This is a genomic window from Agrobacterium sp. 22-3639C2 (genome assembly GCF_053522105.1).
On record NZ_JBNWDB010000005.1, the window covers coordinates 402,030 to 459,486 of the forward strand.

The 57,457-nt window shown below is 59.4% G+C and carries 49 protein-coding genes (2 of these 49 only partly in view); 30 read left to right on the plus strand and 19 right to left on the minus strand.

Features of this window, described 5'->3' with window-relative positions:
* From ACQZ6D_RS22230 to ligD, 6 genes are all read left to right on the plus strand, one after another.
* Positions 1-980, plus strand: partial view of a hypothetical protein gene (locus ACQZ6D_RS22230; protein ID WP_448730047.1) — the 3' portion only. The gene continues 124 nt to the left of window position 1, outside the view; 980 of the gene's 1,104 nt are visible here — the last part of the coding sequence; its start codon lies beyond the left edge, outside the window; the stop codon is at positions 978-980.
* Between the two features lie 185 nt (positions 981-1,165).
* Positions 1,166-3,505, plus strand: coding sequence for a bifunctional diguanylate cyclase/phosphodiesterase (locus ACQZ6D_RS22235; protein ID WP_111784135.1), 2,340 nt, complete (start codon positions 1,166-1,168; stop codon positions 3,503-3,505).
* A 207-nt stretch (positions 3,506-3,712) separates the two neighbouring features.
* Positions 3,713-4,606 carry an SDR family oxidoreductase gene (locus ACQZ6D_RS22240; protein ID WP_448730046.1) on the plus strand — a complete coding sequence of 298 codons (894 nt, stop codon included), beginning with the start codon at positions 3,713-3,715 and terminating at the stop codon, positions 4,604-4,606.
* Between the two features lie 19 nt (positions 4,607-4,625).
* Positions 4,626-4,910 carry a hypothetical protein gene (locus ACQZ6D_RS22245; protein ID WP_112161252.1) on the plus strand — a complete coding sequence of 95 codons (285 nt, stop codon included), beginning with the start codon at positions 4,626-4,628 and terminating at the stop codon, positions 4,908-4,910.
* A complete protein-coding gene (ku, locus tag ACQZ6D_RS22250; RefSeq protein ID WP_112161251.1) occupies positions 4,907-5,737 on the plus strand; it encodes a non-homologous end joining protein Ku in 831 nt (276 codons plus the stop codon). The genes ACQZ6D_RS22245 and ku (ACQZ6D_RS22250) overlap by 4 nt, the downstream gene beginning before the upstream one ends.
* A gap of 2 nt (positions 5,738-5,739) precedes the next feature.
* Entirely contained in the window at positions 5,740-8,232 is a 2,493-nt protein-coding gene (gene ligD / locus ACQZ6D_RS22255; protein ID WP_111796670.1) for a DNA ligase D, read from the plus strand.
* Positions 8,233-8,235: 3 nt separating this feature from the next.
* Here ligD and ku (ACQZ6D_RS22260) read toward each other — a convergent pair whose 3' ends face one another.
* The 3 genes from ku (ACQZ6D_RS22260) to ACQZ6D_RS22270 form a co-directional block, all read right to left on the minus strand.
* Positions 8,236-9,027 carry a non-homologous end joining protein Ku gene (ku, locus tag ACQZ6D_RS22260; RefSeq protein ID WP_004431193.1) on the minus strand — a complete coding sequence of 264 codons (792 nt, stop codon included), beginning with the start codon at positions 9,025-9,027 and terminating at the stop codon, positions 8,236-8,238.
* A gap of 97 nt (positions 9,028-9,124) precedes the next feature.
* Positions 9,125-10,129 carry an anion permease gene (locus ACQZ6D_RS22265; protein ID WP_448730045.1) on the minus strand — a complete coding sequence of 335 codons (1,005 nt, stop codon included), beginning with the start codon at positions 10,127-10,129 and terminating at the stop codon, positions 9,125-9,127.
* Positions 10,129-10,773, minus strand: a complete 645-nt coding sequence (locus ACQZ6D_RS22270; RefSeq protein WP_065660286.1) for a DUF47 domain-containing protein — start codon at positions 10,771-10,773, stop codon at positions 10,129-10,131. The genes ACQZ6D_RS22265 and ACQZ6D_RS22270 overlap by 1 nt, the downstream gene beginning before the upstream one ends.
* Before the next feature lie 113 nt (positions 10,774-10,886).
* On the opposite strand from ACQZ6D_RS22270, the gene ACQZ6D_RS22275 reads away from it, so the two are divergent.
* On the plus strand, positions 10,887-11,429 hold the full coding sequence (locus tag ACQZ6D_RS22275; RefSeq protein WP_112391511.1) for an NUDIX domain-containing protein: 543 nt from the start codon (positions 10,887-10,889) through the stop codon (positions 11,427-11,429).
* Positions 11,430-11,450: 21 nt separating this feature from the next.
* Here the strand turns inward: ACQZ6D_RS22275 and ACQZ6D_RS22280 are convergent, their stop codons facing one another.
* Positions 11,451-14,597 carry an efflux RND transporter permease subunit gene (locus tag ACQZ6D_RS22280; RefSeq protein ID WP_448730044.1) on the minus strand — a complete coding sequence of 1,049 codons (3,147 nt, stop codon included), beginning with the start codon at positions 14,595-14,597 and terminating at the stop codon, positions 11,451-11,453.
* A gap of 1 nt (position 14,598) precedes the next feature.
* Entirely contained in the window at positions 14,599-15,747 is a 1,149-nt protein-coding gene (locus tag ACQZ6D_RS22285; RefSeq protein WP_448730126.1) for an efflux RND transporter periplasmic adaptor subunit, read from the minus strand.
* Between the two features lie 189 nt (positions 15,748-15,936).
* Here ACQZ6D_RS22285 and ACQZ6D_RS22290 point away from each other — a divergent pair, with 189 nt between their 5' ends.
* From ACQZ6D_RS22290 to ACQZ6D_RS22300, 3 genes are all read left to right on the plus strand, one after another.
* Positions 15,937-16,611, plus strand: a complete 675-nt coding sequence (locus tag ACQZ6D_RS22290) for a response regulator transcription factor (RefSeq protein ID WP_004431205.1) — start codon at positions 15,937-15,939, stop codon at positions 16,609-16,611.
* Positions 16,608-17,942 carry a sensor histidine kinase gene (locus ACQZ6D_RS22295; RefSeq protein ID WP_111799963.1) on the plus strand — a complete coding sequence of 445 codons (1,335 nt, stop codon included), beginning with the start codon at positions 16,608-16,610 and terminating at the stop codon, positions 17,940-17,942. The genes ACQZ6D_RS22290 and ACQZ6D_RS22295 overlap by 4 nt, the downstream gene beginning before the upstream one ends.
* A gap of 326 nt (positions 17,943-18,268) precedes the next feature.
* On the plus strand, positions 18,269-19,249 hold the full coding sequence (locus ACQZ6D_RS22300; protein ID WP_367078899.1) for a DUF535 family protein: 981 nt from the start codon (positions 18,269-18,271) through the stop codon (positions 19,247-19,249).
* 31 nt (positions 19,250-19,280) lie between these two features.
* Here ACQZ6D_RS22300 and ACQZ6D_RS22305 read toward each other — a convergent pair whose 3' ends face one another.
* Positions 19,281-20,201, minus strand: a complete 921-nt coding sequence (locus ACQZ6D_RS22305; RefSeq protein ID WP_111827913.1) for a hydrogen peroxide-inducible genes activator — start codon at positions 20,199-20,201, stop codon at positions 19,281-19,283.
* Between the two features lie 216 nt (positions 20,202-20,417).
* Here ACQZ6D_RS22305 and katG point away from each other — a divergent pair, with 216 nt between their 5' ends.
* Positions 20,418-22,589 carry a catalase/peroxidase HPI gene (gene katG, locus ACQZ6D_RS22310; RefSeq protein WP_448730043.1) on the plus strand — a complete coding sequence of 724 codons (2,172 nt, stop codon included), beginning with the start codon at positions 20,418-20,420 and terminating at the stop codon, positions 22,587-22,589.
* 56 nt (positions 22,590-22,645) lie between these two features.
* Here katG and ACQZ6D_RS22315 read toward each other — a convergent pair whose 3' ends face one another.
* A complete protein-coding gene (locus ACQZ6D_RS22315) occupies positions 22,646-22,822 on the minus strand; it encodes a hypothetical protein (RefSeq protein ID WP_035200363.1) in 177 nt (58 codons plus the stop codon).
* A gap of 244 nt (positions 22,823-23,066) precedes the next feature.
* Here ACQZ6D_RS22315 and ACQZ6D_RS22320 point away from each other — a divergent pair, with 244 nt between their 5' ends.
* A complete protein-coding gene (locus ACQZ6D_RS22320) occupies positions 23,067-23,960 on the plus strand; it encodes a helix-turn-helix domain-containing protein (protein ID WP_210251782.1) in 894 nt (297 codons plus the stop codon).
* 131 nt (positions 23,961-24,091) lie between these two features.
* On the opposite strand, the gene ACQZ6D_RS22325 is transcribed toward ACQZ6D_RS22320, so the two are convergent.
* Positions 24,092-26,212, minus strand: a complete 2,121-nt coding sequence (locus ACQZ6D_RS22325; protein WP_174006352.1) for a TonB-dependent siderophore receptor — start codon at positions 26,210-26,212, stop codon at positions 24,092-24,094.
* 222 nt (positions 26,213-26,434) lie between these two features.
* Between ACQZ6D_RS22325 and ACQZ6D_RS22330 the strand changes: the two genes are divergently transcribed.
* The 4 genes from ACQZ6D_RS22330 to ACQZ6D_RS22345 are packed head-to-tail and all read left to right on the plus strand — an operon-like array spanning position 26,435 to position 30,331.
* The gene (locus ACQZ6D_RS22330; RefSeq protein WP_153793357.1) at positions 26,435-27,445 is read left to right on the plus strand and encodes an iron-siderophore ABC transporter substrate-binding protein; all 1,011 of its coding nucleotides are present in this window, start codon (positions 26,435-26,437) and stop codon (positions 27,443-27,445) included.
* Positions 27,442-28,485 carry a FecCD family ABC transporter permease gene (locus tag ACQZ6D_RS22335; RefSeq protein WP_153793358.1) on the plus strand — a complete coding sequence of 348 codons (1,044 nt, stop codon included), beginning with the start codon at positions 27,442-27,444 and terminating at the stop codon, positions 28,483-28,485. Before ACQZ6D_RS22330 ends, ACQZ6D_RS22335 begins: the two co-directional genes overlap by 4 nt.
* 2 nt (positions 28,486-28,487) lie before the next feature.
* Positions 28,488-29,522: a FecCD family ABC transporter permease gene (locus ACQZ6D_RS22340; RefSeq protein ID WP_112161240.1), complete on the plus strand. Its 1,035-nt coding sequence runs from the start codon at positions 28,488-28,490 to the stop codon at positions 29,520-29,522.
* Positions 29,519-30,331 (plus strand): ABC transporter ATP-binding protein, encoded by an 813-nt coding sequence (locus ACQZ6D_RS22345; protein ID WP_153793359.1) that lies wholly within the window; start codon positions 29,519-29,521, stop codon positions 30,329-30,331. Before ACQZ6D_RS22340 ends, ACQZ6D_RS22345 begins: the two co-directional genes overlap by 4 nt.
* Positions 30,332-30,336: 5 nt before the next feature.
* On the opposite strand, the gene ACQZ6D_RS22350 is transcribed toward ACQZ6D_RS22345, so the two are convergent.
* Positions 30,337-30,720 (minus strand): winged helix-turn-helix transcriptional regulator, encoded by a 384-nt coding sequence (locus ACQZ6D_RS22350; protein ID WP_173995299.1) that lies wholly within the window; start codon positions 30,718-30,720, stop codon positions 30,337-30,339.
* Between the two features lie 153 nt (positions 30,721-30,873).
* On the opposite strand from ACQZ6D_RS22350, the gene ACQZ6D_RS22355 reads away from it, so the two are divergent.
* Together ACQZ6D_RS22355 and ACQZ6D_RS22360 are read left to right on the plus strand one after the other, a co-directional pair.
* Complete coding sequence (locus ACQZ6D_RS22355) at positions 30,874-31,263, plus strand: DoxX family protein (RefSeq protein WP_173995265.1); 390 nt, start codon at positions 30,874-30,876, stop codon at positions 31,261-31,263.
* A 26-nt stretch (positions 31,264-31,289) separates the two neighbouring features.
* The gene (locus ACQZ6D_RS22360; RefSeq protein ID WP_153793361.1) at positions 31,290-32,033 is read left to right on the plus strand and encodes an SDR family NAD(P)-dependent oxidoreductase; all 744 of its coding nucleotides are present in this window, start codon (positions 31,290-31,292) and stop codon (positions 32,031-32,033) included.
* Positions 32,034-32,120: 87 nt separating this feature from the next.
* On the opposite strand, the gene ACQZ6D_RS22365 is transcribed toward ACQZ6D_RS22360, so the two are convergent.
* Positions 32,121-32,996 (minus strand): AraC family transcriptional regulator, encoded by an 876-nt coding sequence (locus ACQZ6D_RS22365; protein WP_153793362.1) that lies wholly within the window; start codon positions 32,994-32,996, stop codon positions 32,121-32,123.
* Positions 32,997-33,128: 132 nt separating this feature from the next.
* Here ACQZ6D_RS22365 and ACQZ6D_RS22370 point away from each other — a divergent pair, with 132 nt between their 5' ends.
* Positions 33,129-33,326 (plus strand): hypothetical protein, encoded by a 198-nt coding sequence (locus ACQZ6D_RS22370; protein ID WP_041694585.1) that lies wholly within the window; start codon positions 33,129-33,131, stop codon positions 33,324-33,326.
* 16 nt (positions 33,327-33,342) lie between these two features.
* Entirely contained in the window at positions 33,343-34,794 is a 1,452-nt protein-coding gene (locus ACQZ6D_RS22375; protein WP_153793363.1) for an aldehyde dehydrogenase, read from the plus strand.
* Between the two features lie 30 nt (positions 34,795-34,824).
* Here the strand turns inward: ACQZ6D_RS22375 and ACQZ6D_RS22380 are convergent, their stop codons facing one another.
* Positions 34,825-35,721 carry a choline sulfate utilization transcriptional regulator gene (locus ACQZ6D_RS22380; protein WP_448730042.1) on the minus strand — a complete coding sequence of 299 codons (897 nt, stop codon included), beginning with the start codon at positions 35,719-35,721 and terminating at the stop codon, positions 34,825-34,827.
* 94 nt (positions 35,722-35,815) lie between these two features.
* Between ACQZ6D_RS22380 and choX the strand changes: the two genes are divergently transcribed.
* Both choX and betC read left to right on the plus strand, forming a co-directional pair.
* A complete protein-coding gene (gene choX / locus ACQZ6D_RS22385; protein ID WP_448730041.1) occupies positions 35,816-36,769 on the plus strand; it encodes a choline ABC transporter substrate-binding protein in 954 nt (317 codons plus the stop codon).
* A gap of 14 nt (positions 36,770-36,783) precedes the next feature.
* Complete coding sequence (gene betC, locus ACQZ6D_RS22390; RefSeq protein WP_013761107.1) at positions 36,784-38,298, plus strand: choline-sulfatase; 1,515 nt, start codon at positions 36,784-36,786, stop codon at positions 38,296-38,298.
* A gap of 12 nt (positions 38,299-38,310) precedes the next feature.
* On the opposite strand, the gene ACQZ6D_RS22395 is transcribed toward betC, so the two are convergent.
* From ACQZ6D_RS22395 to ACQZ6D_RS22420, 6 genes are read right to left on the minus strand one after another with little or no spacing between them, the layout of a single operon-like run.
* Positions 38,311-39,210: a carbohydrate kinase family protein gene (locus tag ACQZ6D_RS22395; RefSeq protein WP_174006365.1), complete on the minus strand. Its 900-nt coding sequence runs from the start codon at positions 39,208-39,210 to the stop codon at positions 38,311-38,313.
* The gene (locus tag ACQZ6D_RS22400; protein WP_065660304.1) at positions 39,207-40,247 is read right to left on the minus strand and encodes an ABC transporter ATP-binding protein; all 1,041 of its coding nucleotides are present in this window, start codon (positions 40,245-40,247) and stop codon (positions 39,207-39,209) included. The genes ACQZ6D_RS22395 and ACQZ6D_RS22400 overlap by 4 nt, the downstream gene beginning before the upstream one ends.
* On the minus strand, positions 40,247-41,761 hold the full coding sequence (gene argH / locus ACQZ6D_RS22405) for an argininosuccinate lyase (RefSeq protein WP_153793366.1): 1,515 nt from the start codon (positions 41,759-41,761) through the stop codon (positions 40,247-40,249). Before argH ends, ACQZ6D_RS22400 begins: the two co-directional genes overlap by 1 nt.
* Before the next feature lie 4 nt (positions 41,762-41,765).
* Positions 41,766-42,608 (minus strand): carbohydrate ABC transporter permease, encoded by an 843-nt coding sequence (locus ACQZ6D_RS22410; protein WP_004431250.1) that lies wholly within the window; start codon positions 42,606-42,608, stop codon positions 41,766-41,768.
* On the minus strand, positions 42,605-43,546 hold the full coding sequence (locus ACQZ6D_RS22415) for a carbohydrate ABC transporter permease (RefSeq protein ID WP_004431252.1): 942 nt from the start codon (positions 43,544-43,546) through the stop codon (positions 42,605-42,607). The genes ACQZ6D_RS22410 and ACQZ6D_RS22415 overlap by 4 nt, the downstream gene beginning before the upstream one ends.
* 16 nt (positions 43,547-43,562) lie before the next feature.
* The gene (locus tag ACQZ6D_RS22420; RefSeq protein ID WP_019566690.1) at positions 43,563-44,828 is read right to left on the minus strand and encodes an extracellular solute-binding protein; all 1,266 of its coding nucleotides are present in this window, start codon (positions 44,826-44,828) and stop codon (positions 43,563-43,565) included.
* A gap of 245 nt (positions 44,829-45,073) precedes the next feature.
* Between ACQZ6D_RS22420 and ACQZ6D_RS22425 the strand changes: the two genes are divergently transcribed.
* From ACQZ6D_RS22425 to ACQZ6D_RS22435, 3 genes are read left to right on the plus strand one after another with little or no spacing between them, the layout of a single operon-like run.
* Positions 45,074-46,300 (plus strand): ROK family transcriptional regulator, encoded by a 1,227-nt coding sequence (locus tag ACQZ6D_RS22425; RefSeq protein WP_013761100.1) that lies wholly within the window; start codon positions 45,074-45,076, stop codon positions 46,298-46,300.
* A 19-nt stretch (positions 46,301-46,319) separates the two neighbouring features.
* Complete coding sequence (locus ACQZ6D_RS22430) at positions 46,320-48,722, plus strand: PIG-L family deacetylase (RefSeq protein WP_448730040.1); 2,403 nt, start codon at positions 46,320-46,322, stop codon at positions 48,720-48,722.
* Positions 48,719-49,630 carry a DMT family transporter gene (locus ACQZ6D_RS22435; protein ID WP_035200396.1) on the plus strand — a complete coding sequence of 304 codons (912 nt, stop codon included), beginning with the start codon at positions 48,719-48,721 and terminating at the stop codon, positions 49,628-49,630. The genes ACQZ6D_RS22430 and ACQZ6D_RS22435 overlap by 4 nt, the downstream gene beginning before the upstream one ends.
* Before the next feature lie 12 nt (positions 49,631-49,642).
* On the opposite strand, the gene ACQZ6D_RS22440 is transcribed toward ACQZ6D_RS22435, so the two are convergent.
* On the minus strand, positions 49,643-50,110 hold the full coding sequence (locus tag ACQZ6D_RS22440) for a hypothetical protein (RefSeq protein ID WP_173995266.1): 468 nt from the start codon (positions 50,108-50,110) through the stop codon (positions 49,643-49,645).
* Positions 50,111-50,183: 73 nt separating this feature from the next.
* Positions 50,184-51,077, minus strand: coding sequence for an AraC family transcriptional regulator (locus ACQZ6D_RS22445; protein WP_153793369.1), 894 nt, complete (start codon positions 51,075-51,077; stop codon positions 50,184-50,186).
* A 197-nt stretch (positions 51,078-51,274) separates the two neighbouring features.
* On the opposite strand from ACQZ6D_RS22445, the gene melA reads away from it, so the two are divergent.
* The 5 genes from melA to ACQZ6D_RS22470 form a co-directional block, all read left to right on the plus strand.
* Positions 51,275-52,741, plus strand: a complete 1,467-nt coding sequence (gene melA, locus ACQZ6D_RS22450; RefSeq protein WP_013761095.1) for an alpha-glucosidase/alpha-galactosidase — start codon at positions 51,275-51,277, stop codon at positions 52,739-52,741.
* A 108-nt stretch (positions 52,742-52,849) separates the two neighbouring features.
* Positions 52,850-54,937 (plus strand): ABC transporter substrate-binding protein, encoded by a 2,088-nt coding sequence (locus tag ACQZ6D_RS22455; RefSeq protein ID WP_013761094.1) that lies wholly within the window; start codon positions 52,850-52,852, stop codon positions 54,935-54,937.
* A gap of 87 nt (positions 54,938-55,024) precedes the next feature.
* The gene (locus ACQZ6D_RS22460) at positions 55,025-56,032 is read left to right on the plus strand and encodes an ABC transporter permease (protein ID WP_019566696.1); all 1,008 of its coding nucleotides are present in this window, start codon (positions 55,025-55,027) and stop codon (positions 56,030-56,032) included.
* Between the two features lies 1 nt (position 56,033).
* Positions 56,034-57,170: an ABC transporter permease gene (locus ACQZ6D_RS22465; RefSeq protein ID WP_004431275.1), complete on the plus strand. Its 1,137-nt coding sequence runs from the start codon at positions 56,034-56,036 to the stop codon at positions 57,168-57,170.
* Between the two features lie 12 nt (positions 57,171-57,182).
* Positions 57,183-57,457, plus strand: the 5' end (the start) of a protein-coding gene (locus ACQZ6D_RS22470) for an ABC transporter ATP-binding protein (RefSeq protein WP_153793372.1). The gene runs 1,390 nt beyond the window's last position; only the first 275 of its 1,665 coding nucleotides appear in the window; it begins with the start codon at positions 57,183-57,185; its stop codon lies beyond the right edge, outside the window.

Genomic DNA, 57,457 nt, shown 5'->3' on the forward strand with positions numbered 1-57,457 from the left:
TGGCCGAAGGCCCGGGTGTGTTGCGCGACTATCAGATCAGCCGCGACCCGCTGGAGATCGAAAGCGGCGATATCAACGGCAGTTGCAAGACCCGCAAGGCGATCTTCACGAATTGCGAAGCGGAGCTTTCCTACGAGCATGGCGGTGTGAGCTACAATAAGGATGTCGAGGTCATGTTCGTCGATTTCCATTCCGGCGACTATGAAACCGGTCTGGTCATTTCGGCGAAGAATCCCGAACTTGCAACGATTTCGCTTGGCCTCGATATGCTCTGGAACCGGATCATAACCCTGGGCGTGTTCGTTGCCCTGCTCGGTTTCGGCTGTTTCGCACTGCTGCTTGCACTTATCCGCACCTTGCGGGCTCGTCTGCGTCTGCGGCACCCGGCGCCATTGACTGTTATTCCGGTGGCGCTGACGGCGGTCGCCGAAAAACGCAGCCGTCTCTTCGTGACCTATGCCGATACGGTCAGGGAAGGGAAGACGAAGAGGCAATCCTTTACCTACCTGGAGAGAGGGCGAATCCCGGTCGTCGTCGGCCACACAGGCCAACACGATGTCGCACTGGCGGTCTGGCACGGTGAAACCCCGCTGCCTGTTCTGCTTGACGATCAGCTGGAGCGAATTGACCTATCGGAACAGGAAAGAGCGGAAGCACTTGCCTCGCTCGAACCGGTGCTTGCGAACCGTGGGCAGGAGGGCGTATCCGCCCCCGGCGCGGCGGTGACAAAGGCCCCAAGCCTTGCGCGACGGCTGGCAACGTTCATTGCAATTGTCGCCTTTATCGTCGTTGCGACCTTGGGGTACTGGCTGTGGTACGTCACCAGCGCGCCTTCGCAATTCAACTCTCCGGGCATGGACCTCAACAACATGATGCCCTCGGCGCTCAACGAGTGGGGCTGCGCGCGTCTGCAGGAGCGTTTTGCTGATGGTCCGGCACCTTTCGGTTGTGCCGGGGACGATTTTCGAAGCTGGAAATAAAGGCTTTCTCTCTTGGCGTTTATTGGGCCGGTCGCAAGAGCTTTGTGGGCTGGCGCGTCGGCCCGGCGTCCCCTGGCTCTTTGTCGATGAGATCGATCAATTATCCAAAGTTGCATTAGAGATTTATAAATAAACCAACTCCATAGTGCGATCGTGGGCGGTTCTCGAGGCTGGGAGAGTGCATCATGTTCACGGTTCTGGAATGCGTTGCGGTACAACACGATCATGCGATCGTGCTGCTTGCAGCGGTTATTTGCCTGCTTGGCATGCATGCTTTTTTCCATTTGTTGTTGCGTGCGGAAGAAAGCCCGGCTGGCCGCAAGCCTTACTGGGTGCTGGTTGCCGCCTTTGCAGCGGGGCTCAGCGTCTGGGCCACGCATTTCGTGGCCATGCTTGCTTATAAGGGTTCAGTCCCGATCGGCTTTGATTTCCAGTTCACGGCTCTGTCGGCGGTTCTGGCCGTTTTGGGGTTCTGGCTGGCGCTCAGGGCGCGCTCGCAGGCGAGCTACAGTCCCGTTATCGTCGGAACGCTGGTTACCCTTTCGGTTGCCGTCATGCATTTCGTCGGCATGGCGGGCATGGATGTGGCCGCTACGATCAGCTATCGCTGGGCCCCCGTTTTGGGCGGCTTTGCCGTTGCCTGGGTATTTTTTCTGCTGGCCTTTTTCCTGTTCCTTCGCTCCGCCGCATGGAAACGCATCGTCATTCCGGCCGGATGTTCGATCTTGGCAATCTGCGCTTTGCATTTCACCGCCATGTCGGCCACGATCCTGTCGCCGGATCCGTCCGTCGCTGGCCCGGATCCCGACAATCTCGCCAGAGTGATCATGATTGCTGCCGTTTCGGGCGTGACTTTCCTTGTCCTCGCAGCCACTGCCACCGCCGCTCTCGTTGACCGCTACCTTGTCGATCTCAAGGGGCTTGTGGATGCGACGCTGGATGGTCTTGCCGTGGTCCGTGATGGCCGCATTGTTGAGCTGAACACCCGTTTTGCCGGGCTTGTCGGCAGCGATGAGGCATCGCTGATGGGTAAAAATCCAGATGATCTCTTCAAGGCCATGGACGGACAGCCCACCTATCTGCCGCGCCTCGCGCCGGTCGAGGCAATCCGCGAACGCACCGACCGGCCGCAGGTGTTCGAGCTTGCCGTGCGCACCATCGAGTATCGCGGCCATCCTTGCGAAGTGCTGGCCATCCGCGACCTGACGGAAAAGCGGGAGGCGCAAAGGGAGATCGAATATCTGGCCCGCCACGATGTGCTGACCGGCCTTTCGAACCGCACCATGTTCCAGACGCGGCTGCACCAGCAGATCGAACATTGCGACGCGGAGGATGAGTTTGCCTTGCTGGCGCTCGATCTCGACCGGTTCAAGGCGGTCAACGACATTTTCGGCCATGCCGAGGGCGACCGGGTGCTGAAAAAAGTTGCGACCATCCTCGATGAATGCGCAAGGCCGGGAGATATCGTCGCCCGTCTCGGGGGCGACGAATTCGTTATCCTGACTGCCCGGCACACCAAATCGGAGGAGGCACGTCTGCTTGCCGAGACAATCCTTGCCATGTTCGGGTTGAAAATGAATGCGGCCAACGACCCGACCGCTGTCGGCGTCAGCATCGGCATCGCCGTCTTTCCGCGGGACGGGAACAGCAACGAAAGCATCTTGCACGCCGCTGATCTGGCGCTTTACCGCGCCAAGATGGGTGGGCGCGGAATATTGTCCTTTTATGATCCCCTGATGGATCAGGAGGCCCGCGAGCGCCGCCAGCTCGAAACTGATCTGCGGCTCGCCATCAACCGCAACGAATTGGTGTTGAACTATCAACCTGTCCTTTCCGTCGAATGTGGTCAGGTCGTCGGTTATGAGGCGCTGGTACGCTGGCAGCATCCGACAAGGGGTGTCGTACCTCCGGATGTCTTCATTCCGATTGCAGAGGAAAGCGGGATCATCATCTCGCTCGGCGAATGGGTGCTGCGCGAGGCCTGCCGCCAGGCGAGCACCTGGGCGCCGCACTTGAAAATCGCAGTCAATGTTTCACCATTGCAGTTTTCGCTCGCAAATCTCGGCCATGTCGTCTGCACGGTCCTCATGCAGTCCGGCCTTTCGCCGAACCGGCTGGAACTCGAGATCACCGAAGCCGCGTTGCTGAAGGACCGCAAGGCGACGCTGATCATCCTCAACCAGTTGAAGGCGCTGGGTGTGGCCATCGTCATGGATGATTTCGGCACCGGTTATTCCTCGCTCAGCAACTTGCAGAGCTTCCCCTTCGACAAGATCAAGATCGACCGCAGCTTCATCGCCGCCATGAGTGAGGATGATAATGCCCGCGCCATCGTGCGCGCGGTGATCGGCCTCGGTCGCAGCCTCGATCTGCCAGTGACGGCGGAGGGTATCGAAACCGACGCGCAATATCGCATGGTTGTCGATGAAGGTTGCGCGCAGGCGCAGGGTTATCTCTTCGGCAGGCCGGATGTGGCTCCTGCCGCGGCGGCAAGCACTGGCAAGCGGAAGAAACATTCCGTCTGAAAGAGGAGTGCGGCGGCGTGGTGCCGTCGTAATTCCATTCTCCTACGCCAATGGAACGAGAGCGAACGCAGATCGTTAGGATTGTGTGTGGTGCGTCCGTGTCGCCACCGCCGCAGCCGGCGGCAGACGACAGCCCTGACCTTCCGATGATGAATTCGCTGGTCATGAGACGCACCAAGGATGGAATTCTATCTCTGGGAGAAACCAATGACAGACCGCCTTGAGCCGCAGGACCCGCGCAACCAGTATCCGCGCCCGCCCTTTTCAACGCCGACTCAGGAAATGCCGGGGCTGGTCACGAACATGATGCCTTTCCCTGATCATGGTGAAAAGACCTATCGCGGCAGCGGCAAACTTGCCGGGCGCAAGGCGCTCATAACCGGCGGTGATTCCGGCATCGGTCGCGCCGTGGCAATCGCCTTTGCGCGAGAGGGTGCAGATATCGCGATATCCTATCTGCCGGAGGAAGAATCGGACGCCGAAGAGGTGGTAGCACTTATCGAAGCGGAAGGCCGCGTGGCGGTCGCCTTACCCGGAGATATTACCGACGAGGCATGGTGCCGCGAACTGGTTGAAAAAGCGGTAGGTGATCTCAACGGCCTCGATATTCTAATGATCAATGCCGCAAGACAACAATATCGCGAGGGTATCGCCGAGCTGTCGACTGAAGATTTCGACCGCACGATGAAGACCAATCTCTACGCGCTGCACTGGATTGCGCAGGCCGCCGTTCCTTATCTAGAGCCCGGATCGTCGGTGATTACCACCGCATCTATACAGGCCTATGAGCCGTCTCCCATTCTTCTTGATTATGCAACTACGAAAGCCGGCATCGTTGCCTATACGAAAGCGCTCGCCAAACAGCTTATCGAAAAGGGCGTTCGGGCAAATGTCGTCGCGCCTGGTCCCTTCTGGACGGTTTTGCAGCCAAGCGGCGGGCAGCCGGACGAAAAGGTCAGGAATTTCGGTAAGGACAGCGATTTTGGCCGTCCAGGCCAGCCTGTGGAACTGGCACCGGTCTATGTGCTGCTGGCTTCGCAGGATGGCAGCTTCATCAATGGCGAGGTCTATGGTGTGACCGGAGGCCGGGGCGTTGCCTGATCGGCTTTGAGGACTTGACATGAAACGACAGACAGAACGTTCAGACAGAGATGTGAAGCCCTTCGATGTCCGCGACCGGCTGATACTGGCGCTTTATGCGCAGCTGAAGGCCGAGCGACAAACGCGCGAGGCCATGGAATGGGTCATCCGCAATGGCGGGCTTTCGCCAGAGGTCCTGGAGGCAATGGCATCCGACCCTGTGCCGGTGTTGGCGGAGGCAGACGTTCCCGCTATCGAGCGCATCCTTGCTGCGGACCGGGGCAGAGGCCAATCCTCTCAAGACGACCGTGGGCGGCGATCATGAACCGGAGAGCGAGCTGGAAGGGTCATCTGACATTCGGCGATTTCACCTGTGAAATCGGTCTTTATTCCGCGCTCACTTCATCGGAAAAGATCTCCTTCAACATCGTCAACCGAAAGACCGGCCATCGCGTCGAAAGGCAATATGTCGATAGCGATACCGGCGACGCTGTCGACCGCGAGGATCAGGTCAAGGGATATGAACTCGACAATGGCGACCATATCGTCATCGAGGGAGATGAGATCGCAACGCTGATGCCGGAAAACGACAAGGTCATCCGCATCAGGCATTTTCTGAGCCACGACGAGATCGACAAGCTCTATTTCGATAAATCCTATTATCTGGCGCCGACGCAGGAAGGTGGCGAAGAGGCTTTGACGCTGCTGGCAAAAGCCATGGACGACGAAAAGGTTTCGGCACTTGGCGAAGCGGTACTCTTTCGCCGAAACCGCGTGCTGTTGATCCGTCCAAGCGGCAAGGCGCTCGTGGCGACGACCTTGAATTTCGGCTACGAGGTTCGCTCGCAAACCACCGTTTTCAAGTCCATTCCAGATATTCAGTTCGATGAAGAGATGCTTGAACTCGCCGGTCACATCATCGGGAAACGGGCAGGCACATTCGATCCGGCGGAATATACCGATCGTTACAATGATGCGCTGGCGGAACTGGTGAAGGCGAAGATCGAGGGCAGGGAAATCAGTAAACAGCCGCCGCGCAAGCAAGATAACATCATCGACTTGAAGGAGGCTTTGCGCCGCAGCGCCGGTGACGGCGAAAGCGGAAAATCTACCGCTGGTGCGGGGCGCAAATCCTCCCGGAAAGCGAGCTGATCATGGGTTTGCAGAGCTATAACGCCAAGCGCAGTTTCGACAAGACGCCGGAGCCGAAGGGCGACAAGGTCGATGCGCAGGGATCCAGTTTCGTCATACAGAAGCACGATGCCCGCCGGCTGCATTACGATTTCCGGCTGGAGATGGACGGCGTCCTTAAAAGCTGGGCTGTAACCCGCGGGCCGAGCCTTGACCCTGAGGACAAGCGCCTTGCGGTCCACGTCGAGGACCACCCTCTAAGCTACGGCGACTTCGAAGGCGTAATCCCGAAAGGTCAATATGGCGGCGGCACTGTCATTCTTTGGGATCGTGGTGTCTGGCGCCCGATTGGCGACGCCAAGAAAGGCTACCGCAAAGGCCATCTCGAATTCGAACTGGAGGGCGAAAAGCTTAAAGGCCGCTGGCATCTTGTACGTATGCATGGAAAGCCCGGTGAAAGCCGTGAAAACTGGCTGCTGATCAAGGGCGACGACGAAGAGGCAAGGCATGATGGCGGCGCCGATATTCTGGAGGAGCGGCCGGAATCCGTGAAGACTGGCCGAAGTGTTGAAGAAGTTGCCGCCAAGCCGAAGGACACCTGGAATTCGAAGCCCGTGTCGAAAAAGACCGTTAGTTCTTCCTCGGGCAAAAAACAGGCGCATGCCCTGCCGAAAGGTGCCCGCAAACAGGCGCTGCCATCCTTCGTGCCGCCGGCACTTGCAACGTTGAAACCCAAGCCACCGGAAGGCTCCCGCTGGCTGCATGAGATCAAGTTCGACGGCTATCGCCTGCAGGTCCGTATCGACCACGGCAAACTCCAGCTTCTGACCCGTAGCGGACTGGACTGGACCGAAAAGTTCGGCGATGCCGTGGCGGGAGCGCTCAAGTCGCTGCCGGCCGAAACGCTGATGATCGACGGCGAAATCGTGGTGGAACGGGACAGCGGCGCCTCGGATTTCTCAGCCTTGCAACAGGACCTGAGCGAAGGGCGCAGCGACCGCTTCGTTTTTTATGCCTTCGATCTCCTGTATCTGGATGGCACGGATTTGCGCGGGGCGGCGCTGACGGACCGCAAGGCGCTACTGGAAAAGCTGCTGCCCGCCAGCAACCCGCATCTTCGCTACAGCGAACATTTCGAGGAAAGCGGCGGGCTTGTTCTCGATCATGCCTGCCGCCTCAGCCTCGAGGGCGTTATCTCCAAGGTCAAGGACAGCAAATACGTCTCTGGCCGCAAGGGTAACTGGGTGAAATCCAAGTGCTCGATGCGGCAGGAATTCGTCATCGGCGGCTATACGCTTTCCTCCGCGTCGGACAATGCCATTGGCTCGCTGGCGCTCGGCGTTTATGAGGAAGGCAAGCTGCGTCATGTCGGCCGCGTCGGCACCGGCTATACCGCTGACATTGCCGAAATGCTGCTTGGCCGCCTGAAGCCGCTGGGCATCGATGACAGCCCTTTCGGCGAAAAGCTCACGGCACTTGCGCGCCGCGACCTCTATTTCGTCAAGCCGGAACTGGTTGCAGAAGTGGAGTTTCGTGCCTGGTCCGGAGATGGCAATCTGCGCCATGCGTCATTCCGCGGCTTGCGGGAAGACAAGCCGGCGGGCGAAATCGAACGCGAGGATAAAGCCGTGTCGGAACAAGGGACGCCGCAGTCAAAGATCAAGTTCACCCATCCGGAACGACTTTATTGGCCGGACGATGGCGTGACCAAGGAAGGGCTTGCCGATTATTACGTCCAGGTCTGGCGCTATATGGCCCCCTTTGTCGTTAACCGGCCTCTGGCGCTGCTGCGTTGTCCGGAAGGGATCGATGGTCAGCGTTTCTTCCAGAAACACGCCTGGCGCGGTGTGAACAAGGCGATAGAACAGATCAAGGATCCGAAGGACAAGGGCGGCGAACCGCTTATCAGGATTACGGATTTCGATGGCATGATGGCCCTGGTCCAGTCCGCTGCGCTTGAAATTCACCCATGGGGGGCGACAACCGCGAACTGGGAAAAGCCTGACATGATCACCATGGATATAGACCCCGGCGAGGACGTGTCATGGCAGGAGGTAATCGATGCGGCACTGGAACTGAAGCGGCGTTTCGAAGATGCCGGTCTGGCCGCTTTCGTGAAAACCTCCGGCGGCAAGGGGTTGCATGTCGTGGCACCTTTGAAACCGGAAGCGGGATGGCCGGCCTTGAAGGCCTTTGCAAAGACCATGGCGGATGACATGGCCAAGGCGGAGCCGGAGAAATATCTTGCGGTGGCAACCAAAGCGAAACGCCAGGGCCGCATCTTCCTCGACTATCTGCGTAATGGCAGGGGCAATACGGCTGTTGCGCCCTATTCGACACGTGCCCGACCGGGAGCCGCCATTTCAGCGCCAATCGAATGGGCGGAACTCTCAGATGAGATAGGTCCGGCACACTTCACGGTCAGCAATATCGGCGCGCGCCTTTCTGCCCTGAAGAAGGATCCATGGGACGGCTTTTTCGCTGCCGCGCGACCCCTGCCGAAAAAGGCCCGATGAGCGTCAGCCTTTCTTGTCCGAGGCAAGGCTTTTCTTCAAGGCATCCATGATGTTGATGACGTTGCCGCCGGTCCGGGTTTTCGTGCCGGTCTTCTTTTCCGGGGAAGAGACGGTCTTGCTCTTGGTTTTCAGCAAAGCGCTGATCTTTTTCTGGATCGGATCCTGAACCAGCGCCGGTTTCCATCCCGTCATCTGTTTGCCGATGCGTTTTTCCATCGCGTCCAGCAGCGGCTTTTCGATTTTCATCTTCGGATCCAGCGCGTCGATGCTTTCGCGCACTTCCTCGCCATAGTGCAGGGTCCACAGAATGATGCCCTTGCCTGACGGTTCCAGCAGAACCGCTCTTTCACGGCGGTAGAGAACAAGCCGCGCAATGCCGACAACGCCGTTTGCCCGCATGGCTTCCCGTATCACGCTGAAGGCTTCCGTGCCGATCTTGTCTTCCGGGCGCAGGAAGTGCGGCCGGTCGTACCATATCCAGTCGATAGAGCCTGTGGGTACGAAGGTCTGGATGTCGATGGTGCGGGTGCTTTCGAGCGCGACCGCATCGATCTCGTCATCCTCCAGCAACACATAATCGTCTTCGGCGCGGGGAAACCCCTTTACCTGGTTCTTTGCGGCCACCGGCTTGTGGGTAACGCTGTCGACATAGCGGCTTTCGACGCGATTGCCGGTTTTGCGGTTGAGAACGTGGAAGCGGTATTTGTTGCTTTCGGTTGTGGCAGGCGTCAGCGAAACTGCGGCCGTCACCAGCGACAGCTTCAGATAGCCCTTCCAGAAAACCTGCCGTGCCATGATCCGCGATCCGCCTTGTCGCCTGTTGTCTCCCGGATCAACAACCACAGGGTGGCTTTTGTTCCGGGAGCTTTGGCAGAGAGGGCGGGTCTCTGTCTCAGCCGAACAGCGATGTAAGACCATAGACAGATGCGGATATCAGGGCAGCGGCCGGCATGGTCACGACCCAGGCAATGACGATATTGCCCGCAAGGCCCCAACGCACCGCCGAGACGCGACGTGCGGCACCGACGCCGATGATGGCGCCGGTGATCGTATGGGTGGTGGACACCGGAATGCCGAGCCACGTCGCGCCGAAAAGTGTCAGCGCACCGCCGGTTTCGGCGCAGAACCCCTGCATCGGGTTCAGCCTGGTGATTTTCGACCCCATGGTGTGCACGATGCGCCAGCCGCCGAACAGTGTGCCGAGCGCCATGGCCGACTGGCACGAGATCACCACCCAGAACGGCACGTAGAAGCTCTCTCCAAGATGCCCCTGGCTGAACAGCAGCACAGCGATGATGCCCATGGTCTTCTGTGCGTCATTGCCGCCGTGGCCGAGCGAATAGAGCGAGGCGGAAATGAACTGCATGATGCGGAAGGTGCGATCCACGGCGAAGGGCGTCTGGCGCACGAACAGCCAGGAGACGGCAAGCACCAGCAGCAGTGCCAGGAAAAAGCCGATGGCCGGCGACATGAAGATCGCGCCCACGGTTTTCAGAAGACCCGACCAGACGATGGAATTGAAACCGACCTTCGCAAAGCCCGCACCGACGAGACCGCCGATCAAGGCATGTGACGAGCTGGAGGGAATGCCGAAAATCCAGGTGATGATATTCCAGACGATGGCGCCCATCAATGCCGCGAAGATGACCTGCGGGGAGACGATGGCCGGATCGATGATGCCGGTTCCGAGCGTTTCGGCCACATGCAGGCCGAAGAACAGGAAGGCGATGAAATTGAAAAAGGCCGCCCATGCCACCGCATATTGCGGGCGCAATACACGGGTGGAGACGATGGTGGCGATGGAATTTGCGGCGTCGTGGAGACCGTTCAGAAAATCAAAGAACAGCGCGATGGCGATAAGGCCGACAAGCAGTGGCAGTGCAAGCGCGACATCCATCAGACGTTCTCGATAACGATGCCGCTGATCTCGTTCGCCACGTCCTCGAAGCGGTCGACGACCTTTTCGAGTTCGCCGTAGATCTCGCTGCCGATCATATAGGCCATGGCATTGCCGGTCGCACCATGGCGCCGGAAGAGGTCCTTCAGGCCCTGGTCATGAAGCTCGTCGGAGCGCCCTTCGACGCGGGTAACCTCTTCGGCAATCACCGACAGGCGCTGGGCATTGGTGCCGACCTTTTCCAGAAGCGGGATGGCTTCGGCGATGAGGCTTGCCGCACGCACGATCTCGTGGCCCATCTCGCGCATCAGCGGGTCGAATTCGGTTTGCTCGAACAGCCGGATCGTCTTGACGGTCTTGTGCATCATGTCGATGGCGTCATCCATGGACTGGATGAGGTCCTTGATATCGCCACGATCAAAGGGCGTTATGAAGCTGCGGCGCACCGCAAGCAGAACGTCGCGGGTAATATCATCCGCCTGGTCTTCGAGGGCGACGATAAGGTCGCAGTTTTTCTCGACGTCGACGCCGCTCAGAAGGTGGTCCAGAGCTGCGGCGGCTTTGACGACCGTTTCCGAATGTTTGCTAAACATGTCGAAGAAACGGTCCTCGCGCGGCATCAGCTTGCGAAAAATGCTCATCATGCGAATTGGCCCTCAATGGCGCTTTATTAGTTGTGGGGGGTGATTGTCATAAAACTGTCATAAATGCACGCGGGGCATTGATGCAACCCGGAAAATCGGCAGTATCAACGGATATGAAATCCATGAAGAAAAGCCGGAAAGCCCGTCCGGCGCGTTCCCTGACATTGCTCCAGCAACTTGCTGCTGTTCCTGAAAAGCTGTTCACCGGCTCTTTCCGGCAGCAATATGCCGCCTTATGCTTCCGTTATACCGGAAGCGGCGAAGAGATCGAAATTCTCGTCGTCACCTCCCGCACCAGCGCACGCTGGATCATTCCGCGCGGCTGGCCGATGAAACGCAAGAAGCCGCATGAGGCTGCCGCGATCGAGGCGTGGGAGGAAGCGGGCGTTCGTGGCCGCGTGAGGAAGGACGCTGTTGGCCGCTACACCTATCTCAAGATGCTCGACAATTGCGATGTCGTTCCCTGCGTTGTCGATGTCTTCCAGATCGAGATCACCGGGGAGGAAACGAGTTTCAAGGAGCGCGGCGAACGCCTTCTGGAATGGGTTCGCCCGGACGAGGCAGCAAGGCGCGTCCGGGAAATCGAACTGAAATCGCTTCTGGTCGACTTCCGCCCGAGGGGGAAGAGGAAACGCCTGACCGAAGAAAAGTCCTGACGGCAGACGTCACCAGCGAACCTAGGATGGTGAAGATGGACGTTTGGTCGATCCGGTCTCCCCCATCTCGTCCGGTGCCTTCGGTAGCAGGCGGGCGAAACGCCGGGTGATGCTGTCGATGTAAGACAGGATTGTCGGCACCACGATCAGGGTGAGCAGGGTCGAGCTGATGAGGCCGCCGATTACTGCGTGCGCCATTGGCGCGCGCTGCGCCCCGCCACCGCCCACGGCCAGCCCGAGCGGAATCATGCCGAAGATCATCGCAAGCGTCGTCATGATGATCGGGCGGAAGCGGATGATGCCGGCGCTCGCCAGCGCTTCGTTGAGCGAAAGTCCACGCTTCCTTTCGCGGTTGGCGAAATCGACAAGCAGGATGCCGTTCTTTGTAACGAGGCCCATCAGCATGATGAAGCCGATCAGCGAGAACATGTTGATCGTGCTGCCGGCAACCAAGAGCCCGACGAGGACGCCGATGAGAGATAGCGGCAGCGACGCCATGATGGCGAGCGGTTGGAGGAAGCTGCCGAATTGCGAGGCGAGCACGATGTAGATGAAGATGACCGCCATTGCGAGCGCGGTTACCATGTGGCCAACCGTCTCCTCCATGGTTTCGGCGTCGCCGCCGAAGCGGATACGGTAGCCGTCCGGCAGGTCGCGGGCGGCGGTAAGGGTTTTCAACACATCTGTCACTTCGCCAAGCGCTCGTCCGGATATGTTGGCCGAAACCAGCACCTCGCGGCGATTGTCGATGCGGCGGATTTCGGCGGGTGCTTCCACGGTGGTGATATCGGCGACCTGATCCAGACGTACCATCAGGGGCGAGCCGTTGGATGCCGTGCGGCTGGTGGCGATCATCAACTCGCTGATCCTCGTCATGTCGGCACGCCGCTCGCCGGGCAGGCGCACGACGATGTCGTAGCTGTTACCGCCCGCATCCGTCCATTTCGACACGTCCTCACCGGCGATGAGCGGCGAGAGCGCTGCGGCAAGATCGGATCGGGAAATGCCGAGATCGCTTGCCGCCTCGCGTTTCAGGCGTACCGAAAGGATGGAGGTCACGTCGCGGGTGCTTGAGGTCACATCCACGAGGCCGGGGATCTTTTTCATGTCCTCCATCAGGCCGTCGGCGATCTTTTCGAGGATCGCCCGGTCGTCGCCGAGAATGCTGAGCTGGACGGGGCTTTCGCCACCGCCGAGGCCGTTTTGCAGGATCGCGACCTCTATGCCCGATATGGCTGACAGGCGTTTGCGGATCGGATCGGCCAGCGTGACCGGAGTTCGGGTGCGCATCTCCAGCGGCACCAGTCCCACCAGAACGGCGGCGCGATGTTTACCGACGGTGCCGCCGGTATTGACGGTGGAACAGAGCATCTCGACTTCCGGGAATTCCTGGAGTGCCTTCTCGACCTGCCGCACCTTCGCCGTGGTGTAATCCAGCGAGGAGCCGACCGGTGCCGTGACGTTGATCTGGAAGCGGCCTTCATCCGTATTCGGGACGAATTCCGCACCGACCAACGGCACCATGAGCAGGCTGCCGACAAAAATGCCTGATGTGACGAGCAGGGTGACGAGCCGGTGGTGCAATGTCCAGCCGATCACGTGCCGATACTGATCGGCGAGCCATTCGAAGCCGTGATCGAAACGGGCGATCAGCCGGCCCACCGGCCCACGCCGGGCGTTGGGTTGCGCATCCGGATCGTACCAGACGCTCGACAGCATCGGATCGAGCGTGAAGGCGACGAAAAGCGAGATCAGCACGGCAGCTGAAACGGTGATGCCGAATTCATAGAAGAACCGACCGACGATGCCGTCCATGAAAGCGACGGGCAGGAAGACCGCCACGATTGTTGCCGTTGTCGCGATAACCGCAAGTCCTATTTCGTTCGTGCCGTCGAGTGCTGCGCGGATATGGGATTTCCCCATGTGAAGGTGACGGGTGATGTTTTCGCGCACGACGATGGCGTCATCCACCAGAATGCCGATGGAAAGCGTCAGCGCCAGGAGGCTCAGTGTATTGAGCGTGAAGCCCATAACATCAATGACCGCAAGCGTGCCGATGATCGCGATCGGCAGCGTCAGTCCGGTGATGACGGTGCTGCGCCAGGAATTGAGGAACAGGAAGACGATGGCCACGGCAAGTGCCGCCCCTTCTATCAACGTCGTCTGCACCTGGGTGACGGATTCCCGGATGGGAATGGATGTGTCCGTAATGACCCGCAATTGCACGTTTTGCGGAACAAGGCCGGCATTGAGGGCGTCCAGGCGCTTTCTCACATCCGCGACAACCTGAACCGTGTTGGCATCCTGAACCTTGACGATGTCGATCGCCAGCGCAGTCTGGCCATTATAGAGGGCACGGTTTTCTGGGTCGGCAGCCCCTTCGGAGAGTGCGGCGATGTCGCGAAGATAAATGGCTGCGCCACCGCGCCGGGCGACGACCATGTCCAGCAGCGCCTGCGGTTCGGCGATGCGGCCCTGCACCTGGATCGTGCGTTCGGAAACGGTATCGACAAGGCTTCCAGCCGGGCTGTTGCTGTTGCCGGTGCGTAGCGCGCTTACCACCTCGTTGATGCCGATCCCAAGCGCGCGCATGCGGGTGTCGTCGATCGTGATGTCGATCTGCCGCTTGCGGGCGCCGACCAGCGTTGCCTGCCCCACGCCGGGAACAGTCGTCAGTTGCCGCAGCACCTTCTGGTCGGCAAGGGCGGTGAGTGCGGGTATGTCGAGCGACGTCGAGCTTATCGCCACCGACAGGATAGGCTCGGCGGCGGGATCGAACCGGGATATGACCGGCTTTTTGGCCTCTTGCGGGAAATTCGCGTCGATGGCGGCGATCTTGTCGCGCACCTCCTGTGCCGCGGTCGCGCTCTTAACCTCGAGCTTGAATTTTGCTACGACGACAGAGCGTCCCTCGTAGGAGGTTGACGTGATCTCGTCCAGACCGCCGATGGCGTTCAGCGCATCCTCGACCGGGCGCGTCAATTCTGTCTCCACCGTTTCCGGCGTGGCGCCCGGATAAGCTGTGGACACCACAACGACGGGAACGTCGACATTGGGGTAGAGGTCGAGCCCCAGCCGCTGCAACGAGAAAAGACCCATGACCAGAAGCGCCACCATCATCATGGTGGCGAAAACGGGGTGGGAGACGGATATGCGGGTCAGAAACATCTCAGCCTGCCTTGTCGACCGTAACAGCCATGTCGGGCTGCAATTCGGGAAGCGGTGCGGTCAGGATCGTCTCACCGTCCTGTAGACCGGCGCCTATCTCGATCAGGCTGCCATCGTTCCAGCGCGAGCCCACCGCCACCGTCTGGCGGCGAAGATGGCCGTTCAGGACTTTAAGGACATGGTAGCCGGTTTCGTCTTTGCGAAGCGCGATTGCAGGAACGACAAGCGCATCGTTTTTTTCGCGCACGAGGATGGACCCGCTGGCGAACATTCCTCCCCACAGCCGGCCGTTGCGGTTGGCAAGCCGCAGATAGACGGCGACAAAGCGCGTCCCGTCTTCGGCAACCGGGCTGATGCGCTCAACGGTGCTTCTGAGAGGCTGGCCGCCGATGCCGTCAATATCGAGTTCGGCGGTCTGGCCAACGGCGACCCGTGGGATGTCGCGCGTGGCAACGAGAACCTTCGCCTCAAGCATGCTTGTATCGACCAGCGTCATGAGTTCACCATCGGCACTGACGCGGGAGCCGATTTCTGCCTGCCGGCGAGTAATGGTGCCATCAAAAGGCGCGCGGATTTCGGCATTGCGAAGGGCAAGGCGGGCGATATCCACCTGCGCCGAAAGGCTCTGAAGCCTTGCCGTTTTCACAACGACATCGCTCTTCGCCTTGTCGAGCTGTTCAGCCGATGCGATATTTTTTGACGCCAGCTGTTCGGTTCGGGTGAGGGCCTGCATCGCCAGTGTCAGTTCGGCCTCGGCCGCATCCCGGTCGCTCTGCCGCAGCAGGAGAGTCGATTGCAGTTCCTCGGTTTCGAACCGTACCAGCAGGTCGCCCGCCCGCACCGCCTGTCCGTCCCGGACATTCATATCCAGAATTTTTCCAGCCTCGCGGGCGCGGATCACGACACGGCTGACCGGCTGAAGTTCGCCACTGACGCTGAGCCGCTCCGCCATCGCTCGTGTGCCGATCCTTGCGATTTCCGCAGCCGTCAGTTCGAACGGGATACCGGCCGGGCTCATCGAGGTTGACGCCACGATCCCCTTGACGCGCTCGTTCGCATCGACGCTTCCGCGCGCCGGATCAAGAGCCGTGACGACGAGAGCGCAGCCCGCAAGCGCGATCCCCGCCTTGATCGTTCTTTTCACCCACATAACATAATCCTTCCAGGCAAAACTCATCCTGTGACCGCCGATCGAGCGGTCATGTCGCCTGTCTTCCAGGCTGATGGCTTCTGGATAAGTGTTGATAATTGCAGCAGCATTACCCGCCCGCATCTTCTGCGCCGCAATACTGCCGCAACCTTTCTGGCAGACAAGGAGGGGGCGAAGGGACGGTGGCAAATGAGACTTCTGTTGATTGAGGACGAAAAGGAAATGGCGGATGCGCTGTCGACGACGCTCGGCAAGCAGGGGATCGTCATCGATCATACGATGCGGCTCGGCGATGCGATGGAGCTGGCGCGCCAGCATGTCTATGATGCCATTCTGCTCGACCGTCGTCTGCCGGACGGGGAGGGGCTGACCTTCATTCCAAAGCTGCGCCGCGCCGGTATCGATACGCCGATCATTTTATTGACGGCGATGAACGAACCGGAGGAGCGGATCGAGGGGCTGAATGGCGGCGCCGACGACTATCTCGGCAAGCCGTTTCTCGTCGGCGAACTGCTGGCGCGGCTGCGCGCGGTTTTGAGAAGGCCGGCAAGCATCGCTCCGTCGCAGATCGCTGCAGGCCGCATCGTGATCGATCCGCTTCATCTCAGCGTCACGATCAACTCGCTTCCCTTTGATCTGCCAAGGCGCGAGCTGATGGTCCTCATCACGCTGGCGAAACGAAAGGGCAAATCCGTGCTGCGCTCGACGCTTGAGGCCGCCGTCTACAATTACGAGGAGGAAATCCAGTCCAATGCGCTCGATGCGCATATATCGCGACTGCGCAAACGCCTGCTCGACGCTTCCGCCGGGGTCAGCGTGCATAATATTCGCGGCATCGGTTATCTGCTCAGGGAAGACACATGAAGGCGCAGGGCAAGTCCAATCCGTCCTTGTGGTGGCAATTGAGCTGGCAGCTCAGCATTGTCGTCTCCTCCATGATCGCTGTCGTAATCGTCGGGCTTTGCGTTTACGGGGTGATGAAGCTCTCGCCCAATATCGGGCTCTGGAACGATTTGTCGGCGACGCTTGACGAGTCGCTTTCGCTTGATCCGCAAAAGGGTCTGGTCGTTACCGAGGGGCCGGCATTACGCGCCTTGAAGGCGAAGAATGAAACGTTGTGGTTCGTGGTCTCGACACCTGACGGTCACGCGGCGACCTTCGGAACCGTCCCGGCTGTTTACGCCGAACTGGCGCGATACGTTCATCTGATGACGGACGCCGATATTCGCGGCGGCAGCGGCATATCCGAGGTTGCTTCGGCTGAAAGTATCGAGACGACGTCGGGACCCGTCAGGATCATGTTCGGGGGAACCTCTAATGCACGAGCGTCGTTTCTGACGCTTCTTGCCGGCACCTATCCGATTTATGTCCCCCTGCTGGCGGTTCTTTTGCCTGCGGTGTTTTTCTCCGTGCCGCACATTGTGCGCCGGGCGCTTGCCGGCCTGAGTTCCGTCGTCAAAAAAGCACCGGAGATCGACCCGCGACGACCGGGTTCGAAGCTTCCCGTCGAAGATGTGCCGCGCGAAGTCGTTCCGTTGATCGTTTCCTTCAACAGCGTTCTCGAGCGGCTCGAAGAGCAGTTCCAGGCGCGGCAACGTTTTCTGATCGATGCCGCGCACGAATTGAGGACGCCGATTGCAATCATGCAGACCCGGATAGAGGGCCTGCCCGGACCGGACCAACAGCGCCTGATGGGGGATGTCGCGCGGCTCGGTGAAACCGCCGAACAGCTTCTGGCCTTTGAGCGAAACGATCAGGTAAACGACCGGCGCGAGGTGGTGGACCTGGTCGATATCGCCCGCACGGTGGTGGCAGAGCTCGCGCCGCTTGCGCTTTCGGCAGGTTACGACATCTCCTTCGAAACGCAGATCGAAAAATACGACATGCAAGGCAACCCCTTCGCCCTGCCGCGCGCCATCAGCAATATCGTGCGCAACGCCATCGACCATGGTGGAAACAAGGGGCTGATCCATGTCTCGGTTCTCGCAAACGGCGAAATCGCGATTTCCGACGAGGGGCAGGGTATACCCGAGGACCAGCAGGAGCGGATATTCGAACCTTTCTATCGGGTCACGCCGAAAAGCACGGGTGCCGGACTTGGCCTCAGCCTCGTCAAGAAGATCGTCGCCAATCATAACGGCCGTATCGTGCTAGAAAGCAACCCCTCTGGAAGCACGTTCCGGGTTCGATTCTGATTGCGCTTTGCGCGCTGTAGACCGGTCGCGGCGATTGTAATGCTGCCGCAACGTTCGCGGTCATAATGTGTGGGCACGGTATCAACCGTGCCAACCGGAGTACACACAGTGACACACCCACCGGATCGTTTTCTTCCGGATTTCCGGCGAGAAGACGGCGCGTAGAAAGCGCGTCGGCGGCCCGGAACCTCGCGCAATGCCGTAGCGCCAATAATCGCAGCAGAGCACCAATCCGATTTCATATTCGGTTCATCCTGGGCGCGCACAGTCCCGGCCAAATCACTCCACGCCCCAGTCCAAACAGTCATACTCCCCGGAATTTTACGATGTCGCATACTGAAATCGCCGCATTCGCTGCGGAAAAAAACTCGGCGAAACCCGAGCCGGTCATCGCTGCGCAAACCATGACTGGCGATGGGCTGGAACTCCTCCGTTTTCCCCTGGCCTGGAGCGTTGCGACCTTCGTTATGCGCGCCCACTGGAAACGGGGTTTCCTTTTCTGGATGCGTTTTTTGGCTCATCCGCTTGTAACCCTGCGGTGGTGGCGGTTTTTGTCCCGATTCTCGGCGACGCAAAAACTGCCACCGCCGCATGACGAGCTTCTCCAGAAACCCCTGTCGAAATTCCTCGTCGGCAAAATCTCCTATGGAAGACGGCTGGATTTTCTCATGAAGAATTTCGTCATCGCCAGCGGTTGTTTTTCAAGAGAGGTTATGGCTGCGCTCTGGAGTGGAAAAACGATCGAAATCGGCACCATAGGCGGCCGTGCTGACGAATATCGCTGCACGCTTGCTCTTGCGGATTTATGTGGCGGCCGCCACGAAGGCGCTCTCGCGGTTCGGCTGATCAGAACCCGTGACGACGTCACCTTGTGGACGACGAAGTTTATCTTCGTGACGCAGGATGGGGGAGGGTACAGGACGATTGCCGTTGGCGGCATGCAGGGGCCACGCGCCGCAAAGCAGGAGATGGTGGCAGTAACGCGCGACCTTGCGGGTCTTCGCCCGAAGGATGCCGTTTTGATGCTGCTGCAAGGTCTAATCGAGACGGAAGCGGGTTCCTATTTCGCAGTCTCCCACGCCAGACATCCGATCAATTATCGTCGCGCGCGGCGGCAGAAAATGTTGCTTTCCGACATAGACGCATTCTGGCGGGAACGTTCCGCTGAGCCGGACGACGTGTTCGGTTTTCAGGTGCCGGTTTCAACCCTCGAGGGCGCGGACAAACGTAGCAAGATGAAGCTTGCCTTCTTTGCCATGGCCGGCCGGCTTTGCGAGGGTAAAGCTGGGAGTGCTGCGAAGAGTTGAGGCCGCAGATCCGAGTTGGCCCTCGACACCGTCACTCCGCTGCATCGGCAACACGGCCGAGTTTTTGCAGGCCGCATTCGCGGACGATCTCGGCAATGTGGGTAAACTGCGCCGAGAGCGGATTGCTCTTGCGCCATACCATGCCGATGGTGCGGGATGGTCTTGGCTCTGCCAGCCGAAATACCGAGACGGTGGATTGCCGCGTTTCCATATCGACAGCCATCTGCGGAATGAGCGTGACGCCGATGCCGGCGCCGACCATCTGGACCAGCGTCGAGAGCGAACTGCCTTCCATCAGCACGCGCGGCGGCGCGTTCGTTGTACTGCAGAAAGACAGTGCCTGATTGCGGAAACAATGGCCTTCCTCGAGCAGCAGCAGGCGCATTTCACCGAGCTTGCCAGCGCTCGGCACCGGCATCCCCGCATCCTCCATCGGCCGGACCAGAATGAATTCCTCGGAAAACAGCGGAACCTCTTCCAGCGACGCTTCGGACACCGGAAGCGCGACGATTGCCATGTCCAGCCGGGCTTCCAGGAGGTCCTCGATCAGTTTCTGTGTCACCGCTTCGCGCGGACGCGTTTCCAGTCCCGGATAATGCCGGGTGAGCGTCTTGATGACCTGCGGTAAAAGATAGGGCGCGACCGTTGGAATGACGCCGATGCGCAGACGGCCGCTGAGCGGGCCGTGCCTTGCCCTCGCCAAATCCTGCAATTCATCCACTGAACGCAGGATCAGGCGGGTGCGTTCGGCGAATTCATCGCCGAGAGCGGTCAGCCTGATCTGGCGGCTGCCCCGTTCGACGAGCGGCGCGCCGATCAGCTCTTCCAGTTCCCTGATCTGTAGCGAAAGTGCTGGCTGGGAAATGGAGCACGCCTCCGCCGCCCGCCCGAAATGGCCGATCTTCGCCAAGGCGTCGAAATAACGCAGGTGTTTCATCGATAGTCCAATCATAAGCTGAGCATATCGCAGCCTTTAGAATATACAATTGGAAATTATGGAACCCGGCTGTTAGTCATCGTCATGACAGAAAGAGGATGTAGCTGTTCGGTATCACCAGCGTCACTGCGCGCTTTCCGTAAGGATGACCTGCTGTGGGCTGTGGTTCCAACATGCTGCGCATGTCGAATTGACTATGTCGTTTAATTACTAAACCCATCGGAGGGCGAAATGGACGCAACTTCAAAACCGGCTGGCAAGTGTCCCGTCATGCATGGAGGCAATACGGCCTCCGGTAAATCGGTTACCGAATGGTGGCCGAACGCGCTGAACCTCGATATCCTGCATCAGCACGACACCAAGACCAATCCGCTCGGCACCTCCTTCAATTACCGCGAAGCGCTAAAGACGCTCGACGTGGAAGCCCTGAAGGCCGATCTGCGCGCCCTGATGACGGAAAGCCAGGACTGGTGGCCGGCCGACTGGGGCAGCTATGTGGGCATGATGGCCCGCGTGACCTGGCATGCGGCCGGTTCCTACCGCGTGACGGACGGACGCGGCGGCGCCAACACCGGCAACCAGCGCTTTGCACCGCTCAATTCCTGGCCTGACAATGTGAACACCGATAAGGGCCGCCGTCTGCTGTGGCCGATCAAGAAGAAATACGGCAACAAGATTTCCTGGGCCGATCTCATCGCGCTTGCCGGAACGATCGCTTATGATGTCGCGGGTCTGAAGACGTTCGGTTTCGCCTTCGGCCGCGAGGATATCTGGGCTCCCGAAAAGGACACCTATTGGGGTGACGAAAAGGAATGGCTGGCACCGAGCGATGGTCGTTACGGTGACGTAACCAAGCCCGAGACGCTGGAAAATCCGCTTGCCGCCGTGCAGATGGGTCTCATCTACGTCAATCCAGAAGGCGTCAACGGCAAGTCCGATCCGCTTGCGACAGCCGCGCAGATGCGCGAAACCTTTGCCCGCATGGGCATGGATGACGAAGAAACCGTCGCGCTCACCGCAGGCGGCCACACCATCGGCAAGTCGCACGGCAACGGCAGCGCCGCCAACCTCAGCCCCGATCCGGAAGCAGCAGGCCCCGAATATCAGGGTCTCGGCTGGATCAACACCAAGGGTCGCGGCATCGGCCGTGACACCGTGGTGTCCGGTATTGAAGGTGCCTGGACAAGCGAACCGACCAAGTGGGACAACGGCTTCTTCGACATGCTGTTCAAGCATGAGTGGACATTGACGCACAGCCCGGCTGGCGCGTCCCAGTGGGCGCCGATCACCATTGCCGAAGAGGACAAGCCTGTTGACGTCGAGGATCCCTCGATCCGCACCATCCCGATGATGACCGATGCCGACATGGCCCTGAAGGTCGATCCGATCTACCGCGAGATTTCGCTGAAGTTCAAGGATGACCAGGACCACTTCTCCGAGGTCTTTGCCCGCGCATGGTTCAAGCTGACCCACCGCGACATGGGCCCGAAGTCCCGCTACTTCGGCCCGGATGTTCCCGCAGAAGACCTGATCTGGCAGGATCCCATCCCGGCAGGTTCCACGAGCTACGATGTCGCTGCCGTAAAGGCAAAGATCGCCGCTTCCGGTCTGGCGGTCGCCGATCTGGTCTCGACCGCATGGGACAGCGCCCGTACCTTCCGTGGTTCGGACAAGCGCGGCGGCGCCAATGGTGCGCGCATCCGCCTTGCGCCGCAGAAGGACTGGGAAGGCAACGAGCCCGCCCGTTTGGCCCATGTGCTTTCGGTGTTGGAGCCGATTGCCCGTGAGACTGGCGCCAGCATCGCTGATGTCATTGTTCTCGCCGGCAACTACGGTGTTGAGCAGGCGGCGAAATCAGCCGGCTTCGATGTCGCCGTGCCTTTTGCACCCGGTCGTGGCGATGCCTCAGCCGAGCAGACTGATGCAGACAGCTTTGCGCCGCTCGAGCCGCTGGCGGATGGTTTCCGCAACTGGGTGAAGAAGGACTATGTCGTCAGCCCCGAAGAACTGCTGCTGGACCGCGCTCAGCTTCTGGGCCTCACGGCGCCGGAACTGACCGTTCTCATCGGTGGCCTGCGCGTCATTGGCGCCAATTACGGCGGCGCAGCGCATGGTGTGTTCACGCAGACCCCAGGTGCTCTGACCACCGATTTCTTCACAACGCTGACGGATATGGCCTATTCCTGGGCTCCGACCGGCGGCAATCTCTATGAGATTCGCGATCGCAAGTCCGGAGCAACCCGATATACGGCGACCCGCGTGGACCTCGTTATCGGCTCCAACTCCATCCTGCGTGCCTATGCGGAAGTTTATGCGCAGGACGACAACAAGGAAAAGTTCGTGCGTGATTTCGTCGCCGCCTGGACGAAGGTCATGAACGCCGACCGTTTCGACCTTGTCTGATAAGGCTGACTAGTCCAAAAAAGCCCCTCCCTGAGCGATCAGGGAGGGGCAATTTTCTATCTGCGGTCTGAGGATGGAACCGGTTTTTCGGGTGATGGCTTTTCGCCACTATCCCCCGGCGCCTTGCCGCCCTTTTCATTCTCATGCGCATCCGGCCCAGCGACGATGACGCCGCGGCCCTGCTCTTCGCGCTTCTTGTCGGCGAAATCGCCGGGTTCCCTTTTGTCGTTCATAGTGATCTCCCTTCGTGATTTCATTTGTCTGGAGATCAAACGGCTGGTCGGGGCAGAGGTTCCAAGGCTCACATTGGAGCGGGATCGACTGGCAGCACAGCAATGTTTTGCATTACAACCATCTTTGCTATTAACATGAATTGATAAGTCATGTTATTGCGGCCTCATATGGTGGAGCGTGCGGCGCCGTTATCGTGACGCGCATGTCTTACAACCTCGGCTCGACAACTGAACGGTACCCGCATTGAGTTTCTGGCACTCCATGACCTGGCACACGGAAGGGATCAGCGTCACTGCGCCGGTCAAATGGCGCCAGCTGGACGGGCTCGTCAGCGCCTTCTGGGAGGCAGAGAGCCAGATGGGCGCGAAGGGTTATTACCTGGCCGCCGATCCACGTATCATGATATTCTTCAACGATGTCTCGTCGCGCATCAGCATTTCCAACCGCGACGGCGAGTTCACGCAGCATTCCCGCCCCATGACGCGGGCGGTCTATGTGCCGGCCGGTGTTCCGATGTGGACGAGCAGCAATGCTACGCACAGGTTTTCGCATCTCAATCTGCATATCCACAAGGACCGCCTGCTGCGTTTCCTGTCGCCATCGGTCGGCAGTTCGGCGGCGATGACAGCCTTGCGCCGCCCGGTCGAGATACAGGATATCGGTTCGGTCGAAACACTGGCTGGACTGCTTGTCGATGAACTCGCCGAGCCTTCGAAACATGCGGTCTATGCGGAAAGCCTTGTTGGCAGCATCGTTGCCGGTCTTCTCGATATTCCCGGATCTTCGCCGGAACAGGTAAATGGCAGGCTGACGCAGGCGCAGATGAACAAGCTGCTTGCCCGTGTCGAAAGCCGCGGTGACGACCGCATGACGGTTGCAGAAATGGCCGACATCGTCGGGCTTTCGGAAAGCTGGTTCGCAACGGTGTTCCGCCAGACAACGGGCAAGACGCCGCTGCAATGGCAACTGGAGCGGCGGATAAGCCTTGCCCAGAAACTGTTGCTCGAAGGCGATCTCACGGTGGCCGATATCGCTGCCCAGCTAGGCTTTTCCGATCAGGCCCATTTGACCAAAGCCTTCCGCCACTCCGTGGGCAATACGCCAGCCGCCTGGCGGCGCATGCACAGGCTGCTTTGAATGGTCGCCTTGCCGTCTATGCGGAGCGGGTTCGGCGCATGCCTCGAGCTTCGTTCCACGTCACCCCAGGGGATGACGTGGAACGTTAGGATGGTTACGTAGTATGTTGAAAAGTAGGGATATACTTACCCTCACCACGTCTTGCGCAGCGTAGCTGAGAACGCTCGGCCGGGGTTGTAGAAGTCTGCGCCGAAACCGCCATAAGAGACGTGCTTCTCGTTGAAGAGGTTGGAAACATTCACCTCCAGCGAGGTGGTTTCCTGGATTTTGTAGCTGAACGCTGCGTCCATGGTCACGCTGCTGCCGGTCGAAACCTTGTTCGCGTCATCAAAATAATACGCGCCGGTGAAGCGTCCGCCGAGCCCGAAGGTCATGTCGCCGCGTTTGTCATTGCCGGCCAGCGTGTAGTTTACCCAAAGCGAGGCCTGATGTTCAGGCACGAATTGCGGGCGGTTGCCGACATTGCCAGCGATGCCGTTTTCGGTGATTTCCGCGTTGAGATAGGAATAGGCCGCCGTCAGGCTCAGCTCGTCGGTAACCTCCGCCTTGGCCTCGAGGTCGAGACCGCGCACGCGCACCTCGCCGATGGTGGTGGGCAGGCTGGTGATCGGGCTGGTGACGGTAATATTGTTCTTCTTGAGGTCGTAGATCGATGCCGTGAACAGGGCAGGGAAGGCATCCGGGCGATACTTCACGCCAAGCTCGATCTGCTCGCCGCGTTCGGGCTCGACGGTCAGGCCCGAGGCCGGCACTACGGATTCGGCGTAGCTGATATAGGGCGCGATCTCGTTCGTGACCTTGTAAGACACGCCGATGCGCTTTGTCAGTTCGCTGATATCGCCGCTTGCCGTCGTGCCGTTCAGCCTGTTGGTCTGGTCGGTGTCGATCCAGTCATTGCGCAGACCGGCGCTGACGGTAAGCCTGTCGAAGAAGGTCAGGTCCTGCTGGAGGTAGAGTGCCCTTGTCTTTTGATCGGTCAGCGAGCTGGCGTAGAGCGGCACTGAGGCTGGTGCACCGGTATAGACCGGGTTCAGCCAGTTGATGCCTGGCGCAGAACCGAAGTAGCTTTTGCTGCCGGACGAGTAGTCGTTATAAAAAACGCCGACAAGGCTGCGGCTTTCGACGCTTTCGAACGTCGTGTCATATTGCAGCCGTGTGTCGATCAGGAAATTCTCGGTTTCGGTCTCGTTGCCGAAATAGGAACGGTTGGCGATGGTCGAGCCATTGGTCGGTGTGGACGAGATATACGCGTAACCGAAATCGGTATTTGCCTTGCTGTAGCGCGCGTTCGAACTCAACGTCAGGCCAGAGCCGAAATCATGGTCGAACATCACGCTCAGCGAATTGCGGTTGGTGCCGCGGTAATTATAGTCCGGTTCACCGAAGAAACGGCTTCTGTCGAAATGCGAGCCGACCGGATGGCCGCCGCCGCCGGGAACGCCGTCCTTGTTGAGATGATCGTATACGACGGTGAGGCTGGTGGCATCGGTGGGCCGCCATGTCAGGCCGCCCATGAAGAATTTTTCATCGTCGCGGGAATAGTCATATTCCGCGTCGGCATTTCTGAGCTTGCCGGTCAGGCGGTATGACAGTGTGTCGTCGCTGGTGATGTTGTCACCGAAATCGAAGCCGGTTTCAGCGCGGCTATAGGAACCGCCTGTCACATAGGCCTCACCAAAGCGGCTGCGTTTGGGAACCTTCGTCGAGTAGTTCACCGAACCGCCGGGATCGGATACGCCAAAGGTCGTGGAATTGCCGCCCTTCAGGACTTCCACGCGCTCATAGGCATAGGTCTCTTCTCGCAGCGCGCCGAAGGGACGGCCGAGCGTCAGCCCGTCGCGATAGGTGTAGGCGTCGAAACCGCGAATCTTGAAATAGTCGAAACGGTCGTCCGAGCCGTAGAAATCCGCGGTCACACCTGCCGTGTATTGCAAGGCTTCTTCCACGGTCTGCACGCCACGCTGCTGCATTTCCTTGGCGGTGATGACGGAAACGGCGGCCGGCGTATCGAGAATGTCGGTTGCCATCTTGCTTCCGCTTGTGGTGCGGGTGGCGACGATCGACTTCTGGTCATCGTCACCGCTGTCGATGGTGATGCGCTCGAGAACCGTGCTTCCGCCCGTATTGGCGGCCTCCTGCGCCAGCGAACGAGCGGGCAGTACCGTCACAAGCGCCGTGCAGGCAAGAAGGGCTGCCTGCCCATAGCGCAGTCGCGCGGTCCTGCTGTTGACGCCATTCATTTCAGTGTTCATTGCTAAATTCCAGAAGTTGATGCCCCAATCGCCGCTTCCACGGCCCGCTCTCGAAGCGCCCAATAACTTGAGAAAGATTGTCCGGTATTGTAAGTTTTTGCGGTTTTGTACAAAACCCCGGAAATTTCACCACTGTTGTGGCGGCATTTCCTCACCGGGGTTGACGGGGGCATGTGAAGCTGAGAGTTCAAGTCCACTTTTGAACCGTTGAGAGCTTCGCCCATGCTTTTCCTGTTTCGCTGCCTCGCGCCGGCATTCGTGTTTTTTCTGTCGATGATCGTGCCGACCATTGCCTCGGCGGAAGAGGCGACGCGCTATCCCGTCGTCATCAAACACGCCTTCGGTACGACCACGATTGCGAGGAAGCCTCAGCGTGTCGCGACCGTCGCCTGGGCAAACCACGAGGTGCCGCTGGCGCTCGGCATGGTGCCCGTCGGTTTTGCCGCTGCCAATTTCGGCGATGATGACGGTGATGGATTGCTGCCGTGGGTGGCGAAGCAGCTTTCTGAATTGGGTGCTGCAAAGCCTGTTCTGTTTGACGAGGGTGATGGTATCGATTTCGAGGCCGTGGCGGCAACGCAGCCGGATGTCATCCTCGCCGCCTATTCCGGCCTCAGCCAGTCCGACTACGATACGCTAAGCCAGATCGCACCGGTCGTTGCCTATCCCGTGTCACCGTGGGCAACCGACTGGCGCGAGATGATCCGGCTGAACAGTGCCGGGCTTGGCATGGCGCCGGAAGGTGAGGCGCTGATCAAACGCATCGAGGGTGAGATCGCGCAGGTGGTTGCCGGCCATCCGCAGCTGAAAGGCAAGTCTGCGATGTTCGTCACCCATCTCGACGCCACCAATCTCAGTGTCGTCAATTTCTATACCGCCAATGACAGCCGGGTGAAATTTTTCACCGATCTTGGGCTGACCTCGCCGAAGAGCGTGGCGGAGGCGACGAAACCGGGGCAATTCGCCGCCGGCGTCAGCGCCGAGCGCGTCGATGCCTTCGACGATGTCGATATCGTCGTGACCTATGGCAGCCAGCCACTGCTCAAGGCGATGCGGGCCGATCCGCTGCTTGCCCGCATGCCCGCCGTTGCCGATGACGCCATCGTCATGCTGGGGCGTGATCCGCTCGGCACCGCATCTAATCCCACACCGCTGTCGATTTCCTGGGTTATGAAGGATTACGCCGATCTTCTGGCGAAAGCAGCGGATAAGTCCTCTGGTAAAGCGAAATGACAATGGAAGGGCCTGCCAAAGGTCCGGCCGTACTGCAAGGTGGCCGCTCCAACCGCATGCGGACGGCATGGCTCAGCGCCGTGCTGGCGCTTCTGGCGCTGCTATGTGCGCTTTCCGTGGCGATTGGCACCCGTGACGTCACGTTCGCTGACATCACGGCAGCGCTTGGCGGTCGCGTGGAGACGGTGGCGGAAGCGGCCGTTGCGGTTCGCCTGCCGCGAACGCTGCTTGCCCTGCTGTCCGGGGCAGCGCTCGGGCTCGCTGGCGCCATCATGCAGGGCGTTACGCGCAATCCGCTTGCCGATCCCGGTATTCTTGGCGTCAATATGGGCGCATCACTTGCCGTCGTTATCGCCATCGTCTGGTTCGGCATTGCCTCGGCGCAGGCCTTTATCATCACGGCGATTGTCGGGGCGGGTGCAGCTGCAGTTTTCGTTTATGTCGTCGGCTCGCTCGGACGCGGTGGGGCAACGCCGCTGAAACTTGCTCTGGCCGGTGCCGCCACCTCTGTCGCCTTCTCCTCACTCGTCATTGCCGTCGTGCTGCCGCGCAGCGATATTGCCGGTGGCATCCGTTCCTGGCAGATCGGCGGTGTCGGTGGTGCGACCTTTGACCGGATTGAGACCGTGCTGCCGTTTCTTGCCGCCGGTTTTGCCATCAGCCTTCTTTCGGCACGCAAGCTGAATTCTCTGGCGCTTGGTGATGAGTTGGCCGCCGGTCTTGGCGAGAATGTCGTGGTTGCGAGAGCCATTTCATCCTTTGGAGCTATCCTCCTCTGCGGCGCGGCGACTGCCATCTGCGGGCCAATCGGTTTCGTTGGGCTGGTCGTTCCGCATCTCTGCCGCCTGCTCGTTGGCGTCGACAATCGCTGGCTTCTGCCATTTTCCGCGCTCGGCGGCGCCTGTCTGCTGCTTGCGGCCGATATTGTCGGGCGCATCGTGGCGCGGCCGTCCGAACTCGATGTCGGTATTGTCACCGCCCTTGTCGGCGCACCTTTCTTCATCTGGATCGTCAGACGTCAGCGGGTACGCGAACTGTGAACATGCACACGTCCGTCATGGAAACATTGCTTTCCAATCGTCACGACCGCCAGCGCCGGCGTCGCCTTGTCATTGCAGCCCTTTCAGCTCTTTTGATCGCGGTTTTCGCATTGACGCTGATGCTAGGACAATCCTTCACGCCGCCCGGTGACGTCCTGCGGGTGCTGCTCGGAGAGGACATTGCCGGCGTCACTTTCACGGTCGGGCAGTTGCGCCTGCCACGCGCGCTGCTTTCCGTTCTCGCGGGACTGAGCTTCGGGCTGGGTGGTGTCGCCTTCCAGATCATGCTGCGCAACCCGCTTGCCAGCCCTGACATTATCGGCATCAGTTCCGGCGCAAGCGTGGCAGCGGTGTTTGCCATCGTCGTCCTGCATCTGAGTGGACCGCTTGTTTCTGTTTTCGCCGTCGTCGCCGGGCTTGGCGTCGCATTGCTGGTCTATCTGCTGTCCTTCCGCAACGGGGTTGCCGGAACGCGGCTGATCCTTGTCGGCATCGGCGTTTCGGCCATGCTCGAAAGTTTCATCGCCTATATCCTGTCCGTTGCACCGGCCTGGACGCTGCAGGAGGCGATGCGCTGGCTGACGGGCAGCGTCAACGGCGCAAAACTTGCCCAGACGCTGCCGCTCTTCGTCGCGCTCATCCTCTTTGGCGGCCTGCTGCTCAGTCGCGCGCGCGATCTCGAGGCATTGAGGCTTGGCGATGATACGGCCGCGGCGCTTGGGGTCCAGGTGGGGAGAACGCGCATTATCGTGATTATCGCCGCCGTCGGCATGATCGCCTTTGCCACGGCAGTGTCGGGGCCGATTGCTTTCGTCGCCTTTCTGTCCGGGCCGATTGCCGCGCGTATCGTTGGCAGCAATGGGTCGCTGCTCATTCCGGCTGCGCTCGTTGGGGCAGCCTTGGTGCTGGTGGGCGATTATTGCGGCCAGTTCCTGCTGCCTGGCCGTTACCCGGTCGGCGTCGTCACCGGCGCGCTCGGCGCGCCCTATCTGATCTACCTTATCGTGCGGGTGAACCGCAGCGGAGGCTCGTTATGACCAGCCACTCCCTTTCCGTGAACCGTCTTTCGGCCGGATACGGTGAAAACCTCATCATCGAAGGGCTGGATCTTGTCGTTCCGCGCGGACGGATCACCGTCATCGTCGGTGCCAATGCCTGCGGCAAGTCCACGCTTCTTCGCAGCATGTCGCGGCTTATCTCTCCCCGCGCCGGTCAGGTCCTGCTCGACGGAAAGTCGATCCACCGTCTTCCCTCGCGCGAACTTGCAAGACGGATGGGTCTTTTGCCGCAGTCACCGATTGCGCCCGAGGGCATTGTCGTTGCCGATCTGGTCAGCCGCGGCCGGCATCCCCATCACGGCCTTTTCGCGCGGTGGTCGCGCCAGGATGATGAGGCCGTGGCCGCAGCCCTCGTCGCCACCGATACGATGGAACTTGCCGAGCGGCCGGTGGACGAACTCTCCGGCGGGCAACGGCAACGCGTATGGATCGCCATGGCGCTCGCCCAGGAGACCGAGATATTGCTGCTCGACGAACCCACCACCTTCCTCGACATCAGCCATCAGGTGGAAGTGCTGGATCTTCTGACGGACCTCAACCAGGCCCGTCAGACCACCATCGTCATGGTGCTGCACGATCTCAATCTCGCGGCGCGCTACGCTGATCATCTGGTCGCCATGACCGGTGGAAAGCTACATATCTGCGGCACGCCGGAGGAGGTGCTGACGGAAGAAAACGTGCGGCACGTCTTCGGCATAGAAAGCCGTGTCATCGAAGACCCGACGTCTGGCAAACCAATGATGCTGCCGATCGGGCGGCACAGGACGGCGGCGCAACGGCCGCAATAATCCATCTATTTTTGCGGTGACCGTCTGCGTCCACGGGTGGTGGTTTTAACCGGAACGCTCGCGCCGTACTCGTTCCACCATGCCATCAATGCCTCCATGGTCGGGCCAAGTCCTTTCGCCTTTGCCGTAATTTCATATTCCACGCGTGGCGGAACCTCTGCAAAGACGGTGCGAGATACCAGTCCATCGGCCTCGAGCTCACGCAATTGAGAGGTCAACATGTGCTGTGTGATGCCGGGAATGGCTTTGCGCAGCTCGTTGAAACGATAGATCCGCTGGTTCAGAAGCCACATGATTTCGAGCTTCCACTTGCCGGAAAGCAGCGCGAAAGCGCGACGCATTTCCTCGTGCATGTTAATGGCTTCACCGCCATTGGTCTGGTTTTCCATACTTACCACGCCAAATTCATCCTACTTGCGCATATTCATTCAATAGCACATTTTCCATGTGAACGCCGGATCATGAGCCCCAAGCTGTTCCGGAACAACGAAAATATTGAACAAATCAAGCTGCCGAAGACATTCGGCGGCAATGGATATCCCATGTCTTCATTCTACATCTACTGGGTCGCAACAACCCTTCTCCTCCTGCTCTATCTGGCGTCGGCAGTCACCTACGTCGTCAAATCCGACTGGGTGAGGGAGACGATAACCGGCTTCGGTTACCCTGCATACCTTGTGCCTCTTCTGACGGCGGTGAAGATTGCCGCCGTCATCGCCATCCTTGCGCGGTTCAACGTCGCCATCAGCGATCTGGCGTATGCGGGGGTACTGTTTCACCTGCTGCTGTCCGGCCTTGCACATATCGGCGTCCGCAAACCTGCCGGCGCACTGCCTGCCGCCATCGGCCTCGGGCTGCTCGTCGTTTCCTTCGCCATGCAGAACGCTGCACGCGAAGTCCCATCCCCCTATGCCCTTGCACGGCAGCTCTGACGCATTCATCACGAAAGGAAATCAAAATGGGAAAACTGACCGGAAAAGTAGCCATCGTGGCGGGCGCAGGCAGAGGGATTGGCCGTGCGACGGCAGAACTCTTTGCAAGGGAGGGCGCCAAGGTCGTGGTATTGTCCTTGACGCCTGCAAATGTGGACGCGGTCGTCAGTCAGATACAATCCAGTGGTGGCACCGCGCTCGGCATCGTCTGTGATCTTGGCGATGGCCAACAGATCACCCGGGCTGTGGCTGAGGCAGCGGAGGTATTTGGCGGCATCGACATTCTCGTGAACGTCGCGTTCGATCCGACTGTCGTCCACTCCCCGATCCTCGAGCTGACAGTCGAGCAACTGCAACGAAACCTCGATATGGGGCCGATCGCCTATCTTCGCATGATGCAGGCTTGTTATCCGTACTTGAAGGCCAGTGGCGAGGGCCGGATCATTAATTTCGCGTCGCTGGCCGGTATTCTCGGCATGTCGCCGTATGGACCTTACAATCTTGCAAAGGAGGCCGTCCGCGCCCTGACGAGATCTGCTGCGCGCGAATGGGGTCCTGACAATATCACCGTGAACAACCTGCTTCCCGTTGCCGACACCTGGGGTGCGGGCGTCGACGCTCCTGCTCCCACGAATGCCCTTGGTCGTTACGGTTCCCCTGAAGAGGATGTCGCTCCGGTCGCTCTTTTCCTCGCAAGCAGCGATTCGAGGTTCATTACAGGCTCGAGCCTGACCCCCGACGGCGGCCAGATTATCGACAGCGCCCGCTAACGCCCCGTTGGAGTGCCGGGCAAACAGGCCGGCACTTCGCTCCGTTGTCTCTTCTGCCGCTCCTGATTTGCACCTGCCGGGCAGAACTCAAGGCCATGCGGCATAGGACGGCGGTGCTACGTTCTGTATGCGCACCGCCGTTCGCCGGAAACGGCCGGGAGACGTGCCTTCATTGCGGCTGAAGAAGCGGTTGAAATACCCAGGATCCTGAAATCCCAATCGAAACGCAATTTCAGCGACTTGCAGTGAAGAGTTGAGAAGAAGGTCGCGCGCTTCGGAAAGCAGTTCGCGGTGAATATAGGCCTGTGGTGAAAGCCCCGTTGCCTTGCGCACCACAAATCCAAGACGTTCACGGTTGACGCCGAGTTGACCCGCATAGTCTTCCACGCCCCATTGGTCGCGTTTGTGCTGACTGACAAGTAGCACAAACCGCTCCGTAAGGCTGCCTGCGGTGGAAGCCGCGCCCGCGACGTCGGCCATGGCATGCTGGCAGATGCGGATAAGGGTGACGGATAACAGGCTGGCGATAATCGTATCCGATCCTGTCGATGACCGGAAACTCTCATCCGCGATGGTGTCGAGATAACCCGCCAGTTCCTGGCTGTCCTTTTCAGCCAACGTCCGGGTCAGAACGCGCTGCAATGTGCTGCGCACCATGATTGCGCTCGTTCCGGTTGGCATGGCATGCGCAAGGCCGATTTCAGTCGTTTTCAGCAGTGATCCGCGGCTTCCGGCATTCAGCCGCAGGCGGCCGGCGGGGCCGGAGGCAGGCAGCCAGGCCAGCCCCGGCGCGGTAACCACAAGTGTCTTTTCGCCCTGAATGATCTCCGCTTCACCGGCTGAGACGAGGACAAAATGGGCTGCGCCCTGTTCCAGCTTGAACTCCGACACGCGCAGGGACGAAGTCAGCATGCGCGCCGTCGTTTCGATCCTGTTAGCAGCTATCTGTCCGTGACGCGGCATTCACCCTCCAAAAGTACAATAATGCACTACATTAGTGCATTTTATATGCGCCTGTCGTTGCTAAACTTCCATCAGCGCAGGGAAGCCTTGAGGAGAATGGTAATCCCGCTACTGCGCCGATGGAGGAAAATCATGAATGGTATGAAGCGCAGAACGCTGTCCTGCCTTGCGCTGGCGCAACAGGGTGTTCGCGGTAGCTTTGCCCTTGTCGATCGCGATTATCTGCTGGAAGCCGGAAGGATCGCAGGGGCGGGGACGGCAGCAGCCCTTTCCTCCCGTCCCACCTTGCAACGGGCGTTTTTCGGCGGTGCCGCCGCCACCATTTTCTGAATTCAGGAGGAAGACCATGCAGACTGTCAATCTTTTCATCGGTGGCGACCATTGCCCGGCCGCAAACGGCAAGCGTTTCGAGCGCAACAATCCGATTACCGGGGACCTGGCAACCAGTGCGGCGGCGGCAACGCCTGAGGATGCCACACGTGCGGCCGATGCCGCAGCCGCAGCCTTTCCCGTCTGGTCGGCAACGCCGCCCGGCGAACGCCGTCGCCTGCTTCTTGCCGCGGCGCAGGCGCTCCGCGATGCCGGGCCGCAGATTACGCTGGCGATGAAAGAGGAGATTGGCGCGACGGATGCCTGGGCCGGTTTCAACGTGATGCTGGCCAGCGACATGCTGGTCGAGGCGGCCAGCCTGACGACCCAGATAAAGGGCGAAATCATTCCCTCCAACCGCCCGGGAACCACGGCGATGGCACTTCGCCAGCCGGCAGGCGTGGTTCTGTCCATCGCGCCATGGAATGCACCGGTCATTCTCGGCGTACGCTCCATCGCCACGCCACTTGCCTGTGGCAACACCGTGGTGATGAAGACCTCGGAGCTTTGCCCGCGCACCCATGCGCTGATCATCGAGGCCGTCGCTTCGGCAGGTCTGCCGAAAGGTGTGCTGAACGCCGTCTCCAACGCGCCGGAAGATGCGGCGAAAATCGTTGAAACACTGATCGCCCATCCGGCTGTCAGAAGGGTGAATTTCACCGGTTCGACCCGCGTCGGTCGTGTCATCGCGGAAACGGCGGGCCGTTACCTGAAGCCAGCGCTTCTGGAGCTTGGCGGCAAGGCACCCTTCATCGTGCTTGATGATGCCGATATCGATGCGGCAGTGGCTGCGGCCGCCTTTGGCGCTTACATGAACCAGGGCCAGATCTGCATGTCGACGGAACGCATCATTGTACTCGACAGCGTTGCCGACACCTTTGTCGAGGCCTTTGCCAAAAAAGCGACGAGCCTGAAGGCTGGAGACCCTCGCGAGGGAAAAATGCCGCTTGGCTCCTTGGTCAGCGCCGAGGCCGCGTCCCGCATCCGGGCGCTGGTGGATGACGCCGTTGCCAAAGGCGCACGCCTTGTGGCGGGCGGAGGCGGCAATGGTACCATGCTGGATGCGCTTGCCGTCGATGGCGTGACCTCTGCGATGCGGCTCTATTCCGAAGAAAGCTTCGGCCCGGTCGTTTCCATCATTCGCGCCGGCAGCGTCGATGAGGCAGTCAGTATCGCCAACGAAACCGAGTTTGGTCTTTCCGCTGCTGTTTTCGGCAGGGATCAGGCAAAAGCACTCGCGGTAGCCGGACGAATCGAAAGCGGCATATGCCACATCAACGGACCCACCGTTCACGACGAGGCGCAGATGCCGTTCGGTGGGGTGAAGGCCTCCGGTTACGGCCGTTTCGGCGGCACGGCGGGCATTGCGGAATTCACCGAACTGCGATGGGTCACGCTGCAGGACGGACCGTTGCATTACCCGATTTAAGCCGGAAGCATCACCGGCTGGCTGGTCACGTCAACGCTTCTCGTCGATCAGCCAGCCGGTGAGTTTTCTGACCGCACTGTCGCTGCTTTTCGGCCTCAGCAACCAGTAGCCGCGACCCGGCGCATCCAGACTCGGGCCTGCGGTCACCAGCACGCCTGCCTCGACCAGCGGATCGACCAGTCCCGCCCAGCCGAGGGCAAAACCCTGTTCGCCGATCGTCGCCTGAACCACCATGGTGTAATTGTTGAAGCTGATGTCTCCGCTTTCGTTTTCCGCGCCTCTCAGCACGCCGAAATGCTTGAAATAGGACGCCCAGTCGAACCAGTGCGCCTGTGAGGCATTTTCGAGGTGGATGAGTTTCAGCCGCGAAAAATCAGCCACTGTTTCTGGCGCCGACTGCTCCGCCAAAAGCGCCGGCGAGCAGACGGGCGTGACCTTCTCCGAAAGCAGCAGCACCGCGCCGTCGCCGGCATCCTGCCGCGTGCCGAAGATGATCATCACGTCGCTGTCGTGTTTGCCCTGTCCGAGCGGATCCTGCGTGGCGACGATCTGGATGTTGATGTCAGGATTGAGCGCGCGAAAACCATGCATGCGTGGGATGAGCCAGAGAGAGGAGAAGGCATAGTCCGTGTGCAGGCGGATTGTCTGCCGCTCCTCCGTTCTGCGAAGTTGCTGGGCCAGAAGGTCGATGGCATCGACATTGCGCGAGACGATCTCGAACAGCTTTTGCCCCTCGGCCGTCAACTCGATGCCGCGATGTTTACGCCGCACCAGTGCAACGCCCAGATCGTCTTCCAGCCGGCGGATCTGATAGCTGACGGCTGGCTGGGTCAGCCGCAGGGACGCCGCCGCTGCCGTCAGGCTGCCGCGACGGGCGACCTCGGTAAAAATGCGCATCCATCCAAGATCGAGCGGCCGCTCTGTCATAGAAATTCCTTATATCAGTCATCGAAAAATACCCGCTTCACAGGCAAAAACAATGTGGTGTTCAATAAACTGGACTAATAAAAGGGGAGCCGCAATGAAAACCGTTTCTCGCATGCACCGCATCGCCGCCGGTCTGTTTTTGTCCGTGGCGGCCTTCTCCACCCCGCTTTATGCCGCCGATGATGCGGCCTGCAAGACCATTCGCCTCAGCGATCCTGGCTGGACCGACATCACCGCCACCAATGGCGTCGCCTCGGTTCTGCTCGATGCTTTGGGGTATGAGGCTGACGTCAAGACGCTGTCGGTGCCGATCGGCTATCAGGCCATGAAAAACGGCGAGATCGACGTCTTTCTCGGCAACTGGATGCCCGCCCAGAAATCCTTCGTTGACGACCTCAACGCCGCCAAGGCGGCCGACCTGATGACGAAAAACCTTGAAGGCGCCAAGTTCACCCTGGCAGTGCCTTCCTATATGGCCGAAAAGGGCGTGAAGGATTTTTCGGATCTTGCCAAACACGCTGACGAATTTGAAAGCAAGATTTACGGCATCGAGCCGGGCGCACCCGCCAACCAGAACATTCAGAAGATTATCGATGCCAATGATTTCGGCCTGAAGGGCTGGCAGCTTGTCGAATCCGGCGAGCAGGCGATGCTGGCGCAGGTGGAACGGGCCGGAAAAGACAAAAAGGCGGTCGTCTTCCTAGCATGGGCGCCGCACCCGATGAACGAGAAGATCGATATCGCCTATCTCTCCGGCGGTGACGCCTATTTCGGCCCGAATTTCGGTGGCGCCGAGGTCTTTACGCTTGCCCGTACCGGCTGGCCGCAGAAATGCCCGAATGCGGCGACGCTTTTCAAGAACCTCAAATTCGATATCGGCATGGAAAATGCCCTGATGGGTTCCATTCTCGGTGGCGAGGATTCCAAGGCGGCGGCAGCGACGTGGCTGAAGGCCAATCCGACATCGCTGGATGGCTGGCTGCAGGGCGTTACCACGCTGGATGGCAAGCCGGGTGCGGATGCCGTCAAAGGCAAGCTTGGCCTCTGAGACTGTAGGGTGAAATGCCGCGTCCCAATATCCTGATTCTGATGGCCGACCAGTTCAACGGGACGTTTTTTCCCGATGGCCCGGCCGATTTTCTCCACGCGCCACATCTGAAAGCGTTGGCGGAGCGGTCTGTCCGTTTCGCCAATACCTATACGGCAAGTCCGCTTTGCGCGCCGGCCCGGGCTTCGTTCATGTCCGGTCAATTGCCCAGCCGGACGCGGGTTTACGATAATGCCGCCGAATTCGCGTCGGATATTCCGACCTATGCGCATCACCTGCGGGCAGCTGGTTATTACACCGGCCTTTCCGGAAAGATGCATTTTGTCGGACCGGACCAGCTTCACGGCTTCGAAGAGCGTCTGACGACGGATATTTATCCGGCGGATTTCGGTTGGACGCCTGATTATACCAAGCCGGGCGAGCGGATCGACTGGTGGTATCACAATCTCGGTTCGGTCACCGGCGCGGGCGTTGCCGAAATCACCAATCAGATGGAATATGACGATGAGGTTGCCTATCACGCAACCCGCAAGCTCTACGATCTGTCGCGCCGGCTCGATGACCGCCCATGGTGCCTGACCGTCAGCTTCACCCATCCGCATGACCCGTATGTGGCACGGCGGAAATTCTGGGATCTCTATGAGGATTGCCCGGCGCTCGATCCGCAGATAGGGGCGCTTCCCTTCGAGCAGCAGGATCCGCATTCAAAACGGTTGCTGGAAGCCTGTGATCATCAGGCCTTCGATATTTCACCCGACGAGATACGCCGGGCGCGGCGCGGTTATTTCGCCAATATCTCCTATATCGATGAGAAGGTCGGCGAAATTCTCGACGTATTGAAGGCGACGCGGATGGAGGAGGACACGATCATCCTGTTCCTCTCCGACCATGGCGATATGCTGGGCGAGCGCGGCCTGTGGTTCAAGATGTGCTTTTTCGAGGGTTCGGCCCGCGTGCCCTTGATGATCGCAGCACCCGGCTGGAAACCGGCGCTTATCGACGCGCCGGTTTCGACGCTGGATGTCACACCGACGCTATGCGGTCTGGCGGGCCTCGATATTACCTCACTGAAACGCTGGACGGATGGCGAAGACCTTGCGGCTTTGGCTGCAGGAACAGGCGAGCGTGGGCCGGTGCCGATGGAATATGCCGCCGAAGGTTCGATTGCGCCACTCGTCGCCATCAGGGATGGCCGTTACAAGCTCTCAGTCTGCGAAGCGGATCCGCCGTTGCTCTACGACCTCGAGACGGATCCAGAAGAGCAGATAAACCTTGCCGGCAATCCTGAATTCGCTGATGTGCTGTCATCGCTTTCGGCTGAAATCGGCCGACGCTGGCAGCTGCCCGTTTTCGACGCATCGGTGCGGGAAAGTCAGGCGCGGCGCTGGGTGGTCTACAAGGCGCTGCGAAACGGCGCCTATTTCCCGTGGGATTATCAGCCGTTGCAGAAAGCCTCGGAACGCTACATGCGCAACCACATGGACTTGAACGTGCTGGAAGAAAACCAGCGTTTTCCACGCGGGGAATAACGCTGGCATGGATTATGCGGCGGCGTTCGTTCTCGGCGCGCCGCCCGTGGCCTGCACGGCAAGGCTACCCGCCGCGACGCCTGCCTCAAGGCATTGCTTCTCGTCCGCCTGCCGAAGCCAGGCATCGATGAAACCGGCATTGAAGGCATCACCCGCGCCCGTCGTGTCGACGACGGGTACCTTCTTCGCCGCCGCATGGTGTAGGCCTGTCTGCGAGGACACCCAGGCGCCCTCTGCCCCGCCTTTCAGGGCGACGACAGGAAACGACCCCGACAAGGCTCTTGCCGCCGACTCAGGGTCAGAATGGCCTGTGATCGCCTCGGCTTCTTCGAGGTTGGGCAAAAACACGTCGACGCCATCACACGCCTTGAGCAAGCCTTTGTCATAAATCAGCGAGGCATCCCAGCTGGGATCGAGCGAGACGGACAGTCCGCTGTCCCTGGCGCGGGCGACGAGATCGGGGATTTCGTGCAGCGTGGCGAATTCTGCGATGTGCAGATGGCAGGCCCCGTTCCACGAAAAGGCGGAATCAAGGGTCGATGGCCGGGCAATACCGGCGCGCCGTGTCAAAAACGCCCTGTCATGGCCAACCACCGTCGCGACGGTGACTTGCGGGCCCGCATCTGCCGAGTGTTCCACAAATTGCAGGTCTACACCGCTTTGCTGCATTTTCTCGCCGATGGCGCGTGAGAAGGTGTCGGTGCCGAGCCTTGCCAGCAGCGTGGCCGTGCGGCCGATATGGGCGAAATGCGCAGCCGCAATGAAAGCCCCGCCACCGGCGGCGATTTCCATGTCGCTGGCAAACAGCTCCCGTCCGAGCACCGGCAATTCGTCAAGCCCGGTGAAAATGAGGTCGCAATAGATCCGGCCGATACTGATGACCGCTGACTTTTCCGTGTCTGTCGTCATCATGCGCGGCCCAGAAGCTTTTCCGTCTTGGCATCGAAAAGATAGAGCGCGCCTGCCTGCGCCTCGCATTGCAAGCGGCTACCCACCGTGGGAATGGCCTTGCCCCTTGCTGTCGCGATGACCGAGGTCGTGGGCGTGTCCAGATGAACCAGCGTTTCCGGGCCGAGCGGCTCCACGGCTGTCACTGTTCCCTCCAGCGAGAAGGACCCTTGAGTTGTCTCGCCTTCTCCAACCAGCAGATCATGGGGGCGAATGCCAATCAGCAGATCGCCATCGGCAGACTGTGTAACGCTGTTCGTCGTTCTTTTGCCCCGCAGCAGGTTCATCGATGGGCTGCCGATGAAACGCGCAGTGAAGACGTCCACCGGCGTCTCGTAAAGTTCCGAGGGCGTACCGACCTGCAGGATATGGCCGTCCTTCATCACGACAATCCGATCGGCCATGGTCATGGCTTCCACCTGATCGTGAGTGACGTAGACGGTGGTTGTCTTAAGACGTTGGTGCAAGCGCTTGATTTCAATGCGCATCTGCGATCTCAACTGGGCGTCGAGATTGGACAGCGGCTCATCGAAAAGGAAGGCTGAGGGATCGCGCACCATGGCGCGGCCGATGGCGACGCGCTGCCTCTGTCCGCCTGACAAAGCCGCGGGCCGACGGTCGAGCAATGCCTCAAGTCCGAGCACCCGACCGGCCTCCTCGATACGCCGGTTCTTTTCCGCCTTGTCGAGCTTTGAGGTATAGAGCCCGAAGCCGATGTTCTGGCGAACCGTCATATGCGGGTAGATCGCATAGTTCTGGAAGACCATGGCGATGTTGCGCTGTTTCGGTTCTTTCTCGTTGACGACGTTTCCGGCAATTTTCAGCGTTCCGCCCGAAATCTCTTCCAGACCCGCGATCATTCTGAGTGTCGTGGATTTGCCGCAGCCGGAAGGGCCAACGAATACGACGAATTCGCCGTCTTCAATGGCAAGGTCGATGCCTTTGACTGCCTCCACCTTGCCGTAGCGCTTTACGAGTTGATTGAGTTCGATTGTCGCCATTATCGCGCTCCCGTCAGGGCGGTAAATTTCTCTGCAAGCTCAGCGGCTTTTGTCGCTGCGTAGTCGGCGGATCGCTGGGCTTCTGCTTCAAACGCAGCAAGTTTGTCGCGATAGGCCGTAATCGCCTCGCGCATCGGCTCCGGGGCAGGGCCGCCGAAGCGGCTGCGCACGGCGACAAAGTGCTCGGGCGAGACGATCTGCCTGAACTTTTCCTCATCGACACTGGTCTCGCGTCCTGCCAGTTCCTCGAACGCCCTGCGGAACGGCTGGTAACCGTCGTTCGGCAGGTCGCCCTTCAGCGCGACAACGCTTTTGGCGACGGTTGCGGCAATTTCATGGGCCTGGCGGAATGACAGGTCTTCGATGCGGACAAGAGAATCTGCCAGTTCCGTGATGGTGATGCAGGAACGGCGAATATTCTGGTCGACCCTTTCCGGATCGATACTGATCTTGCCGACAAGGCTGGCAAGGAGATCGAGCACCCGGCCGGCAGAGGCGAAGGCTTCGTAACCCATGCCCTGGGTTTCGCCCTCGCTGTCGTTCATGTCGGTGAAGGGCGTGTTGTGCATCACGTCGAGCATGGTCCTTGCCCGCCCGAATGTCTGGCTAGCAAGGTGGCGCAGATGTTCGATCGGGACCGGGTTTCGTTTCTGCGGCATGATCGACGAAATCTGCACCAGCGAATTCGGTACGTAGATCTGCCCGACTTCGAAACTCGTCCAGAACTGGAAGTCCTGAATGAGCCTGCCGAGATGCAGGAACATCAATTCGATGGCGCCATAGGTCGCTGTTGTATAGTCGACGGCGGCGATGCAGGAATAGGAATTGCGCAAGGGTGCCGCAAAGCCGAGAAGTTCGGCGACACGTGCCCGGTCGATGGGAAAGCCAGACGTGGTGATGGCCGCAGCGCCCATGGGTGAGAGATCGACGATGCGCCGGGCCTCAGTGAAGCGGTCAATATCCCGGATCAGCACTTCGATGGCGGCGGAAAGATAGTGGCCGAAGGTGGTGGGCTGGGCCGGTTGTCCGTGCGTATAGGCGACGATCAACGTCTTTTCATTGCGCTCGGCGGCGTCGATCAGAGCGGCCAGCAGACGCCGCGCCTTGGCAGTGAGCGTGTCGATCTTGTCTTTCAGGCCGATTTTGAAAAGCGTGTGATCGATGTCGTTGCGCGAGCGTGCCGTGTGCAGGCGGCCTGCCACATCGACACCGATGCGGGCTTTCAGCTCCTTTTCGATCAGGAAGAAGAAATCCTCGACCTCGCCGGTATAGACCAGCTCCGACGGATTGATGGTCCTGTCGATGTCATCAAGCGCTCCGGCGATTTTTGCTGCCGTGTCCGCATCGAGAATGTCGGTCTCGCGCAGCATGACCAGATGGGCGCGGTCGATGCGGCGGAAACCGTCGACATGGTGGTTCTTGGCGCCATCGAAAAGCGGACGCAGCACGGTTTCCTTGTAAACTGGGTCGGGAAACTTGCTGGTATCCGACAGGCGCGGGTTCATATCGGCCATGATGTTATCCTTTCAGGCCTGCCAGCATCACACCGCGAACGATGTAGCGTTGCAGGACGATGAAGACGATAAGGGTTGGGATGGTCGCAATGGCAGCGCCGGTCATGATCATTTCCCACTGGATCTGTTGTTCCACCGCAAAGCTCGATAGGCCGACGGGCAGCGTGTACAGCTCCTTGCTGGTAGTCACGATCAGGGGCCAGAAGAATGCTGTCCAGTTGCCGAGGAAGGTGAAGATTGCAAGCGCCGAAAGGGCAGGCGTCACCAGCGGCAGGGCTACCTTCCACCAGATCTGGAATTCGTTCAGCCCGTCGACACGCGCTGCCTCCAGGAAGTCATTCGGAACCGTCTCAAAGAACTGCTTCATCAGGAAGGTGCCGAAGGCCGTCATCATTCCCGGGAACATGATGCCCCAGTAGCTGTCGAGCCAGCCAAGCTGGCTGGACATCAGATACCAGGGGATAACAAGCATTTCGGTCGGGATCATCAGCGTGGAAAGGATCGCGAGGAAGATGAAGTAGCGACCGCGAAACTCGAATTTGGCCAGCGTATAACCGACCAGACTGTCGAAGAAGCAGTTGGAGATGGTGACGATAACCGCAACGAACATCGAGTTGAAGAACCAGCGGAGAAAACGGCCGTCGGCCATGACAGTCATGTAATTCGCAAGCGTCGGTGCTGCGGGAATGAGCCTGAGATCATAGACCTGATCCGCGGTCTTGAACGAGGTCGAAAACATGAAGAGCAGCGGCGAAATCATGATCAGGCCGCCGATGAACAGCAGCGTCCAGGCAAGGATGCGGCCGGGGCGGACGCGGGCGTGGGAGAGTGGCAACGCTTCGCTCATTTCTTTTCCCTCAGAACCCAGAGCTGGACCAGCGACACGACAAGAAGAATGGTGAACAGGACAACCGTCTGCGCAGCGGCATAACCCATCGCATAAGAATTGAACGCGGTCTGGTAGATCATCAGCACCAGCGGTTTGGTTGAGCCGAGCGGTCCGCCCGGATCGTTGGTGGTCATGTTGTAGACCTGATCGAAAATGCGCAGGAACCCGATTGAGGAGAAGACGACCAGGAAAACGGTGGTTGGTTTCAGGAGCGGCAGCGTGATCTTTCGAAGGATCGCCCATTCGCCAAGTCCGTCGATGCGCGCGGCCTCATAAAATGTCGTCGGAATGGAGCGCAGGCCCGCCATGAAGATAATGATCTGGAAACCAAGCCCCGCCCAGATGGACGTCACCATGACCGAATAAAGCGCCTGATCGGTGGAACGGATGAACGGCTGCTGGGGAATTCCGATCATGCCAAGCACGTCGTTGATGATGCCGATCGGCGGCGGCTGATAGAACCAGCGCCAGACCCATGCCATTGCTGCTGCCGTCGTCAGATAGGGCAGGAAATAAAGCGCGCGGATGAAACCGTGCAGGATGCGCACCCGATCCAGATAAAAGGCGATGACGAAAGCCAGAACCAGACTGATGGGCGTGCCGACGATGAGATAGGTGAAGGTGTTCTTGAAAACCTTCCAGAATTGCGGATCCTTGAACAGCTTGACGTAATTGGCAACGCCGATGAACTTTGCCGGGCGCAGCAGGTCCCAGTTGGTGAAGGACAACCAGAAGGCCTGCAACGTCGGGTAAAAACGGATGATGCTGTAAAACAGGATCGGGATAGCAAGAAAGCTCCAGATCCACACAAGCCGCTTCGTGCGCATGGAAAAGCGATCCCCGAAGGAGCCGCCGGGACGGCCGGATGCCGCCCCCTGTTGATCGATCGCTGTCATGATTGGACCTGCGGTTTTACGGTTTGGCCGCGTCGATGATTTCCTGCTCGGCGCTGGCGGCCTGCTTGATGGACTCCTCGACGGATTGACCCTCGAGCAAAATCCGGTTCGTCATGTCGATGGCGTTCTGCCGCTGGGCTGCCTCATCCATGAACCGTGTCGTATGGGCGTATTCGAGACCCTTCAGGAACGGTGCATAGATCGGGTCTTTCAGGTTCTCCTCGGTCAACGCCGCAGATCGCCGCGCCGGCAACTCGCCAACCGTCTTCAGCCAGATCGCCATGGCTTCCGGTGAGGAGATGTAAGCGAGGAATTTCTTCGACGCTTCCAGTTCTTCACCGGTTGTCTTGGCGCTGATGCCATTGGCGAAATAGCTGGCATAGTTGGAGCGGATATTCTTGTCGTTGGTGGGAAGCTCGGTCACGCCCCACTCAAAGTCCTTGATGGTTCTGAAAGATCCAAGCCTGAACGTGCCGTCGATGGTCATGCCTGCCTTGCCCGCACGGAAGGCAGCCTGGCCTTCGTCCATGAAGCCCACCTGACCGATCTTCTTTTCAAGCTGCAGGCTCGTATAGAACTTCAGCGCCTGGATGCCCGCCTCGCTGTCATAGGTGACTTTCTGGTCGTTGTCGGTGTAGGGCTCGCCGCCATATTGGCGGATAAGAACTTCGCGCCACCATTGGTGGTCCTGACCGCCCATATCGAGCGTGGAGCCTGCAACGGTGAGGTTTCCAGCGGCATCGTGCTTGGCGATCTTTTCCGCCGCGGCAACAAATTCGTCCAGCGTCTTCGGCGGATTGGCGGCGTCGAGGCCGGCTTCCGTGAAGAGCTTCTTGTTGTAGAAAAGTGCGAGCGAGCGAACCGCCGTCGGCAGGCCGTAATAATCGTCGCCGCGCTTCATGGCGCCGACGATGGGGAAAAATTCGCTTTCGATCTTGTCATGCGGGAAAGCGTCGGTCGGCAGCGGCTGCAAGATACCGCCGGCTGCAAACTTGTCGAGCCAGCCGTAGAAGAGCTGCATCACGTCAGGGCCTTTACCGGACATGTTGGCGGCAATCACTCGCGTCTGGTAGTCGGCATAAGGGAAGGTCACCTGTTTGACGGTGATATCCGGATTGGCCTTCTGAAACTCGGCGATAAGCTCGTCCATCGCTTTGACGCGTGTGTCGAAGACATATTGCCAATATTCGATTTCAACCGCCTGCGCGGCGTTGAATGCAAATGTGCTGAAACCGGCGACCAAGCCGGCGAACAAAGTTGCCCTGCGCATGTAAGCCTCCATTTTCTCCGCCCGGTCTTCCGGATGCGGAGTGATCGTTCCCTTTATCCGCGCTTTCGCGCGCGCTCATCGATTTGCCGGCAGCGGGATTTTTACGCGTTCCGCCCCTTGCAATTCTGACCCCCGGTCGCTCTCTACGGTTCTCTGAAGGCGAGCATTTGTCAATAACATAATTTACTTGAATTATTATATTGCGCTTATCCTCACTTCGACGCTATGAATTTTCTAACGGACGGGAAGTTGAAGAGATGACGGTGCACACGGTGGATACCTATCCCGTAGCAATCGGAAAAAATCCTGAGCGCAGCCGCGAACACAACAGGCGAGTCGTACTCGACATCGTCAGGCGGCACGGCTCGCTCGGTCGCGCCCAGTTAGCCAAGATCACGCATCTCACACCCCAGGCGGTCGCCAATATCGTCGATGAACTGGTGGGCGAGGGACTCCTGAAAGAGCTTGGTCGCCGGCGCACCGGCAGGGGCCAGCCGCCGATACAGTTTGCTGTCAACCCGGATGGTGGCGCAACGATCGGGGTGGAGATTGCCGCAGACCATATGGTCACCGTCGGTCTTGATCTGGCCGGCGTGTTGCGCACGCAGCGCGTTACCCCGCTAAAGGACACCACGCCGGACGCCATACTCAAAACCTTTGCGGCGGAGCATGCAGCGGTTGCGAAGAATGTCGGGTGCAGGCTGCTTGGCACCGGCGTCGTCATGCCCGGGCCTTTCGAGATTGACGGCATGACCTCTGTCGGTCCGACGACGCTTTCCGGCTGGGTGGGTATCGATGCCCGCCAGATGCTGAGCGATGCCTGCGGCCAACAGGTCGTGGTGGAAAACGATGCGACGGCCGCTGCCGTCGGCGAGCGCCTGTTCGGCGCAGGGCTGGCTATCCCGAATTTCTGCATGATCTATTTCGGCGTCGGCATTGGTCTCGGCATCATCCAGGATGGTTCGCCCTATCGCGGCGCTTTCGGCAACGCCGGCGAAATCGGCCATGTGACGGTCTCGCCCAAGGGAAGGCCTTGCCCGTCTTGCGGGCAAAGAGGTTGCCTGGAGGCCTATGCTTCCGTCTATGTGCTCAAGGAAAAGCTCGTCTGCGCCGGTGTTGCGGACACGGAGCTTGACGATCTTGAAGCCCTGTTCAGCGCGGGCAATCCGGTCGTGATGGAATGGATCGACGAGGCAGCCGTCCATCTGGCGCCCATGGTGGCGATGCTCGAGAACATTCTCGATCCGCAGACGGTCATTCTCGGCGGTGCGCTGCCTGAGAACATCATCAGCGAGATCATTGCGCGGATGGGGCATCTGCCGACTTCGGTTGCAAGCCGGCGGCAAAGAGAGTTGCCGCGCGTCATCCACGGCAAGTCCGGACAGTTGACGGCGGCGCTTGGTGCTGCCGCCTTGCCGCTGTTCGACATTGTCACACCAAAACTCGAGACGTCCCTGGGCGCCGCAGCGCAGGTGCCCGGCTGAATATTGGAGGAGACCGCCCATGCTTAACCCCCGGGAGCGCATCGAACGGCAGATGGCCGATCCGTGGCTCGTGCGTCTGCACCGTAGACTGAGCGCACTGAAATCCACTGTCACCGTCATGCACACCGGTGCGCACCCGGACGACGAGCAGAACGGGCTTCTCGCCTATTTCCGGATGGAACTGGGCATGCGGATCATCATCGCCTGCTCGACGCGCGGTGAAGGCGGGCAGAATGCGCTCGGGCCGGAGCGGCTGGGCGCGCTTGGCGTCATCCGGTCGCGGGAGCTGGAGGAGGCTGCCCGCATCATCGATGCGGACATAAGCTGGCTCGGCCATGGCCCGGCGGATATCATCCACGACTTCGGCTTCTCCAAGGATGGCGACCAGACCTTCGGTCGATGGGGGCAGCAGCGCATCGTTGAGCGGCTGGTGCGCGCCTATCGCAAGGAACGGCCCGATATCGTCATTCCGACATTTCTCGATGTGCCGGGACAACACGGGCACCACCGTGCCATGACGCGCGCGGCGAAAAACGCAATCGCGCTGGCGGCTGATCCTGCCGCCTATCCCGAGCATTTCTCCGAGGGGCTGAAGCCGTGGAAGGTGGCCAAATATTATCTTCCTGCATGGTCTGGTGGTGGTGACACCTATGATGACGAGGTGCCTCCGCCGGAAACGACGCTGACAGTCAATGCGGTGGGCAAGGAGCGGGCAACCGGCGCGCAATATGACCGCATCGGCGAATGGTCGCGTTATTATCATGCCTCACAGGGAATGGGGCATTGGCCGAAGCGGGCGCAGGAAGCATGGCCACTGCATCTGGAACTCTCCAACGTCGCAGTCGGTAAGGAAAGCTCGATCCTCGACAGCCTGTCGTCGTCGCTGGCTGATCTCTCGGCTTTTCCGGGTCTTACCGCCGATTTGGCAAAGGCGCTGGTTGCGGCCGAACAGGCAATCACTGACGCAATCGATGCCTTTCCCGACAAGCAGCGGATCACGGCCTCACTTCGGACGGCGGCAACCCTTTTGCAAGAGGTCGACGAGGCCGCAGCGCCGGACTTCAGGGAGTTGCATGGGCACCGGATCGCGCGCAAACGGGCGCAGGTCGATGCCGCTATCCTGACGGCACTCGATCTTTTCGAGCGAGCTTATGCCGAGCCGGCCGAGATCGTTCCGGGCGGGACGTCATCTCTCTATGTGGAACTCGCGGGAAAGGCGGCTGAATTTGACGTCGAGGTTACTCCCGTCCTTTCGGCTGGCGTATCGTCTTCGGTTCAGTCGCGTGGCCAGACAATGGTCTTCTCACTTGCCGCCGATCAGGACGCGGCCGTTTCCGGGCTTTACCAGCCCGACTGGAAAGCCTCAGGCGGCAATGGTCATGCCTCGGTGCGCCTGTCCGTAAGGATTGGAGGCAGGGAGGTTTCGGCCGCTTTCGATCTGGAGGAGCCGTTTTTCGTGACGCCGGCGCAGTCGGTGACGATTTCGCCCGATGCGCTTCTGGTTCCACTTGGACAGGGGCAGGATTCCCATGTTTTTCAGGCACACATAAAGGGTGCCGATGCACCGCTGTCTTTCAGGAGTGCGGGTGGCTGGAACCTGCGCAAGACCGGCAATGACTGGATTGCCGAGCGTACCGGTGAGGCAGCGGTTGGCCTTGCCCAGATCGAAGCGCTTGTCGGTTCACAACCTGCCTTCCAGATCACGCCCATCGCATATCCGCATATAGGCCGGGCGCGGTTTCTGGCACCCTCCGCTCTGAAAATCCTCTCGCTCGATCTCAAGCTGCCCGAGGGCGCACGCGTCGGTTATGTCGGCGGCGGTGCCGACCGGGTCGGGTCATGGCTTTCGCGCATGGGTCTTGATGTCACAGAACTCGATGCGCAGGCGCTTGGCGGTGATCTCTCGTCCTTCACGACAATCGTTGTCGGCATCTTCGCCTTCGGCATTCGCAAGGATCTGGCTGCGGCAACCGAAAGGCTTCACCGCTTCGTCGAAGAAGGCGGCCATCTTGTCACGCTCTATCACCGTCCAACCGACGGATGGAATCCCGAGACGACGCCCGTCAGGCGGCTTGAGATCGGTAAGCCTTCCCTGCGTTGGCGGGTGACGGACCCAAATGCGGAGGTGACGGTGCTATTGCCCGATCATCCATTGCTTGTCGGGCCCAACACGATCCGTGCTGCCGACTGGACGGGCTGGGACAAGGAGCGCGGGCTCTATTTCGCTGCGCGCTGGAATGATGCTTATGAACCCCTGCTCGCCATGCACGATGTCGATGAACAGCCTCTGAAAGGGGCGCTGGTCTCGGCGGCCATTGGCAGGGGCCGGCATACGCATACAAGCCTCGTGCTGCACCACCAGATGGACAAGCTGGTGCCGGGGGCATTCCGCCTCATGGCAAACCTTGTGCAACCCGCGTGAATGGCCAGGACCAGAGTGAAAAACAGGAAAACCCGCGCGAAAACGATGCTCGCGCGGGCATCGGCTGGCTGCTCATGGATATGGCCCTCGTTTCGGGTGGAATGACAGCCCTCGTCAAGGCGCAGGGTGTGACCTATCCGGCATTCCAGCTTGTCTTCATAAGGGCGATGATCGGCCTGATCTTCATCCTGCCGCTTATCTGGCGACACCGGGGGGAAATGGCGCGCGTCAAATATCCCTGGCGCAACCTTTTCCGAATCTGCTGCAACGCCATTGCACTCACCAGCAACTTCGTCGCCATCACCCTCTTGCCGCTCGCCACCGTCAATGCTGTCGGCTTCTCACGCCCGCTGGTGACGATGGCCATGGCGGTTGTCTTTCTCGGTGAAAAGGTAAGCCGATATCGCTGGGTCGGCGCTTGCCTCGCATTTGTTGGCGTTCTTGTAGTCATCGGGCCGGGCGGCGCGGAGATTAACGCAGGCGTGCTCGTCGTCCTCGTCTCCGTCGTGTTCGGCGCGCTTGCGGTGATCCAGACCCGGGCGCTGCGGCAGGAAAACACCACTGTCATGATGGTGTTCTACACGGTGGGTCTTGCCGTCATTACCGCCGTTCCGGCGATCTGGACGTGGAAACCGGTCATGCCGCTCGACTGGGTGGCGCTGCTCGCCATCGGCCTGCTTGCGCAAATGGGGCAATATTGCTTCCTGCGGGCCTATCGCATCGCTGACGCCAGTGTTCTGGCGCCCGTCGGATATCTGTCGATATTGTTCGTGACCGCTGTGGGATACTTCCTGTTTGACGAGGTGCCCGAAGCCCGTGTTGTTCTTGGCATTGCCATCATTCTCGTCTCCTTGCAGGCAACCGCCTTTGCGGAATATCTTTTGAAGAAGTTGCGCGGCCGGCGGTGAAAGGTGCCGCTTTTATCTTTGACGCGCCAGAACGCTCAGCCGGATCCAGCCCAGTGTCGCGCGCTTGAAGCGATCGTAAAACGAACGGGCAAACCGCACATATCGCATGATCCATGCGAACCAGGCGTAGGTGAGGAGCTTCTCCCGACCGGCGTGGTAAATGCGCTCGACAATCAGGAATGTGGCGAGGTGAGCGAGGATCGTCAGCGCAATTCCCGTTTTGACGGTGCCGTGCGCGATGAGGAGCAGGCCGATGATTTTCATCGGTTCGGCGATGGCAAATGGCACCGCCAGCAAAAGAAGAATGGCAAGACGCGGTAATCCGCCAATCCGGCTTTCCAGTTTCCTGATGAATGTCAGTCTGGATATCGCCTTGATGATCGGCCGATAGAGCGGGCGAAAAATGCCGTCGAGGACCAGGACAAACACGATGATTGCCCGAAGCGGAAAGATGAGGATCTTCCTGATTTTGTTGTTCACCTCATTCGGTCTCCAAAAGGGGCTGTATGGCCAATTCTTAATCGCCTGAAACGTGGCAAAACGAAGTTGTTTTTTACGATCTGCTCTGCTGAACGCTCGCATACATGCCGGTGGTGCGGAATTCGCTTGGATTGATGCCATATAGCCTGCGGAAGACCTTCGAGAAATAGTTCGGGTCTTCGAAGCCGCATAGCACGGATACCTCCTTGATGGGGATGTTTTCGGCTGTGGTGAGAAGCTTGGCTGCCCGCCTCAACCGTCGCTGCAATACAAATTCGGCCGGTGGCAGGCCTTCGCTTGCCGTGAAGATGCGGGAAAAATGCGCACGGCTGAGGCCGGCGACGGCGGCAAGATCGCTGACGGAAAGACGCTCTCCGAGATGCCCGTCTATATAGCTCAGCACCTGCTGCATGGTGCGATATTCACCGCCAAAGGAGGGATGCGAGCCGAACACGTCGTCATAAAGCGTCATCGCCGCTTCATAGGCGACGGCGGAGGCCGCCCCTGGTGTTTCCGCGCCGTTGACGAGGCGCGAGCAACAATGGGCGAGATGATCGACGGTTTCCTGTTGCAGCTTGAGGATAGGCCCGGTGACGGCAAGAATATTGCGGTGAATGCGCAAGGCCTCCTCGCCATTCATGGAGATCCAGAAGAACTCCCATTGCTTTCCCGCTTCCAGCCAGTAGCGATGATTGTGCGGGATGAGCAACAGGAGGGTTTCGCCCGGCTTCACCACGTAATGACGGTTCTCGTAACGAAGGTTTCCCTGTCCGCCAATGCAATATTGCAGCACAGTGAATGGTGTCTGTCCGCGCTTTCGTCCGTCCCAGTCATAATTGTCACTGCTGCGGATTTCATAGCCGCTGCTGGTGGGCATTGTGTGCAGGGTCTGGCGGCCGCGGGGCAGCGAGACGGTCCTCATCCCCGGCCCTTGATCGATCAAATCGCGCAGCACAAAATTACCCATGAAAGCATAATCCTTCTCTGGTTCCGCTCGTCATTATACGCATAATCCCGAACCGAGGAGACAGCCAGCGCGATATTGTTGCGGAGAATTTTTCAGGAGTGCCGGTTTTCCGGGGTTCTTACAGGTATATTCTCGCATCGCCTTATTATGATCGTTTGGCCCGTTTCACCCGTTCGATTTGCAACAGAGGTGGCGTTATGAGTTTCAAAATCGCTATAATCGGCGCCGGAAGCGTCGGATTCACGAAAAAACTGTTCACCGATCTCCTGTGCGTGCCGGAGTTTCGCGACATCGAGGTCGCGCTGACGGATATCAGCCAGCACAATCTGGATATGATCAGGGCGATCCTCGACAAGGTCGTGGAGGCAAACGGTTTTCCGGTGAAAGTGACAGCGCATACCGACCGCCGTCGCGCGCTTGAGGGTGCGAAATACATCATAAGCTGTGTGCGGGTCGGCGGTCTGGAAGCCTATGCGGACGACATCCGTATCCCGCTGAAATACGGGATCGACCAGTGCGTCGGTGACACCATCTGTGCCGGCGGCATTCTCTATGGCCAGCGTAACATTCCGGTCATTCTGGATTTCTGCAAGGATATCCGCGAGGTCGCCGCACCCGGTGCCAAGTTCCTGAATTACGCCAACCCCATGGCCATGAATACATGGGCAGCCATCGAATATGGCAAGGTGGATACGGTTGGTCTTTGCCACGGTGTGCAGCACGGTGCGGAGCAGATCGCTGAAATTCTCGGCGCAAAATCCCCGTCCGAACTTGATTACATCTGCTCGGGCATCAACCACCAGACATGGTTCATCGATCTAAGGCTGAATGGCCGCAAGATCGGCAAAGAAGAGCTGGTCGCCGCTTTCGAGGCGCATCCGGTTTTCTCACAGCAGGAAAAGCTGCGCATCGACGTGCTTAAGCGCTTCGGTGTCTATTCGACGGAGAGCAACGGCCATCTGTCCGAATATCTGCCGTGGTACCGCAAGCGCCCTGATGAAATCGCTCGCTGGATCGATATGTCGGACTGGATTCACGGCGAAACCGGCGGTTATCTGCGCCACTCCACCGAGACGCGGAACTGGTTCGAAACGGAATTCCCGCAGTTCCTGGCGTCAGCCGCCAAGCCCATCGAACCGGAGAAGCGCTCCAACGAACATGCGAGCCACATTCTCGAAGCGCTTGAGACCGGGCGTGTCTATCGCGGCCACTTCAACGTCAAGAACAATGGCGTCATAACCAACCTTCCTTCTGATGCGATCATTGAGTCGCCCGGTTTCGTGGATCGTTTCGGCATCAACATGGTCTCGGGTATCACGCTGCCGGAAGCCTGCGCAGCGACCTGCATGGCGTCCATCAACGTGCAGCGCATGTCGGTACATGCGGCGGTCAGCGGCGATATCGATCTTCTGAAGCTTGCCGTGCTGCATGACCCGCTGGTCGGCGCCGTCGCCACTCCGGAGGAGGTCTGGCAGATGGTGGACGAGATGGTCGTCGCACAGGCGCGCTGGCTGCCGCAATATGCGGATGCCGTGCCTGATGCCAAGGAGCGGCTTGCGAAATCCACCGTCAAGACCCGCGACTGGGCGGGTGCGGCGCGCCGCAATGTGCGCTCAATCGAGGAACTACGGGCCGAGAAATCGGCGCTGAAAAAGGCCGTTTGAAGGAAAAGGCATGGGAACAGGCCGGTGGTGAAAAGGGAGTTCGCCGCCGTGGCTATCGCGACAACAGAGGGTGGGCGGTCGAAGAGCTGCCATTTGGGAGGAATGACGATGCAACTTCAACGCAAGATCGGTATCATCTCGGCATTGGGTCTTGGTGTTTCGATGATCGCACTCAGTGCGAACGCCTTCGAAACCACCACGCCGCCGGAGCCGCCGCAGTTTCCGGCGGAAGGCAAGATCAATTATGTGGCGCGCGACTCGATCCTCGAATTCAAGGCCCTGCCTGATTACAGCGAGCCGGACTGGATCACCGAAAAATTCGAGAAGACAGGCAAGCTGCCGCCCTTGAAGGAACGCTTGCCTGAGGAGCCGCTGGTCTACAAGACCGGCAACATGGTGGATGGCATCGGCGTTTATGGCGATACGATGCGCCATGTGATCGGCGGACGGCCCGAAGGCTGGAACTACATTGCCGGCCAGAGCCAGGGCTGGGGCGGCATCGATATTGCGCTTTCCGAATGCCTGACGCGCACAGCGCCGCTGTTTCAGGTGAATGCCAAGGACACCGAACCGCTGCCCAATCTCGCCAAAGGCTGGGAATGGTCGCAGGATGGCCATAAGCTGACGATGCATCTGGTCAAGGGTGCCAAATGGTCTGACGGTGTGCCGTTCAACGCCGATGACGTCATGTTCTACTGGGAAGACGCGGTTCTCGATCCCAACGTCTCGCCGCTCGGCGGCGGCGCGTCGCCTGAAGCCTTCGGCGAAGGCACCACGCTCAAAAAGATCGATGACTATACGGTGGAGTGGACTTTCAAGACCGCTTTCCCGAAGCAATATCTCTACACCATGGCTTATCCGAGCTTCTGCCCCGGACCGGCGCATATTCTGAAACCACAGCACCCGAAATATTCCAAGAACACCTATAACCAGTTCAAGAACGCCTTTCCGCCGGAATATATGAACATGCCTGTCATGGGTGGTTGGGTGCCGGTGGAATATCGCCCCGACGACATCATCGTGCTCAGGCGCAATCCATACTACTGGAAGGTCGACGAGAAGGGCCAGCAGCTGCCTTATCTCAACGAGCTTCATTACAAGCTCTCCACCTGGGCCGATCGCGATGTGCAGGCTGTGGCGGGATCGGGCGATTTCTCCAATCTCGAGCAGCCGGAGAATTTTGTCGCTTCGCTGAAACGCGCAGCTGACCCGAATGCGCCGGCTCGCCTTGCCTTCGGGCCACGCCTGATCGGCTATAACCTGCAGATGAACTTTTCCGCCAATGGCTGGGGCAATCCGGACGAGCGCGGGCAGGCCATTCGCGAGCTGAACCGCAACGAGGTGTTCCGTCAGGCGGTGACCTCGGCCCTCGATCGCAAGGCAATCGGCGACTCGCTCGTCAAGGGCCCATTCACGGCGATCTATCCGGGTGGCATTTCCTCGGGCACCGGTTTTTACGATCGCAATTCCACGGTCTATTACCCCTTCAACCTTAAGGAAGCGAAAGCCGCCCTTGCATCAATCGGCCTGAAGGACACCGATGGCGACGGCTTCTTGAACTTCCCGAAGGAGACACTGGGCGGACGAAACGTCGAGATCATTCTTCTGGTCAATAACGGCTACACAACGGACAAGAGCATTGCGGAAGGCCTTGTCGGGCAAATGGCGAAACTTGGCCTTCGCCTCGTCATCAACAGCCTTGATTCCAACCAGCGCGATGCGGCCCATTATGGCGGTCAGTTCGACTGGCTGGTGCGCCGCAACTCCACCGAGCTTTCGTCCGTGGTGCAGAATACCGAGCAGTTGGCACCCGTTGGCCCGCGCACCAGCTGGAACCATCGCGCACCTGAAGGCAAGGAACTGGATCTGATGCCGTTCGAAAAGGAGATGGCCGATATCGTGCGCAAATTCATCTCCTCGCAGGACAATGCCGAGCGGGCGGAACTGATGAAGCAATATCAGAAGGTCTACACGCAGAACCTCTACACGATCGGGCTTACCGAATATCCCGGCGCGCTTATCGTCAACAAGCGGTTCTCGAATGTGCCGCAGGGCACGCCGATCTTCATGTTCAACTGGGCTGAAGACGCCATCATCCGCGAACGCCTTTGGGTCGCGGCCGACAAGCAGGGCAAATACGAGCTTTTCCCCGAGCAGCTTCCCGGCAAGCCGGGTGAGGGCGGCCCGATCAACTAGAACTCCTCCCGGAGAAAACCCGGTACCGGTCGCGCGTGAAGCGCGGCCGGAGACACACGGACTAGCCAAGCGGAGGATACCCGTTCGATGCTGAGATTCCTGACAATACGCATAGGCTCCGCCATTCCGGTGCTGCTTATCCTGAGCGTGGTGACATTCGCCATCATTCAGGCGCCACCCGGCGACTATGCTGACTACATCCGCTCGCAATTGATGAACCAGGGCGGTGCGTCCTTCGAACAGGCGGAAGCGCAGGCGCAGGCCTACCGCATCGAACACGGTCTCGATAAGCCGATCGTCGTGCAATATTTCAACTGGATCGGCGGCATCATCACACGCGGCGATTTCGGCTACAGCTTCTATTACAACAAGCCGGTTGCCGATGTGGTCGGCGAACGCCTGCCGCGCACCATCGCACTCGCCCTTGTCTGCCACATTCTTTCATCGCTTCTCGGAATCGGTTTCGGTATCTGGGCTGCCACCAGACAATATTCCTGGATCGATAATCTGCTTTCGACCGTCGCCTTCCTCGGCATGACCATTCCGCGCTTCCTGATGGCGCTGATCCTCGTCTACCTGATGGTGTTTCATTTCGACGTGTCGGAAATCGGCAGCTTCTTTTCGCCGCAATATGGCGGTGCGCCATGGTCATGGGGGAAGTTCGTCGATCTCGTCAGCCATGTCTGGCCGGTGGTTGCCATCGCCGTTTTCGGTGGACTTGCCTATAATATGCGGGTGATGCGCGGCAATCTGCTGGATACGCTGAACGCCCAATATGTGGAGACGGCGCGCGCCAAGGGCCTTTCGGAAGGCGCGGTCATCATGCGCCACGCCGTGCCGAACGCCGTGCATCCGCTCATTATGTATCAGGGCGTCGTGCTGCCCTACATGCTGAGCGGCGAAATCGAAACTGCGATCATCTTTGCGCTGCCGACCGTCGGTCCCGCCATCGTCGGGTCCATGGCGGTCGGCGATGTCTATGTCACCGCAACCTTCATGATGGTGCTGGCCGCCACGCTCATCGTCGGCAACATCATCGCCGACATGCTGCTCGCCATGCTCGACCCGCGTGTGCGCGAATTCGGGAGGGCTTGAGATGGTGGCCGTTGACGAACTCAAGAATGAATCGGCTGCCGCACCGAAGCCCGAGCGGGGTGTTCAGGGTAACGAGACCTATCTCGCTCTGGTGTGGCGGCGCCTCAGACGCTCTTTCACCGGCATGGTGGGGCTGGTGCTGGTGGTGCTGTTGATCACGATCTCAGTCTTCGCCGATTTCTTCGCGCCGATGAACCCGCTTGAAACCAATGACAGTTTCTCCCCGCCGCAGGTGGTGCGGTTCTCCGACAAGGACGGCAATATCAGCCTGTTCCCTCGGGTCTATGCCACCGCTGAAACGGACGAGCTCGATCCGGTGACCTTCCAGCCTATCGTCGGCCCGGATTACGACAATCCGCTTTATCTCGGCTTTTTCGTGAAAGGCGCGGAATATCGGCTGTTCGGCCTCATCCCGGCAAACCGGCACTTCTTCGGCACCACGGACGGGCAGCCGGTGCATTTTCTCGGAACCGACAAGTTCGGACGCGATGTGCTGTCACGCGCCATTTATGGATCGCGCATCTCGCTTGCCATCGCGCTCAGTGTCGTCACCATCGTTACCGTCATCGGCACCAGCGTCGGGTTGATCTCAGGATATTTCGGCGGGCCGCTGGATGCCTGGGTGCAGCGTTTCGTGGAAGTGGTTCTGGCCTTTCCACAATTGCCGCTCTATCTCGCCTTGACGTCGCTTATCCCGGTCACTGCCCCGACGACTGTTTTCCTCCTCTTCGTGGTCGGCGTCATGTCGGCGCTCGGCTGGGCGCAGATGTCTCGCGAAGTGCGCGGCAAGACGCTGGCGCTGGCGCGTATCGATTATGTCCGCGCCGCGATTGCCGTCGGCGCCACCGACCGGCGCATTATTTTCCAGCACATCCTGCCGAATGTGATGAGCCATGTGATCGTTGCCGTCACGCTGCATATTCCAAGCGTCGTGCTGCTCGAATCCTTCCTTGGCTTTCTCGGTTTCGCGGTCAAGCCGCCGCTGATCTCCTGGGGGCTGATGCTTCAGGATACGGCCACCTATTCAGTCATTGGTTCCTATCCATGGATCCTTGCGCCGGTCGGCTTTGTGCTGGTCACCGTTTTTGCCTTCAACGCGCTGGGCGATGGCCTTCGCGATGCTGTCGATCCCTATTGAGAGGAGCGTAACATGGTTGCTGCACAGAACAACTACGCCCCTGCCATCCGCTTCGATGCTGATAATCGAAACGACCAGGCCATCATCGATGCACGCAATATTGCCGTGACTTTCAAGGTTGAGCACGGCACGGTGGAGGCAGTGAAGGACATTTCCTTCCAGCTTTACCGGGGGGAGACGATCGCCATCGTTGGCGAATCCGGTTCGGGAAAATCGGTGACCGCCCGCACCATCATGGGGCTTTTGACGAAGCGGGCCTCGGTTTCGAAAACCGCGACCGTGCGCTT

Bases quoted from the DNA above. Each gene is read 5' to 3' on its own strand.
- ACQZ6D_RS22365 (WP_153793362.1), bottom strand. From the start codon at position 32,996: ATGCCGCGTCACGGACAGATAGCTGCTAACAGGATCGAAACGACGGCG.
- ACQZ6D_RS22360 (WP_153793361.1), top strand. From the start codon at position 31,290: ATGGGAAAACTGACCGGAAAAGTAGCCATCGTGGCGGGCGCAGGCAGA.
- ACQZ6D_RS22315 (WP_035200363.1), bottom strand. From the start codon at position 22,822: ATGAACGACAAAAGGGAACCCGGCGATTTCGCCGACAAGAAGCGCGAA.
- ACQZ6D_RS22265 (WP_448730045.1), bottom strand. From the start codon at position 10,129: ATGGATGTCGCGCTTGCACTGCCACTGCTTGTCGGCCTTATCGCCATC.
- ACQZ6D_RS22445 (WP_153793369.1), bottom strand. From the start codon at position 51,077: ATGGGTAATTTTGTGCTGCGCGATTTGATCGATCAAGGGCCGGGGATG.
- ACQZ6D_RS22370 (WP_041694585.1), top strand. From the start codon at position 33,129: ATGAATGGTATGAAGCGCAGAACGCTGTCCTGCCTTGCGCTGGCGCAA.
- ligD (WP_111796670.1), top strand. From the start codon at position 5,740: ATGGGTTTGCAGAGCTATAACGCCAAGCGCAGTTTCGACAAGACGCCG.
- ACQZ6D_RS22375 (WP_153793363.1), top strand. From the start codon at position 33,343: ATGCAGACTGTCAATCTTTTCATCGGTGGCGACCATTGCCCGGCCGCA.
- choX (WP_448730041.1), top strand. From the start codon at position 35,816: ATGAAAACCGTTTCTCGCATGCACCGCATCGCCGCCGGTCTGTTTTTG.
- ACQZ6D_RS22240 (WP_448730046.1), top strand. From the start codon at position 3,713: ATGACAGACCGCCTTGAGCCGCAGGACCCGCGCAACCAGTATCCGCGC.
- ACQZ6D_RS22305 (WP_111827913.1), bottom strand. From the start codon at position 20,201: ATGATTGGACTATCGATGAAACACCTGCGTTATTTCGACGCCTTGGCG.
- ACQZ6D_RS22400 (WP_065660304.1), bottom strand. From the start codon at position 40,247: ATGGCGACAATCGAACTCAATCAACTCGTAAAGCGCTACGGCAAGGTG.
- ACQZ6D_RS22285 (WP_448730126.1), bottom strand. From the start codon at position 15,747: ATGTGGGTGAAAAGAACGATCAAGGCGGGGATCGCGCTTGCGGGCTGC.
- ACQZ6D_RS22295 (WP_111799963.1), top strand. From the start codon at position 16,608: ATGAAGGCGCAGGGCAAGTCCAATCCGTCCTTGTGGTGGCAATTGAGC.
- ACQZ6D_RS22345 (WP_153793359.1), top strand. From the start codon at position 29,519: ATGACCAGCCACTCCCTTTCCGTGAACCGTCTTTCGGCCGGATACGGT.
- ACQZ6D_RS22460 (WP_019566696.1), top strand. From the start codon at position 55,025: ATGCTGAGATTCCTGACAATACGCATAGGCTCCGCCATTCCGGTGCTG.
- ACQZ6D_RS22245 (WP_112161252.1), top strand. From the start codon at position 4,626: ATGAAACGACAGACAGAACGTTCAGACAGAGATGTGAAGCCCTTCGAT.
- ACQZ6D_RS22380 (WP_448730042.1), bottom strand. From the start codon at position 35,721: ATGACAGAGCGGCCGCTCGATCTTGGATGGATGCGCATTTTTACCGAG.
- ACQZ6D_RS22355 (WP_173995265.1), top strand. From the start codon at position 30,874: ATGTCTTCATTCTACATCTACTGGGTCGCAACAACCCTTCTCCTCCTG.
- katG (WP_448730043.1), top strand. From the start codon at position 20,418: ATGGACGCAACTTCAAAACCGGCTGGCAAGTGTCCCGTCATGCATGGA.
- ACQZ6D_RS22325 (WP_174006352.1), bottom strand. From the start codon at position 26,212: ATGAACACTGAAATGAATGGCGTCAACAGCAGGACCGCGCGACTGCGC.
- ACQZ6D_RS22330 (WP_153793357.1), top strand. From the start codon at position 26,435: ATGCTTTTCCTGTTTCGCTGCCTCGCGCCGGCATTCGTGTTTTTTCTG.
- ACQZ6D_RS22270 (WP_065660286.1), bottom strand. From the start codon at position 10,773: ATGATGAGCATTTTTCGCAAGCTGATGCCGCGCGAGGACCGTTTCTTC.
- ku (WP_004431193.1), bottom strand. From the start codon at position 9,027: ATGGCACGGCAGGTTTTCTGGAAGGGCTATCTGAAGCTGTCGCTGGTG.
- ACQZ6D_RS22430 (WP_448730040.1), top strand. From the start codon at position 46,320: ATGCTTAACCCCCGGGAGCGCATCGAACGGCAGATGGCCGATCCGTGG.
- ACQZ6D_RS22410 (WP_004431250.1), bottom strand. From the start codon at position 42,608: ATGAGCGAAGCGTTGCCACTCTCCCACGCCCGCGTCCGCCCCGGCCGC.
- ACQZ6D_RS22425 (WP_013761100.1), top strand. From the start codon at position 45,074: ATGACGGTGCACACGGTGGATACCTATCCCGTAGCAATCGGAAAAAAT.
- ACQZ6D_RS22335 (WP_153793358.1), top strand. From the start codon at position 27,442: ATGACAATGGAAGGGCCTGCCAAAGGTCCGGCCGTACTGCAAGGTGGC.
- ACQZ6D_RS22235 (WP_111784135.1), top strand. From the start codon at position 1,166: ATGTTCACGGTTCTGGAATGCGTTGCGGTACAACACGATCATGCGATC.
- ACQZ6D_RS22350 (WP_173995299.1), bottom strand. From the start codon at position 30,720: ATGGAAAACCAGACCAATGGCGGTGAAGCCATTAACATGCACGAGGAA.
- ACQZ6D_RS22455 (WP_013761094.1), top strand. From the start codon at position 52,850: ATGCAACTTCAACGCAAGATCGGTATCATCTCGGCATTGGGTCTTGGT.
- ACQZ6D_RS22395 (WP_174006365.1), bottom strand. From the start codon at position 39,210: ATGATGACGACAGACACGGAAAAGTCAGCGGTCATCAGTATCGGCCGG.
- ACQZ6D_RS22275 (WP_112391511.1), top strand. From the start codon at position 10,887: ATGAAATCCATGAAGAAAAGCCGGAAAGCCCGTCCGGCGCGTTCCCTG.
- ACQZ6D_RS22465 (WP_004431275.1), top strand. From the start codon at position 56,034: ATGGTGGCCGTTGACGAACTCAAGAATGAATCGGCTGCCGCACCGAAG.
- melA (WP_013761095.1), top strand. From the start codon at position 51,275: ATGAGTTTCAAAATCGCTATAATCGGCGCCGGAAGCGTCGGATTCACG.
- ACQZ6D_RS22280 (WP_448730044.1), bottom strand. From the start codon at position 14,597: ATGTTTCTGACCCGCATATCCGTCTCCCACCCCGTTTTCGCCACCATG.
- ACQZ6D_RS22420 (WP_019566690.1), bottom strand. From the start codon at position 44,828: ATGGAGGCTTACATGCGCAGGGCAACTTTGTTCGCCGGCTTGGTCGCC.
- argH (WP_153793366.1), bottom strand. From the start codon at position 41,761: ATGGCCGATATGAACCCGCGCCTGTCGGATACCAGCAAGTTTCCCGAC.
- ACQZ6D_RS22415 (WP_004431252.1), bottom strand. From the start codon at position 43,546: ATGACAGCGATCGATCAACAGGGGGCGGCATCCGGCCGTCCCGGCGGC.
- ACQZ6D_RS22340 (WP_112161240.1), top strand. From the start codon at position 28,488: ATGCACACGTCCGTCATGGAAACATTGCTTTCCAATCGTCACGACCGC.
- ACQZ6D_RS22300 (WP_367078899.1), top strand. From the start codon at position 18,269: ATGTCGCATACTGAAATCGCCGCATTCGCTGCGGAAAAAAACTCGGCG.
- betC (WP_013761107.1), top strand. From the start codon at position 36,784: ATGCCGCGTCCCAATATCCTGATTCTGATGGCCGACCAGTTCAACGGG.
- ACQZ6D_RS22290 (WP_004431205.1), top strand. From the start codon at position 15,937: ATGAGACTTCTGTTGATTGAGGACGAAAAGGAAATGGCGGATGCGCTG.
- ku (WP_112161251.1), top strand. From the start codon at position 4,907: ATGAACCGGAGAGCGAGCTGGAAGGGTCATCTGACATTCGGCGATTTC.